This window comes from Photobacterium sagamiensis, from assembly GCF_050337085.1.
Classification (GTDB): domain Bacteria; phylum Pseudomonadota; class Gammaproteobacteria; order Enterobacterales; family Vibrionaceae; genus Photobacterium; species Photobacterium sagamiensis.
In genome coordinates this window covers 1-52,354 of record NZ_JAKJSP010000050.1, presented here as the reverse complement: position 1 = coordinate 52,354, position 52,354 = coordinate 1, and the positions used below count along the sequence as shown (strand labels likewise).

General features: G+C 42.5%; 39 protein-coding genes and 2 pseudogenes. 16 read left to right on the top strand and 25 right to left on the bottom strand.

The window, feature by feature from the left end; translation table 11 throughout:
* A pseudogene (locus L4D76_RS21650) lies at positions 1 to 317 on the bottom strand (IS6 family transposase); the annotation flags it as partial.
* A 197-nt stretch (positions 318 to 514) separates the two neighbouring features.
* On the opposite strand from L4D76_RS21650, the gene L4D76_RS21645 reads away from it, so the two are divergent.
* Positions 515 to 1,243 (top strand): phosphatase PAP2 family protein, encoded by a 729-nt coding sequence (locus L4D76_RS21645; RefSeq protein ID WP_428442952.1) that lies wholly within the window; start codon positions 515 to 517, stop codon positions 1,241 to 1,243.
* A gap of 99 nt (positions 1,244 to 1,342) precedes the next feature.
* Here the strand turns inward: L4D76_RS21645 and L4D76_RS21640 are convergent, their stop codons facing one another.
* Complete coding sequence (locus L4D76_RS21640) at positions 1,343 to 1,696, bottom strand: XRE family transcriptional regulator (RefSeq protein WP_428442951.1); 354 nt, start codon at positions 1,694 to 1,696, stop codon at positions 1,343 to 1,345.
* A gap of 553 nt (positions 1,697 to 2,249) precedes the next feature.
* On the opposite strand from L4D76_RS21640, the gene L4D76_RS21635 reads away from it, so the two are divergent.
* Both L4D76_RS21635 and L4D76_RS21630 read left to right on the top strand, forming a co-directional pair.
* Positions 2,250 to 2,453 (top strand): hypothetical protein, encoded by a 204-nt coding sequence (locus L4D76_RS21635; RefSeq protein ID WP_428442950.1) that lies wholly within the window; start codon positions 2,250 to 2,252, stop codon positions 2,451 to 2,453.
* A gap of 127 nt (positions 2,454 to 2,580) precedes the next feature.
* Positions 2,581 to 3,024 (top strand): DUF411 domain-containing protein, encoded by a 444-nt coding sequence (locus tag L4D76_RS21630; RefSeq protein ID WP_428442949.1) that lies wholly within the window; start codon positions 2,581 to 2,583, stop codon positions 3,022 to 3,024.
* A gap of 103 nt (positions 3,025 to 3,127) precedes the next feature.
* Here the strand turns inward: L4D76_RS21630 and L4D76_RS21625 are convergent, their stop codons facing one another.
* Complete coding sequence (locus L4D76_RS21625) at positions 3,128 to 4,108, bottom strand: hypothetical protein (protein ID WP_428442948.1); 981 nt, start codon at positions 4,106 to 4,108, stop codon at positions 3,128 to 3,130.
* A 209-nt stretch (positions 4,109 to 4,317) separates the two neighbouring features.
* Here L4D76_RS21625 and L4D76_RS21620 point away from each other — a divergent pair, with 209 nt between their 5' ends.
* Positions 4,318 to 5,016, top strand: coding sequence for a DUF2786 domain-containing protein (locus L4D76_RS21620; RefSeq protein WP_428442947.1), 699 nt, complete (start codon positions 4,318 to 4,320; stop codon positions 5,014 to 5,016).
* Between the two features lie 291 nt (positions 5,017 to 5,307).
* Positions 5,308 to 6,612, top strand: coding sequence for an inosine/guanosine kinase (locus tag L4D76_RS21615; protein ID WP_428442946.1), 1,305 nt, complete (start codon positions 5,308 to 5,310; stop codon positions 6,610 to 6,612).
* 63 nt (positions 6,613 to 6,675) lie between these two features.
* Here L4D76_RS21615 and hrpA read toward each other — a convergent pair whose 3' ends face one another.
* From hrpA to L4D76_RS21580, 7 genes are all read right to left on the bottom strand, one after another.
* Positions 6,676 to 10,551 carry an ATP-dependent RNA helicase HrpA gene (gene hrpA, locus L4D76_RS21610; RefSeq protein WP_428442953.1) on the bottom strand — a complete coding sequence of 1,292 codons (3,876 nt, stop codon included), beginning with the start codon at positions 10,549 to 10,551 and terminating at the stop codon, positions 6,676 to 6,678.
* A gap of 289 nt (positions 10,552 to 10,840) precedes the next feature.
* Positions 10,841 to 12,244 carry an MATE family efflux transporter gene (locus L4D76_RS21605; RefSeq protein WP_428442945.1) on the bottom strand — a complete coding sequence of 468 codons (1,404 nt, stop codon included), beginning with the start codon at positions 12,242 to 12,244 and terminating at the stop codon, positions 10,841 to 10,843.
* A gap of 382 nt (positions 12,245 to 12,626) precedes the next feature.
* Complete coding sequence (locus tag L4D76_RS21600; RefSeq protein ID WP_428442944.1) at positions 12,627 to 13,019, bottom strand: DUF6262 family protein; 393 nt, start codon at positions 13,017 to 13,019, stop codon at positions 12,627 to 12,629.
* Positions 13,019 to 15,007: a site-specific integrase gene (locus L4D76_RS21595; RefSeq protein WP_428442943.1), complete on the bottom strand. Its 1,989-nt coding sequence runs from the start codon at positions 15,005 to 15,007 to the stop codon at positions 13,019 to 13,021. The genes L4D76_RS21600 and L4D76_RS21595 overlap by 1 nt, the downstream gene beginning before the upstream one ends.
* 12 nt (positions 15,008 to 15,019) lie before the next feature.
* Positions 15,020 to 15,730: a hypothetical protein gene (locus L4D76_RS21590; protein ID WP_428442942.1), complete on the bottom strand. Its 711-nt coding sequence runs from the start codon at positions 15,728 to 15,730 to the stop codon at positions 15,020 to 15,022.
* A 6-nt stretch (positions 15,731 to 15,736) separates the two neighbouring features.
* Positions 15,737 to 19,129 (bottom strand): hypothetical protein, encoded by a 3,393-nt coding sequence (locus L4D76_RS21585; protein WP_428442941.1) that lies wholly within the window; start codon positions 19,127 to 19,129, stop codon positions 15,737 to 15,739.
* Position 19,130: 1 nt separating this feature from the next.
* Positions 19,131 to 20,510, bottom strand: a complete 1,380-nt coding sequence (locus L4D76_RS21580; protein ID WP_428442940.1) for a tyrosine-type recombinase/integrase — start codon at positions 20,508 to 20,510, stop codon at positions 19,131 to 19,133.
* A 141-nt stretch (positions 20,511 to 20,651) separates the two neighbouring features.
* On the opposite strand from L4D76_RS21580, the gene L4D76_RS21575 reads away from it, so the two are divergent.
* The 5 genes from L4D76_RS21575 to L4D76_RS21555 all read left to right on the top strand — a co-directional run bounded on the left by L4D76_RS21575 (position 20,652) and on the right by L4D76_RS21555 (position 28,260).
* The gene (locus L4D76_RS21575; protein ID WP_428442939.1) at positions 20,652 to 21,275 is read left to right on the top strand and encodes a restriction endonuclease subunit S; all 624 of its coding nucleotides are present in this window, start codon (positions 20,652 to 20,654) and stop codon (positions 21,273 to 21,275) included.
* Positions 21,276 to 21,287: 12 nt separating this feature from the next.
* Positions 21,288 to 22,805, top strand: a complete 1,518-nt coding sequence (locus tag L4D76_RS21570) for a type I restriction-modification system subunit M (protein WP_428442938.1) — start codon at positions 21,288 to 21,290, stop codon at positions 22,803 to 22,805.
* Positions 22,795 to 24,099, top strand: coding sequence for a restriction endonuclease subunit S (locus L4D76_RS21565; RefSeq protein ID WP_428442937.1), 1,305 nt, complete (start codon positions 22,795 to 22,797; stop codon positions 24,097 to 24,099). The genes L4D76_RS21570 and L4D76_RS21565 overlap by 11 nt, the downstream gene beginning before the upstream one ends.
* 94 nt (positions 24,100 to 24,193) lie before the next feature.
* Positions 24,194 to 27,484 (top strand): type I restriction endonuclease subunit R, encoded by a 3,291-nt coding sequence (locus L4D76_RS21560; RefSeq protein WP_428442936.1) that lies wholly within the window; start codon positions 24,194 to 24,196, stop codon positions 27,482 to 27,484.
* Entirely contained in the window at positions 27,484 to 28,260 is a 777-nt protein-coding gene (locus L4D76_RS21555; RefSeq protein WP_428442935.1) for a M48 family metallopeptidase, read from the top strand. Before L4D76_RS21560 ends, L4D76_RS21555 begins: the two co-directional genes overlap by 1 nt.
* A 313-nt stretch (positions 28,261 to 28,573) precedes the next feature.
* Here the strand turns inward: L4D76_RS21555 and L4D76_RS21550 are convergent, their stop codons facing one another.
* Entirely contained in the window at positions 28,574 to 30,274 is a 1,701-nt protein-coding gene (locus tag L4D76_RS21550) for a tetratricopeptide repeat protein (protein WP_428442934.1), read from the bottom strand.
* Between the two features lie 384 nt (positions 30,275 to 30,658).
* Positions 30,659 to 31,732, bottom strand: coding sequence for a hypothetical protein (locus tag L4D76_RS21545; RefSeq protein ID WP_428442933.1), 1,074 nt, complete (start codon positions 31,730 to 31,732; stop codon positions 30,659 to 30,661).
* A 673-nt stretch (positions 31,733 to 32,405) separates the two neighbouring features.
* Here L4D76_RS21545 and L4D76_RS21540 point away from each other — a divergent pair.
* A complete protein-coding gene (locus tag L4D76_RS21540; protein WP_428442932.1) occupies positions 32,406 to 33,143 on the top strand; it encodes an AraC family transcriptional regulator in 738 nt (245 codons plus the stop codon).
* Positions 33,144 to 33,272: 129 nt separating this feature from the next.
* Positions 33,273 to 33,746 (top strand): tellurite resistance TerB family protein, encoded by a 474-nt coding sequence (locus L4D76_RS21535; RefSeq protein WP_428442931.1) that lies wholly within the window; start codon positions 33,273 to 33,275, stop codon positions 33,744 to 33,746.
* Between the two features lie 15 nt (positions 33,747 to 33,761).
* On the opposite strand, the gene L4D76_RS21530 is transcribed toward L4D76_RS21535, so the two are convergent.
* The 9 genes from L4D76_RS21530 to L4D76_RS21490 form a co-directional block, all read right to left on the bottom strand.
* Positions 33,762 to 34,118: an MmcQ/YjbR family DNA-binding protein gene (locus tag L4D76_RS21530; RefSeq protein WP_428442930.1), complete on the bottom strand. Its 357-nt coding sequence runs from the start codon at positions 34,116 to 34,118 to the stop codon at positions 33,762 to 33,764.
* A 366-nt stretch (positions 34,119 to 34,484) separates the two neighbouring features.
* Positions 34,485 to 36,038, bottom strand: a complete 1,554-nt coding sequence (locus L4D76_RS21525) for a DUF1254 domain-containing protein (RefSeq protein ID WP_428442929.1) — start codon at positions 36,036 to 36,038, stop codon at positions 34,485 to 34,487.
* Positions 36,039 to 36,459: 421 nt separating this feature from the next.
* Positions 36,460 to 38,166, bottom strand: a complete 1,707-nt coding sequence (locus L4D76_RS21520) for a diguanylate cyclase domain-containing protein (protein ID WP_428442928.1) — start codon at positions 38,164 to 38,166, stop codon at positions 36,460 to 36,462.
* Between the two features lie 495 nt (positions 38,167 to 38,661).
* Positions 38,662 to 39,849 carry an alkaline phosphatase gene (locus tag L4D76_RS21515; RefSeq protein ID WP_428442927.1) on the bottom strand — a complete coding sequence of 396 codons (1,188 nt, stop codon included), beginning with the start codon at positions 39,847 to 39,849 and terminating at the stop codon, positions 38,662 to 38,664.
* A gap of 666 nt (positions 39,850 to 40,515) precedes the next feature.
* Complete coding sequence (astA, locus tag L4D76_RS21510) at positions 40,516 to 41,532, bottom strand: arginine N-succinyltransferase (protein ID WP_428442926.1); 1,017 nt, start codon at positions 41,530 to 41,532, stop codon at positions 40,516 to 40,518.
* Positions 41,533 to 41,848: 316 nt separating this feature from the next.
* Positions 41,849 to 42,883: a PQQ-dependent sugar dehydrogenase gene (locus L4D76_RS21505; RefSeq protein WP_428442925.1), complete on the bottom strand. Its 1,035-nt coding sequence runs from the start codon at positions 42,881 to 42,883 to the stop codon at positions 41,849 to 41,851.
* Positions 42,884 to 43,203: 320 nt separating this feature from the next.
* Positions 43,204 to 43,683 carry a hypothetical protein gene (locus L4D76_RS21500; RefSeq protein ID WP_428442924.1) on the bottom strand — a complete coding sequence of 160 codons (480 nt, stop codon included), beginning with the start codon at positions 43,681 to 43,683 and terminating at the stop codon, positions 43,204 to 43,206.
* A 1,116-nt stretch (positions 43,684 to 44,799) separates the two neighbouring features.
* Entirely contained in the window at positions 44,800 to 45,747 is a 948-nt protein-coding gene (locus tag L4D76_RS21495; protein ID WP_428442923.1) for a collagen-like triple helix repeat-containing protein, read from the bottom strand.
* 199 nt (positions 45,748 to 45,946) lie between these two features.
* Positions 45,947 to 46,477 (bottom strand): macro domain-containing protein, encoded by a 531-nt coding sequence (locus L4D76_RS21490; protein ID WP_428442922.1) that lies wholly within the window; start codon positions 46,475 to 46,477, stop codon positions 45,947 to 45,949.
* A 378-nt stretch (positions 46,478 to 46,855) separates the two neighbouring features.
* Between L4D76_RS21490 and L4D76_RS21485 the strand changes: the two genes are divergently transcribed.
* Positions 46,856 to 47,281, top strand: a complete 426-nt coding sequence (locus L4D76_RS21485; RefSeq protein WP_428442921.1) for a GFA family protein — start codon at positions 46,856 to 46,858, stop codon at positions 47,279 to 47,281.
* Between the two features lie 184 nt (positions 47,282 to 47,465).
* On the opposite strand, the pseudogene L4D76_RS21480 reads toward L4D76_RS21485, so the two are convergent.
* From L4D76_RS21480 to L4D76_RS21470, 3 genes and pseudogenes are all read right to left on the bottom strand, one after another.
* Positions 47,466 to 47,564, bottom strand: a pseudogene (locus L4D76_RS21480) (YaiI/YqxD family protein); the annotation flags it as partial.
* 399 nt (positions 47,565 to 47,963) lie between these two features.
* Positions 47,964 to 48,332 carry a hypothetical protein gene (locus L4D76_RS21475; protein WP_428442920.1) on the bottom strand — a complete coding sequence of 123 codons (369 nt, stop codon included), beginning with the start codon at positions 48,330 to 48,332 and terminating at the stop codon, positions 47,964 to 47,966.
* Positions 48,332 to 49,306, bottom strand: coding sequence for a hypothetical protein (locus L4D76_RS21470; RefSeq protein ID WP_428442919.1), 975 nt, complete (start codon positions 49,304 to 49,306; stop codon positions 48,332 to 48,334). Before L4D76_RS21470 ends, L4D76_RS21475 begins: the two co-directional genes overlap by 1 nt.
* Positions 49,307 to 49,698: 392 nt before the next feature.
* Between L4D76_RS21470 and L4D76_RS21465 the strand changes: the two genes are divergently transcribed.
* The 3 genes from L4D76_RS21465 to L4D76_RS21455 all read left to right on the top strand — a co-directional run bounded on the left by L4D76_RS21465 (position 49,699) and on the right by L4D76_RS21455 (position 52,120).
* Positions 49,699 to 50,667, top strand: a complete 969-nt coding sequence (locus L4D76_RS21465; protein WP_428442918.1) for an RDD family protein — start codon at positions 49,699 to 49,701, stop codon at positions 50,665 to 50,667.
* Between the two features lie 513 nt (positions 50,668 to 51,180).
* Positions 51,181 to 51,780 (top strand): hypothetical protein, encoded by a 600-nt coding sequence (locus L4D76_RS21460; protein WP_428442917.1) that lies wholly within the window; start codon positions 51,181 to 51,183, stop codon positions 51,778 to 51,780.
* Positions 51,781 to 51,850: 70 nt separating this feature from the next.
* Entirely contained in the window at positions 51,851 to 52,120 is a 270-nt protein-coding gene (locus L4D76_RS21455; protein ID WP_428442916.1) for a hypothetical protein, read from the top strand.
* On the opposite strand, the gene L4D76_RS21450 is transcribed toward L4D76_RS21455, so the two are convergent.
* On the bottom strand, positions 52,090 to 52,354 hold a 265-nt coding region (locus L4D76_RS21450), incomplete at its 5' end, for a transposase (protein WP_428442915.1). The genes L4D76_RS21455 and L4D76_RS21450 overlap by 31 nt on opposite strands.

Here is a 52,354-nt window from a genome sequence, read left to right as displayed (position 1 = left end):
ACACAGTAAAAAATCAATGACACAGCCATATTTATCAACGGCCCGGTAGTAATACTTCCATTGACCTTTGACGTTAATGTATATCTCATCCATACACCACGAAGACGCGACTGGCTTATTCATTTGTCGAGCACGATGTTCCAGTAGGGGGCGTATTTGATGACCCATCGATTCAATGTAGAGTGATCAACATTGATACCCCGTTCAGCAAATATTTCTTCGATTTCACGGTAGCTAAGTTTATAAGCAAGGTAATAGCGAACAACTTGAAGGATGATGTCGGAAGGAAAGTGGCGACCAGAAAAGTTGATAGTCATAATGCAAAAAGTAATGAGTGCTGACGGAGATCATAACTTACTACGCCAGGTTGCGACAGAACCCTTTATTGTCTATACACAGCATGAAGCATCACTTCAACCAGCCTGATACTTAATTACAAAAAATGACATTTTTTTTACGTTAAGCGGGTTACCCTCTGATAAAATTCAAACTCGTTTAATAACAAAACTATAAAATGTTAATTTCTTCATTTATTTCTAAAAAAATACCCGGGGTCATCGCCCTGTCCCTTTTTGCGGTATTGATGGCTGGTGTACTTGTCTTTTTTCCACAACCTGCTTTTACAACAGAGGTTAATGATCTAACAGGCTTGCTCTTTACCCTGCTCACCGATTCTGCAGGAAACCCATACTTTCTGATCACGACTGGGCTACTGTGTCTGATCCCTCTTTTCCTGAAATACCCCAAGGGGAAACTGATCCGTTTATGGATTCAATTCGGCATTTTGTTAGCACTAAGCTTTGTCGCTAAAACCGGATTAAAGCACATTACCGAAATTCCTCGTCCGTACAGTTATGAACTGCAAAGCCTTGGACTGGTCGATTCCGTACAGAACTTTTATCAGCTGGATGATACGAATAAAGAAGCGGTTGTCGAGCAAGCCGCTGACAATGTCAGCCATTGGCGCATTCGTCACTGGCAAGGCGAAACAAACTATTCGATGCCGTCAGGACACACTATTTTCGCTGCCGTTTGCGTTGTCTTCTGGGGAGGCTTTTTCTTACGCCGTAAACAGCTATTACCCGCTTTTATCATCATATTATGGGCAACTGGTGTGGGCACCAGTCGGATCTGGTTAGGCATGCACTGGCCATCAGATCTGTTGGTATCTATCACTTGTGCCGGGATCTTATATTGTTTAATCCCGGAGTGGGAAATAAATGGTAAGGAAGATAAGGGATAAACCTTTTAAAAACCACTAAGTACAGCATTTAAAAAGCCCTCAGTGTGAGGGCTTTTTTATAACTGTAATTTTAGGATGAGACAATTATCCCGATTGATATTACACGTTAACACTATGTTCGTACTCAACCACTAATTGGTTACCGTCATAGCGCACATTTTTGATATCGCCATCCAGAATATAGGTATTTGTCACGGTTACTGAATTAGGCATCGCCGTACCCATTTGATTTCGCAACGATGGCAAAGTCAGTACCGGGTCAACAGCCATAAAGTTACAGAACTGACTTACAAACCGATGCTCAAGAGACAACTTACCTCGTAATATATCAGAGAAAATAAGCTGACTGATCCCTAACCGTTTCGACATTTCGATTTGGGTCACTCTCATCTTGGCCTTATAGCTCATCCATGTGTCATGTAAGACCTTTCTATCTTGTTCTGTATACTGCATACTCAAAAATTCCTGCGCTATTTTTTTATTTATTACGATATTAAAGCTTAAAGGGTCGTGTGTAATGTCAGAGGAACGTAAGGCTTTGACGGCTTGCGATTTGAATCAGGTTCAACCTTGTTAAAACACGGGGAAATGCTTCCTGCCATATAAAGACCAACAGGGACAAGTAGATTGTCTTCAAGATGTTACAACCGATGTACGATTATTGGTCAATAATGACATCGTATACCCAAAGCACCTCGTGTCTTGAGGTGCTTTGGGTAGAGTAAAAAGGGATTGTCTGGGCGTAAAACCCAGTTATAATTGAGCCACTTATGACAATACCAACACTCGGACGACTAAAATAATGAGCATGCTTTACAAGCTGATCTCAAAAATAGTTTTATTCGCCATGCTGTTTACTGTCTTTTCAACCACAGTAAATGCAGGTTTGTTGCACGTCAAAAACGCCACTCTCAAGTCAAATTGTCAGTCAGAGATGGCTTGCTGTTCAGCTATCCCCTGTAACACCATAATGATAGATATGTGCAACCCGCATTCCATCTCGGCTATGGATAAACAATTTTCACCAGAGAAACAGCCTTCCGGGCAATACTGTATGGACGGCGATTGCCACTCCCAGACATCCCCGCTGGCTATTCTGACTGCTTTCAATTTCACTTATGTACAGGTTAATAGTGCAAGCTACGCGGATCCTGCTGGTGAACTTTTCCAGCGAAGCGAGCCCATACTGCGTCCGCCTACCGCCATCTAAGTTTTACCGCATTCCAGGCGGCATCAAGCATGCCGATGCTCGCTTTACACTGCTGTTATATGCATTGCTGTTATATACATTGCGGTTAAAGCCCGTAATACAAACTTAGACCAAACAGGATCACATAATGAAACTCTCTAAACTGATTGCACTGACTCTTTTAACTCTCAGCACTTCTGCACTGGCAAATACCATTGAGGGGACAAACTACCAGTCTCCATACTGCGGTTGCTGCAAAGAGTGGGTAAAACATATGGAAGACAATGGCTTTAAACTTGATGTGGTGTACAAAGAAGATCTGACGCCAATTAAGATCAAGCTCGGTCTGCGTCCGGAATATGCATCATGCCATACCGCACAAATCGATGGTTACACCTTCGAAGGCCATGTACCGGCAGATGAAATTAAACGCTTCTTAGACGAGAAACCTGATCGTATGATCGGCCTTGCTGTCGCAGGCATGCCAATGGGCTCTCCTGGTATGGAGTATGACGATATAAAAGATCCGTTTGACGTTGTCGCATTCGATAAAAATGGCAAGACCATAGTATGGTCTCGCCATAATCAGTAATACCAATCGGGATAAGTATCAGGCCATATACTTTTCACGATTGGTATAGACCCGCTAAATGTAAGCCCGGCACTATTGCCGGGCTTTTTGATCTTAAAAACAATCAGCGCGCTTCAACACGTGCAAACAAAGCCCGGTTCGGATCGCTCCGTTCAGCCCAATCGGGATCGACTTCGCGTTTTTCATAATAGATTTGTAAGCCGTTAAAATAGGTAAAGGCTGTTAACTCGGAATCTTGCATGAAGTACTCAAAGAAAGCATCTTCCTGCTGTGCCAATTCGTTTAGCGTTGTAATACCCCGCTGTAATACCCATTGAATCGCATGCGGTGAGATCATAGTGCGATACAGCATCAACTCTTCAATCTCAGACAATGTTATTTCAATAAACTGACCTGGTTGGGTTTGTACTGATAAGTCCTGCTCTGCTGCTTCTTGCTCTGCCAATAGTGCTTTCAGGCTCGCGATACTGGTTTCTCGTTCGGCGGCAGAATAGCCATAAGTCGTTTTACAAAAACGAATCGCGTAGGCCAATTTGTCACGGCCAACGAGCTCAATCACTTCTTCCAGGTAAGGCTGCGGCATATTGTATGCCTTGGCCAGCTGCTCAACCGCCTGTACCAAACCGGTATAGATGATGCCATTAAACTCAAGCTGAAAGGCATTGTTAATACCCATAACCGGAATACCATCGATACTCACGGGCCAGCCAGGGTAATTTACCCGACCTTTTGCGATTTCAAACATCATCCAGGCACTGTCTCGAAAACCTTCAAATGCTCTGCCTTCCAGCTCTGAATCTTCCAGCTCTTCTTTCGTCCAGTTCACGCCTATTTGCAAGTGTTTCTCATAACGGTTGTGAAGCTTTTCTTTCACTTTATCGCGTAATAAATCCAAGCCACTGACCTTGATGGATTTACATAACGTAAAACACTCCTGACAGCCAGGGAGCAAAATCGGTGATATTTGATGCTCATAATTCGGGGAGGCCATGAATGGATAAGATTCATAGTACGGCTCACCACAAAACCAGCAGGTGTGACGAAATTCAAAAGGAACATCAATGGATTGATAAGCTGTTGTCATATTTGCTTTATACTTATTAATGCAGCCCAGCATTACTTGCTGGGAAGAGTTAACTCATTATGCAAACCATGCCGTCTTTTAACAAGCCCGAGATAGTCAGGTTTTAACTGCACAGATAAAAATTTAGCATTATCTACACACATTTTTTGCCAAATACCCGTGTAAAACGTTAAAATACGTCCCCCCCTTTTCTTAAAGAGTGTGATTGAATGTCTGAACAGAAGCGAAAGGCGCTGAAAAAAATTGCAAAATGCCTAGAGCTGGGTAACTCTGCGAACATCAACGAAGCCGCACAAGCCATTCGAATGGCACACAGTCTGATGCTGAAATACGGCTTAGATAAAGATGACATTGAATTCATCAAGATGGGGAAAACCAAGTCTGCCACTCTGTTACCTGCAGACGTAAGTGCACAAATTCTTAAGATCATTCGTGGTATCAACCGTCGCTTTGGTGTCGAATGTGTGCTGACCAATCACAAGGGGCTGAAAAAAGCCGAATTCATTGGCGTTGCTGAGCGAGCCATTTTTGCCGCTTTCGCTTTTGACATTGTATACCGTGAAATGAACCAGCAAACGGGTCAGTTCCGCAATAGCTTTGCCGGAACGGGAACCAGCACGACCGAAGTTGCACGTCGCGTTTCTTCTTTCCTGGCCGGCTGGCTGGAAGGTGCATTGGAAAAGTTACCCGTGCTTAATACTGATGATGATCATGATCAGCGCATGTCGAACTATATCGATAAGCAGTTTGAAAACCTTGATCGTGAAACATTTAAGCAGCAACTTCAGGAAGCGATGAAAGGCATCACCGACGACTATGAAAAAGGCATGAAAAAAGGCCGCAGCATTTCCGTCAACCGCCCTGTTGGCGGTTCAGCCACTAAACAAGAAGTGAAACTATTAGAGTAAGCATTTTTTCGTCACTCTGCATGTTATTTAATATCAAGCTGACTAATAATCTAATTTCATATTATAAGCCGCAAATTATTGCGGTTTATTTTTATACCGCTGGCTATATTTATCCATAAAATATAGTCAGTTATTACGCTCTTCTTCTTCTTTTTAATTAACTCCACTTTAGGAAGATTAAAAAAGAAGCAAATAAAAGCAATTCGTCACCAGATTGCAATGAAATGGGATATATCTCGCATTTCTGTGTTAACATTAAACAAAATCCCATGAATCCCGTAGCCTTTACACATGAAATTTCCTGGTCAGCGTAAATCAAAGCATTACTTTCCTGTTAATGCCCGCGATCCATTAGTTGCTCAAATCCAGCATGATAATCCGCTCGCACGTACCCATCTCGTCGGTGTTGGTCAAACCATTGTTGATATTGAAGCGCGCGTTGATGATGAGTTCTTAAATAGACATTCTCTGAGTAAAGGCCACTCGTTAGTACTTGATGAAGATAAGGCCGAACTACTTTATCAAGAGCTAAAAGAGCATGATCTCATCAGCCACGAATACCCTGGCGATACTATCGGTAACACGCTGCACAACTACTCGGTGCTCGCCGATGACAAGTCAATTCTGCTCGGTGTGATGAGCCAAGATCTTAAAATCGGTTCTTATGCGTATCGCTACCTGTGCAATACTTCATGCCGAATGGATCTGGATCACTTACAGCCTGTCGATGGTCCAATTGGTCGCTGTTATACCTTGATCACAGAAGATGGCGAGCGTACATTTGCCATTAACGAAGGTCAGATGAACCAGCTTCTTCCTGAAAGCGTGCCTGAATGCGCCTTTGAAAATGCATCTGCACTTGTACTATCTTCTTACTTGGTACGTGGCAAAGCCAGCGATCCGATGAAAGATGCCGCGCTAAAAGCCATTGAGCATGCAAAGAAACATGATGTGCCCGTTGTTCTTACCCTGGGCACAAAATACGTTATCGAAGACAAAAAAGAGTGGTGGATAGAGTTCCTTAAAGAGCATGTCACTTGTGTCGCGATGAACGAAGAAGAAGCTGAAGCACTTACCGGAGAGAAAGATCCTCTGATTGCCGCAGACAAAACGCTAGATTGGGTTGATATGGTGCTATGTACTGCGGGCCCTGTTGGTTTATATATGGCTGGTTACACTGATGATGCACTCAAACGTGAATCAACCCTGCCGTTACTGCCTGGCCGTATCCCAGAATTCAATAAATACGAATTCAGTCGTCCTATGATGAAGGCAAACTGTAAAAATCCAGTGCGTGTGTATTCGCACATTGCCCCTTACCTTGGCGGCCCGGTGGAAATTAAAAACACCAATGGTGCGGGCGATGCAGCACTGTCAGCGTTATTACATGACATGTCAGCGAACCGATACCATAAGGCCAATGTACCTAACTCGGGTAAACACAACGGTAAATTCCTTAGTTATTCCTCATTTTCACAGATTTGCCAATATTCAAATCGTGTCAGCTATGAGGTACTTACTCAACATGCTCCTCGTCTGTCACGCGGTCTGCCAGAGCGCGAAGACTGCTTAGAAGAAGCCTACTGGGAACGTTGATCCCAACAAGTTGTGAATAAAAAAACGGAGCCTGCTGGCTCCGTTTTTGTTTCTATAACCTAATCAGCACTCGTTGATCGCATTGCGAACTCGCTTATCCGATACCGGATAAGGCGTGCCGAGTTGCTGGGCAAAGTAGCTTACACGCAGCTCTTCAATCATCCAGCGGATCTCTCTGACCTTTTCAGGCACCGGCTGCCCTTTCGGGATCTTATTCAGCAGCTCTTTATAGTCATTGACCACAGATTCAATTTTCAGAATATGAACACGATCTTTATTTGGATCGATCGGCAGTTTTTCCATCCGGCGCTCAATGGCTTTCATATAACGCAGGATATCCGGCAAACGCTGCCAACCGCACTCTGTCGCAAATCCTTTGAAAATCAAACCTTCGATCTGCGCCTTGATATCAGATAGCGCAAACGCCATGCTCAGATCGACTCTGCCCTTCAGACGTTTGTTAATGTTAAACGCAGTCGTCAGAATTGCTTCGACCTGCTTCGCAACATCAACAACCGTATCGCCAAGTTCAGCACGTACATATTCTTTGGTTGCCTCAAACTGCTCCGGCTGCCAGATCAATCCGCCTTTTTGCCCGATCAGCTTATCAACGCCACAGGCAATACAGTCATCAATCAAATCCATGACACGCCCATACGGGTTGAAGTACAAGCCGAGCTTCGATTTGTTCGGCAAGTTAGCATGCAGGTATTTGATTGGCGAAGGTACGTTCAGCAATACCAGTCGGCGCTGGCCCTGACTCATGGCCGTTCGCTGCTCTTCCTCGGTTTCAAATAGCTTAATGCCTACCGAGTCTTTATTATCAACCAATGCAGGGAAAGCCTTCACTTCAAAGCCGCCGCGTTTTTGCTGATAGCACTCAGGTAAAGTACCGAAGCTCCAGGTTTTCAGGCCGTCCTGCTCAATATCGTCATCTGCAACTTGCGATAATGTTTCCTGCACCTTTTCTTTCAGGCCTTCTTTCAGACTGTATAAGTCTTTGCTTTCATTCAGCTTACGGTTGCGATGATCAACAACGCGATAAGTGATTTTCAAGTGGTCAGGCACTTGATTCAGATTCCAGTCTTCACGTAATACGGTTACACCGGAAATACGTTTAAGTTCTTTCTCTAGCGAATCAAGCAACGGCATCGCCATTGCCTCAGCACGGGCCAAGAATGCATCAGCATAGTTAGGTGCCGGTACAAAGTTACGGCGCACAGGTTTTGGCAGTGACTTGATCAGTGCAATCACTAATTCTTGTCGCTGTCCCGGAATTTGCCAGTCGAAGTTATCCGGTTCAACCTGATTTAAGATCGGTAGCGGAATATGAACAGTGACACCGTCACTATCTTCGCCCGGCTCAAACTGGTAACTCAACTTCAGTTTCAGGTTGCCCTGATGCCAGAAGTTAGGATAATCCAGATCGGTAATATGGCTCGCATCACCTTTGAATAGCATCTCGCGTTCAAAGTTAAGCAAGTCTTTATTTTCTATGGATGCTTTTTTCCACCAGCTATCAAAGAAACGGCCGGAAACAACCGTATGCTCAATACGCTGATCGTAAAATTCAAATAACTGATCATCATCGATAAGAATATCGCGGCGACGAGACTTATGTTCAAGCTCTTCGACTTCCCGTAATAGCTTACGGTTCTGATGGTAGAACTTATGCTTGGTTTCCCAATCACCTTCTACCAAAGCCGAACGAATGAAAATTTCACGAGATACCTGAGCATCAATATTGCCGTAATTAACTTTACGTTTGCCAACAATCGGAATGCCGTACAGCATGATTTTTTCAAAACCAAAGACTGCTGCCTGCTTTTTCTCCCAATGCGGTTCACTGTAGCTTCGCTTCAGCAAATGCTGAGCCAGAGGCTCAACCCACTCAGGTTGAATTTTGGCGGCAATACGTCCCCACAATTTCGAGGTTTCAACTAACTCAGCAACCATGACCCATTTGGGCTGTTTCTTGAAAATACCCGAACCCGGGAAAATGTTGAAACGGGCATTACGCGCACCCTGATATTCATTCTTTTCCTGATCTTTAAGACCGATATGAGAGAGCATACCTGCCAGTAACGCAGTATGAATACCTTCATAGTTGGCTTCTTGATTATTCAAACGCAAGTCTAGCTCTTTCACTACCTGACTGACCTGGTAGTAAATATCTTGCCACTCACGAATACGCAGGTAGTTGAGATAATCTTTCTTGCACTGCTTGCGGAACTGATTACCAGACAGCGCTTTTTGCTGCTCTTGAACGTAATTCCATAAGTTAACAAACGTGATGAAATCCGACTCTTTATCGGCAAAGCGATTATGCTTTTCATCAGACGCTTGTTTCTTCTCCGTCGGACGTTCACGGGGATCTTGAATCGACAAGGCGCAAGCAATGATCATCACTTCACGTAATGAACCCAATTTTGGCGCTTCTAAGACCATACGTGCAAGACGTGGATCGAGAGGTAAACGGGCTAACTGACGCCCCATTGGTGACAGACGTTTTCGTGGATCCGTCGCTTTGGTGTCAATCGCTCCTAGTTCTTCAAGCAGGCGAATACCATCTTGAATATTGCGATTATCCGGCGCTTCTAAAAATGGAAATGCCTGAATATCACCAAGACCAATGTTGGTCATTTGCAAGATAACGGAAGCAAGGTTAGTACGCAGAATTTCAGGATCAGTAAATTCCGGACGCGACAGGAAGTCTTCTTCAGAATAAAGACGAATACAGATCCCTTCCTGCACACGGCCACATCGACCTTTACGCTGGTTAGCACTGGCCTGCGAAATCGCTTCTATCGGAAGTCGCTGTACTTTAGTTCGGTAGCTGTAACGGCTGATACGTGCAGTACCCGGATCGATAACATATTTGATCCCCGGTACTGTCAGCGAGGTTTCTGCCACGTTGGTCGACAACACAATACGGCGGCCACCATGTGACTGGAATACCCGATTTTGCTCACCGGCAGACAAACGCGCATAAAGCGGTAAGATTTCGGTATCACGCAAGTTACGCTTTTCGAGTGCGTCAGCAGTATCGCGGATCTCACGCTCACCATTCATGAAGATCAGGATATCACCCAAGCCTTCATCGCACAGTTCATCTACCGCATCAAAAATGGCCTGCAGCTGATCACGTTCAGACTCTTCTTCTGTCACCGGACGATAACGGGTTTCTACCGGATAAGTACGGCCGGACACTTCAACGATCGGAGCGTTATGGAAGTGCTTGGAAAAACGCTCCGGATCGATAGTTGCCGAGGTAATCACTACCTTTAAATCAGGGCGCTTCGGTAACAGTTCACGCAAGTAGCCCATGATAAAATCGATATTCAGACTACGTTCGTGGGCTTCATCGATAATAATGGTGTCGTACTGGCTCAGATAGCGGTCGCTCTGAATCTCAGCCAGCAAGATACCATCGGTCATTAGTTTGACCTGGCTGCGATCAGACACCTGATCGTTGAATCGGACTTTATAACCGACGTATGAACCCAGCTCGCATTCCATCTCTTCTGCAATACGGGTTGCTACCGTACGGGCAGCCAGACGACGAGGTTGGGTATGGCCAATCATGCCCTGGGTACCGCGCCCCAGCTCCATACAGATCTTAGGCAGCTGAGTGGTTTTACCTGAACCTGTTTCACCCGCAACAATAACCACCTGGTTATTCTTAATGGCTTCAGCAATATCATCTTTCTTCTGGCTGACAGGTAACTGTTCAGGGTAACGGATGGTCGGGCGCTGAGTTCTGCGTAACTCAACGGTTTGCATCGACTTGGCAATATCTAATGCAACTTCATCGAAAACAGCGTGTTTCGCTTTTTCGTTCTTAATTCTTGCCGCACCCTGCACACGTTTGTGCAAACGAAAACGATCGCGGATCATGCAATCTTTAATCGCGGCTTTCAGCGTTTTTTCATTATTCAAAACGTCTGATTGAGGTGTATTTGACAAACTCAACGGAATTCCTGACTTTTCAATTTGAAAGTAATAAAAATAGTAATAAAAACAGGCGGGATTCTACCATATTTCTCACGCCTGATCCGGTTGTCACAAAAATCGTAAAATAAGCAACAAACGAACAGTAAGAAAAATGAAGCAACGAACTAAGCACACACCAAAAAGCAGAGTCGGATATACCTACCCAGACTCTGCTTTTGAACACACTTTTACTCGCGACTCGTCATTAGAACCTAGAAACTGGATATACGCTTCTTCAGGCAGCCAAACACTCTTTGTCACCATCAGGTGATTCGTCATTAATCAGGTTGGTTAACCAGTGGCGGGCTCTAATACGATGCGTAGTCAGTACGACTTTGACTAACTCTTCAGTCAATATCGCCAACATCACCCAGTGTAATGGCCAGCCAAGGTAAATACCGGTAAAGATCGCAAGTGGGATACCGACCCCCCATTGAGCAAACAAGTCAATGAATATGCTAGCGCGAATATCACCGCCGCTTCTCAACACCCCGCCAATTCCCACCATATTAAACACTTTCAAGCACAAGCCTAATGCCAGTACCAGGGTAACATTGATGGCCATTTCCAGATCAGGGGCCGCTGTTTTAGCCAGCAAGCTGCCAATACCATCATGGAACAGGATGACAGTCACACCTAGCAACAACGCGAGCGAAGCACTCAGCCCAACAAACCACCATGACTGATACCAGGCACGTTGATAGTTCTCTGCACCCAGCTCATGACCAAGAATGGTTGAAGCCGCTACCGCAAATCCAATAAAGCCTGAGATCAGAACACCTTCAATTGGCGACAGCAGACTGATAATGGCCAATTCTGTCACTCCAAGCTGCCCAATAATGTAATTATAAACCAGCAGACCCATTGCCCAGCCACCATCATGAATGATCATCGGCAGTGCTACTGATAGGTACTTCTTACGCGCCTTCGGGACAACAGCTGCATCTACATCTTCGGCTTTTGGCAGAATCTCATTATACTTCCAGTAAGTCACCAACAGTAATAACACCGTCTGAATACCACGGGAGATCGTTGTACCCAACGCAGCACCCGCTACACCCATCTCAGGGAAGCCATAAAGGCCGAAGATCAGTAAGGCATTTAACAGCGCATTGATCAGCACCGCAATCAACCCCACAACAGTCGGCATTTTAGCGACACCGACAGCACGAAGTGCCGATTCAAGTGGTACAACAATGGCGGTAAAAATGATGCTCCAGCCGCACACAAACAGATAGGTTGTCGCGTGTTCGACAAAGGCTGGCTCATCCGTAATCAAGCTAACAATACTTTGAGGAGCCAGACGGTACAGCACTGCAAAAGGAATAGTAAAAACAACCGCACAGACCCACGACTGCAGCAAAGTACGACGCACACCATCCATTCTTCCGGCACCGAAAAATTGTGCGGCAAGCACACCAACAGCACCACTCACACCGATAATCATCAGTAAGTTAAAAAAGAATATCCGGTTACCGACACCTACCGCAGCTATCTGGGATTCACCCAGCTTCGACACCATCATGATATCGACCAAACCTAAGACGGCAAAAAGCATCGACTGCATCGAAACGGGTATCGCCAATCGCCAGGTTTTATTCCAGAATTCTTTATCTGCAGCAGTTCGCCAATTTTGCATTTTTGCCTCCTTATTATTGTTTTTAGTGTGATATAGATCATACGCCCAAAGAGTGAAAACGACTTATGCTAGCGTCTCAATAACTTTTGCAAAACTATCAAATAGTACCTTCCCCAATAATCGTCGATGGAGCGAAATAACCTGATGAGCTGGCCTGAGTACTTCCAAATTTCTGATCTCTGCCGCACAACGACCATCGATCAGGGTCAGCTTGTCGCTTTAGAGAAGCATAAAATTATTCAATGTGGCGTATAGTTAATGGAATCTAGGTGATTTTAAAAAGTGTTACTTTGCCTATGTATCAATGGATTAAGATTGTAACACTTTTAACTGAATTTTCTTTGATTATGGACTACTGATGGAGGGGCTGATTGGTGGTTTGTTACTCCAAAAATTTAAATCTTTCAGCAAAGTCATTTCTTTCTGCTAACACCTGATCATACATCGCATAGACCTGTTGAATGTGCTCCCACAGCTCAACATTTTGCTTTTGATAAGACAGGGCCATTAACTCTGCTTCTGATTGTTTTTGCTTACACTTAGTCAACTTTGCCTTGAGGCTTTCTCTTTCTGTTGTTGAGCTGATTTGTTGTGCTTTGGACTTTTGTTGCTCTTTTGCTTGATTGATTTTAAATTTAAAATCAGGGTAACGGTTGTAAATCAAAGCATTGGAGACTCCAGCTTTGGCAGCGACTCGGCTGACATTAATCTTTTCGCCAGACTTAATCATCGCCTCTATCACTTGTTCTATCTGAGATTTGGTTGTTTCTTCCATTATGCCTCCTTCGCTGCTACTTCCAATTGTTCAATTACTGAGTCAGCTGCATGTAAGTTATCAATGAGTGCTAATTTGAACGACGAAAATCTTGGTTTCATCTCATCAGGAAACTGATCAAACGCTGCCAATTGCTTCTCACAACGTTGCTTGATGACCTTCCAATGGGGTAAATGCTTTGGTGTTGCTATATAGGAATCGCAGTTAATACAATGACTAGGGTCAGCCGCGTTTCGTACCTTACAACTGGTTCCCTTCGTACAGTAGCCATGGGATAACCCTCGAAAATTAGAAGAATGTTTAGCGGTAAAGGTTAATAATTCCTGCATGTTGGCAAAATGCGGAGACGAACCATACTCGAAATCCTCACCCAAAAGTGTTTGTAATCTTTCTATAAACTTTTGCCCGCCACGACCTGCTAATTTGCCATCTTCTGCGGCATTGACCATATCCGACATAGCCTGAGTTGTTAGGTACTCTTCAAAGCTGTCCGTTAATTTCAATAACTCTTCCATGGAATCATAGCCACGATGGCTATAAACCAATGTCATACTGTTTTCTAAGTGCTTGAATTGGTATTTAATATCGTCCAAATCACCCAGACGATTAGCCACAATAAACCAAGCAAAAGTATGTCTGAATTGATGAGAGGTAAAATTAAAAGGTGTGCCTACCCGGTATGGTTTCCTAAATCCTTTATGATTGTGTGCGACAGATTGAACATTACATTCAAGGCGCTCTAACTGATCAATATCTTCCTGTGTCACCGGGATAATAAATAACCTATTTATGTTATTAAAGTTAGCCACCTTTGGTATATTACTAAACCTTACAGATAATCTATTATGCGTTACATTGAAAAGAGATAAATTATCCAGACCATACTCAAAATTAATACGATACTTATCCGGTAAGTGCTTTACAAAAAATTGATGCAGTATCTTAGCTCGCCCACGGTAAATACTGTTCATTTTACTTATGAGTTTCACACCATCATAGGCTGCCTTACTTACAACCCACTCTAGGCTTTGTTGACCATCAGTTGTTTTGAATAATTTCGATCGGATATAATATTCACAGTTCCGTTCAAACGTAGCATTATCTAATAACGCCATCACTTCACTATGTCGCATACCAGAGTATGCAATCACAAGTATGAATACATAACTTTTTAATTCTTTAAAATGACTATGAAGCTGTTCAAGTTCAGCTATTTCGTTATCTGACAACATCTTATTTAAATCATTTATTTTGATTTCCGATTGACTTAACAAAGTTATTCGATGAGTTATGGATATCTGTAATTGATACCATTTATTAAAATACTCCTCTGCTAGTTCAACTTGTTTTTCACATTCGGATAAAATCAGTTTCATGATTCGAGTTGGAATAACAGAATGCTTTTGCCTTAATGTTTCCTTTTGAGATAAATATGGCGCAAGCAATTCATCAAATAAGTCTAAAGATGGCTGTAACGTAATAAGGCCATACATTCGCATCCAATACAGAGCGCTCGACAACCCTTGAGCAGCATGGATTTTTATTTCAGCATTACAATATGCTAAATATTTTAATATGAGGTGACGGAGTCGTAAATGCGGTATTGAATTTAACATTGAAAGGGATTCAATGTTATTGTCAGATAACCAGATTCCAAAACGCTTACATTGTGTAATAATTCTATATGTAGTACTCCATTTGGCAGGTTCCATTCCTTGGCCAGCACCGTGAGTAATCATCCCTAATGTCAACGCACGTAATTCATGAGCAAGTTTAGGAAGCGCATTATGGAACGTGATTGTAGATTGTTGACCATCTGCCAACCATGAAAAATCAGAATAAAGGCTAATCTTTTCCCCGTTACTCCGTTTAACTTTCCAAAGCTGAAGTGTATTAAGTGCATCATGCTTTTCAGGGGAATACGGAATAATACGGATAGAACCATCAATAATTAGTATATTTTCTATTACTTCTGAAAATACATTCATTTCATTACTCTCCTAAGCCTCGAACGATGTAATTGCAAACGCCCAAAATGGATGCATTCCCTTATCATTTTGTAGATTTGCACCAACATCTACGGCTTTAACATCACGGTTTTTCAGTTGAGTCAAAATCTGCTCTACACGCGCTTTGAGCGTTTCAATTGCCTCTGTTTGTTCTTCGTTTTGGTCTAGGTTAGACACACTAGCTGACATATCAGCCAGCACATAATCTCGATAACTAAGTAGTTGCCATACGTGTTCTGGGTCAGCAACAGTTCTAAAGTGCTTACACCAGATACATGCCAAATAATCGCTGCACCACTGGGTGGCAACATCATTTTTTTGATGCAGCAAACGGTGCTCTTTGTGGTATTGATTTGATTCAGAGTCACACCCTAGTGATGCACATAGCCCTGTAGGTGTTTTTTGTAGTATGGGATCATCTTTCGTCAATATAACAATGTCACTCTCAATCTCTCGTCCCGTAAAATACTTCTGCATCGTGCTTACTGCTTCATGCAGTGTTTGATTTGTCTTGGATTCATCAACTTCCTGATAGTGTTTCATAAAAGTGGCATAACTGTGACGCATCCGATCTTTATATTTCCGCAAGTTTTTAGCCACTTCTCGGTACACATGATTTGCACCAGATTTACGAATTCGTTGCGAGTTATATCTTATTGAGCAACCTTGATTTTCAAGTAGAGAATTGATGAAAGGAATCACCCTCGCTCATTCCACTCGTTTGAGAATGCTATATTCTCTATAGATAAATAGGTATTTGGCCCCCACCTCATTATTGTTATCCCGAACCTGTTCCGTTAGTTGTTTTACTTTTTGCAGATCAATCATCACGCTATTTACTGTCCGACCATCAAGATGGTATGTATCAACGTCATAACCTTTGCGGGCTTTTTGCACCATGATAGTCATCGTTTTCTTTGCTGTTGGAAGTTCAATCTCTTTGATATCAGACAATTCCAAATCGCACATGGGAGCAGTATTCCAGCAGGTCTTAAGCTGTATTTTTGCAAAATACAGCATCACTAATGCTTTGATATCTTGAGTCTCATTAATTGCTTTCTCTAAATGAAACACTAACTCCATTAACTCATTGTCGTTATAAGTTTTTTCTACTTGCTGACGTTTGGCATGTTTTTGATAGCGTTTGAAAGAGATACGAAACGCATCAGTTGGTGTTTGATTATTAAACGCCATAATCCAACGAATGATTTCGAAATAGCTAGTTCCCGTTCGTATAGATATTTCTTGGTTCTGTACTTGTGTTTGGATTTCTTGAAATAACCGTTTTTGGATCTTGTTATTATTCTCTCCAAGTATTTTTATTCCAGACGTGTTTAACTCATTGGTAAAATTCGGTAATAAATAATTATTAATCAAACGCTTCAACTTAATAAATCGCGTATGTAAAGTTTCAATACCGTACGGTTTTTCAGGTAATAGCGACATTTCCGAATCCAACATAATAGCCAACTCTTGATATAAGTAAGGGGCAACTCCTGCCAGATCATTAGCATCAATATTCCGCCACTTGTCCGTTTCCTCAAAATAGAAAGGAAGTAGATTTGGCTCATACTGGTGACGCAATACAGGTAAATCAAAGAGTGTTTCTATAGAAATGACCAGCTCCTTAAAAAGTCGACTGCGCATCGAGCTCAGGAAAGCCTCTTTAAGTAGTATAAAGTTATTTTGATTAAAACCTTGGAAGCCATTTTGTAATAAATTGGCATGGTCGCAGTGGGCGATAATATAACGAAGAGCCGTAAGGATGCTTCTATACCTTGAGATCATTGATTTAGAGTTATGACCCTGTTCCCCTTGATATCGCTTACTAGCTATAATTCGCTTCAGATCATCAATTATTGCAAAAGAAAAAGCAGCTAAATCGGTAACATCAGTTTCACCGATGGGAAGCTCCAGATAAACCCCACCGCTATAATCACTTTTTGAGATATTTAATCCAGTAAACAGCTTTAGTGCATATATCAATTCTTGCAATTCATACTTTTTAATATCACTCAGAGCTACTAATTTTAGAAGTGCATAATTATCAATTACATATGCAGTGAGCCCCAGCTTTGCGAGGGTATTAGATTTGACCTGTATTAGGGTAAAACTAACCGCTCGAATGAAAACTCGAAAGCGGCCACTTACACAGGTAAGAGACGTTCCATTTACTCCCTGATAATTTGGGGTCTTACTCAATCCTTGGAGTTCACTTTGCAAATTAGGAGCAATTAAGGCTATTTTCGTGATATCTACTTTACCAACGGGAAGATCAATATAGGCCGAACAATCATTGCTATATTCGGTTCCTTCTAACAGTCTTAGCGAAAATATCAGCTCATTCAACTGCTCTTTTTTGATATCGCTCTGAGCTACTGCTTTGAGAAGTGCAAAATCATCAAGTACAAAAGCATTCATGCTATGCTGAACAAGAGATTCAGACTCGACCTGCGTCAGCGTATACTCAATTGCATGCACTAATATTTTAAAATGCTTATTTACAGAAGTAAGTGATTTACTGCTTACTCCCCAATAATGTGGTGTCTCACTCAATACTTGAAGTTCGCTTTGTAAATTAGGAGCAATCGCAACTATTTTCGTGATTTCTGCTTTACCAACGGGAAAATCTATATAAACACTACCATCATAGTCACTTTTTGAAATATCTAAGCCTGTGAATAGTTTTAACCCAAAAATTAGCTCATTCAGCGAATCTTTTTTAATATCGCTCTGAGCGACTGCTTTGAGGAGTGCGAAATCATCAACTATATAAGCATTGAGGCTATACTGAACGAGAGATTCAGACTCGACCTGCGTCAGCGTATACCAAACTGCATGAACAAAGACTCTAAAGTGCTTACTTACAGAAGCCAGAGATTTACTGTTTACTCCACGATAATGAGGTGTCTCACTCAGTATTTGAAGTTCACTTTGCAGATTGGGGGCGATTGCAATTATTTTCGTGATATCTGTTAGACCAACGGGTAGTTCAAGATAAACACCACCACTATAGTCACTTATTGAAATATCTAACCCTGAGAACAGTTTTAACGCAAATATTAACTCTTTCAACGGATCTTTTTTGATATCACTCTGAGAGACCGTTTTTAGAAGTGCGAAATCATCAAGTACATAAGCATTGAGGCCATACTGAACGAGAGATTTAGACTCGACCTGAGTCAACGTATACCAAACTGCATGAACAAAGACTCTAAAGTGATTACTTACCGAGGCCAGTGATTTACTATTTATCCCCCGATACTTCGGGGTCTCACTCAGCGCTTGTAATTCACTTTGCAGATTAGGGGCGATTGCAACTATTTTCGTGATATCTGTTAGACCAACGGGTAGTTCAAGATGAACAACACCACGATAGTCACTTTTTGAAATGTCTAACCCTGTGAACAATTTTAACGCAAATATTAACTCATACAGCGGCTCTTTTCTGATACCGCTCTGGGCGAAGGCTTTGAGAAGTGCAAAGTCATTAAGTACATAAGCATTGAGCCCATACTGAACTAGAGATTCAGACTCGACCTGTGTCAGCGTATACCAAACTGCATGAACAAATACTCTAAAGTGCTTACTTACAGAAGCCAGAGATTTACTGTTTACTCCACGATAATGTGGTGTCTCATTCAGTATTTGTAGTTCACTTTGTAAATTAGGAGCAATCGCAACTATTTTCGTGATATCTGTTAGACCAACGAGAAGCTCAATATAAATCCCACCACTATAGTCACTTTTTGAAATATCTAAGCCTGTAAATACTTTTAACGCATATATTAAGGCTTGTAAGGACTCTTTTTTGAGATCGCTCTGAGCGATAGTTTTGAGAAGTTTAAAACCATCTATTACATAAGCATTGAGGCCATGTTGAACTAGAGATTCAGACTCGACCTGTGTCAGCGTATACCAAATTACACGAACAAAGTTCCTGAAACGAGAACTTATCGAAGTCAGAGATTTACGATTTACCCCTTGGTAACATGGAGTCTTACTTAGCGCTTGAAGTTCACTTTGCAAATTAGGGGCAATTGCAATTATTTCTGTAACCTCTATTTTACCATCAGGAAGATCTATAAAGCATTTATCCATGCTATTCATCCCCTTGCAAGGTCACTAAGTCATCATGGAGACTGGGTAAGTGTTCACCAAAAAGCTTATCTACCCAACTCGCCATCTGCTTATCAAACGTTTCCGATTGAGCAAAATTGATGTATTTCTGTGTGGTAGAAAAGTTGCTGTGCCCTAATAGCTGCATCAATTTGTACTGAATAAAACCCAAAGGCAGATTCTTCTTGAGCATAAACTTCGCAAGATTGGTTGCAAACGTCGAGCGCAAGTCGTGAAAATCACGTTCTAACACAAGATCTTGTGCTTTCAACTCCTTCCGTACTTTGGCTATTACATTTCCAACAGATTTCGCCAAGATTGCTCGACCGGAACGGTTTAGAAATAGCGGTGCATCGATAACATCACCGTGTTCTAGTTGCCATTTAGCAAGACGATACTGACGCTCTGGTGAGTTAAGATGGTTCCATAACGAGCGCATAAGCTGCTCTGAAACCATGATGGTTCGTCTTTTATCGAACTTACCCACTATCGCAATATGAAAGAGCTTTTTTGAACTGAGCGTTGGGTCTTGTACTTTATTGGCAGGGAAACTGGCAACCTCGTCAGCTCTTAAGCCGCATAAATGCGCCAGTTCAATCCATAATCGAGAAGCTGGTTTGGTTAGTTCCTTGCTCGAATAGAGCAGCTCCAGTTCCTCACGGGTATAAGGAGCCAATTCACCATGATCAAACTTCTTTTGCTTATATTTCTTGGGGATGAGCAGATCGGTTGTCGTAACAGGGATACCACGCTCTTCGGCATACGAAACAGCAAATAAATAATCAATATCACCATCTTTGCGCTTTTTTTTGATGATCTTGGTTTTGTACTCGAACGGGATTTTCTCAATACGGCGCTGTTTTAATGCCCACTCGTAGAATTGACGGATGTGATTCATATATAAGTTAGCGGTATCTCGGTCTATCTCTTTACTTTCAACGCGATGGATCAGATGTTTACGAAATCGGTAGACAGGGAGCCAGTACTTCGCTTTTTCTGTTGCTGCAACTGCAATGACTTCCTGCCAAGCCACATTATGATCTTCTAACCATTGAAGAAACAGGCTTAGTGAATAGGCTAAGGAATTGATGGTCAATAGACTCACGCCACCAAGGCTATTGGCTTTACCGCCTCTTTTGGGTGGCATAAAAATACCTTTGTAACGGTGATCCAAGAACAGATTCATTTCCAGCACATCTGCGATACGAGTAACAGAATGAAGCCGAGGGAATTTGTCTACATGGTGATCTTGATGAAAATCGACACGACGAAGAGGCTCCGCATCTAAAGATGAAAAGTAAGGTAACTCGCCAATATTCACTGATTGTTTAAAGACATTAACCATCAAGACCAACCGCACCATTCAATTACTGCATTAAATCCTAGGTTTTTTTGGATTTATTGTCAAAACTTAATTTGCATCATACGATTACTGCTAATTTTATTGATGTATACCGCTAACATGTCAAAATAGCGGTCCGTTTAAACATTGGAGTGGTTCATAATGCTTAAGAGCGTCAATGATCACTTAACAACAAATGTCGTTCTATCAGAGCTTGTTACCATTCAAGCGGGTTATCCATTTCGTGGGGCAATTAGTGATATTCCAAGCGGCAATGTCAGAGCTGTTCAAGCGAAAGATATTTCTGATTTAGGTGAGCTGCTGACCGATGATTTGATCGTGACCGAGCTAACAGGTAAGCGAGAGGCAGACTGGCTGCAACAAGGGGATGTTCTATTTAGCAGTAAAGGTGCGCGCCATATCGCCTGCTACGTGCCACAGAGCATGACACAAACGACCTGTGCCCCTAGCTTATTTTTATTGCGCGTAAAGCCTGAATACAAGGACAAACTCAATACAGAGTTTTTGACTTGGCAGATAAACCAAGCACCTGTTCAAAGCTATCTCAAACGTAGTGCAGAAGGCAGCCATCAGATAAGTATTCGAAAGCCTGTACTTGCCGCAGCGCCCATTGCGTTGCCAGATATGAGAACACAACACATCATCGCTGAGCTCAATGCTGCGAGCATTAAAGAAAATGCACTGCTTTATAAGCTTATAAACAACCGTCAGCAGCAACTGAATGCTCTCGCTAACGATTTAATCAAGAATTCAACAGAAAACTAATTGAGAGAAACGATGCCACATACAAAAATTAACCAAGACGAGATCAACAAAGCGGTATGGGCTGCTTGTGACACCTTCCGAGGTACAGTAGACCCATCTATCTACAAAGATTTTATCTTGACGATGTTGTTCTTGAAGTATATTTCAGATGTTCACCAAGACAAGGTCGATGAGCTAACAGGTCAGTTTGGTGATAACGCTGCCATGATTGAAGCGATGATGGCAAGCCAGTCATTCAAAATTCCAACGGGTTCAACCTTCTGGGACTTATACGAACACCGTCATGAAGCCGGTAATGGTTCACGTATCGACCAAGCTCTACATGCCATTGAAGAAGCTAACGGCACTAAGTTAAAGAACGTCTTCCAGGACATCAGCTTTAACACTGATAAGCTCGGTGATGAAAAGCAGAAGAACAGCATCCTTCGTCATATCTTAGAAGACTTCGGTAAAGAGACTTTAAATCTGCGTCCTAGTCGTGTTGGTTCGCTTGATGTGATTGGTAACGCATACGAATACCTGATCAAACATTTTGCTGCGGGTAGTGGTAAGTCGGCGGGTGAATTCTATACCCCTGCTGAAGTATCAGACTTGCTTTCTATCATCCTTGAACCGCAAGAAGGCGATACCATTTGTGATCCTGCCTGTGGTTCTGGCTCACTATTGATGAAGTGTGGTAAACAAGTTCAGAACAATTTTGCTGGTTCTAAGCAATACGCACTGTTTGGTCAGGAAGCGATTGGTTCTACTTGGTCATTGGCTAAAATGAACATGTTCCTGCATGGGGAAGATAACCACCGAATCGAATGGGGCGATACAATTCGTAATCCTAAGCTGCAAGATAACACTGGCGGCTTAATGCACTTTGATGTGGTAACAGCTAACCCTCCTTTCTCCTTAGATAAATGGGGTCATGAAGATGCAGCCGACGATCACTATGGTCGTTTCCGTCGTGGTGTACCGCCTAAAACCAAGGGGGACTATGCGTTTATCTCGCATATGATTGAAACATTAAAACCCCAAACTGGTCGTATGGGTGTTGTGGTGCCTCACGGTGTGCTATTCCGTGCATCATCCGAAGGTAAAATTCGTAAGCAACTGATTGATGAAAACCTTCTAGATACTGTGATTGGCTTACCTGAAAAGCTGTTCTTTGGTACAGGTATTCCTGCTGCAATCTTGTTGTTTAAAAAGCAGAAGACTGACGACAAAGTATTATTCATTGATGCCTCTCGTGAGTTTAAATCAGGCAAAAATCAGAACGTATTAAAAGCTGAAAATATTCAGAAGATTGTTGATACCTATAAGGCGCGTGAAACCACCGATAAGTATTCTTACTTAGCCACGTTAGCAGAGATTGCTGAGAACGACTACAACCTGAATATTCCTCGCTATGTTGATACCTTTGAAGAAGAAGCTGAGATTGATTTAGTGGCAGTGCGTAGTGAGCGTTTAGAACTGCAAAAAGAGCTGACAGAACTTGAAGCTGAGATGGCGGTATACCTAGAGGAATTGGGTTATGAAAAATAACTCTGTTTTAGCTCAAAAGTTAATTGGAAGAATTCCAAATGACTGGTCTTACATACATTTCAAGGATATTTATCAGAATCCTATTCGCGACTTTGGTAGTTTTTCTAGTACAAAGTTAATCACTTTTCTAGATGATGGCACTTCCTTTATAAAGTCAGAAATGATTAAAGAAGGTTTAATTGATTGGTCGAGTACACAATATATTTCTAAAGACGTCCATAAATTACTTAAGAAATCATATGTAGATAAAGACACCATTCTTTTTTCAAAAATCGGTTCTGCATTAGGTAAGGCTGTGGTTTATCGTGGTGAAAGAGGCATATGTAATAGTAATGCAGCTGTAGCTAAGATTGAGTTAAACGATAAAGTCGCTGATAATTTTTATTATTGTTACTTGTTAAATAACCCTTTGGCAAAAAAACAGTTTTTACGTTTAATTATTAGTCTGTTACCGCGAATTAACTTAGGGGATATTAGTAGTTTAATTTTACCTCTCCCGCCTCTTCCAGAGCAACGCAAAATCGCCAAAACCCTCTCGACTTGGGATAAAGCGATTGCGACCACAGAAAAGCTGATTGATGCCAGTAAGCAGCAGAAAAAAGCCCTGATGCAGCAGTTGTTGACGGGTAATAAGCGCTTGGTGAATCCAGATACGGGTAAGGCATTTGAGGGGGAGTGGGAAGAGATAAAGTTAGGCGATGTTTGTTCAAAAATAACAGATGGTGCTCACCATAGCCCCAAAAGTGTGGATATTGGCTATCCAATGTATTCTGTCAAAGACATGTCTCCAAGGGGTTTTACAGAGAATAGCGCTAGACATATAAGCCAATCGGATTTTGACTCTTTGGTAAAGCAAAATTGTAAACCAGATATAAACGATATATTGATCGCCAAAGATGGCTCAATTTTGAAATATTGTTTTGTCGTAAAAAATGAAATTGAAGGCGTTATTCTATCGTCTATTGCTCTTTTAAGACCAAAATTAAATAAAGTTGTCCCTGACTTTATAGCCCAGTACTTCTCTCAAGAATATATAAAAGTTTTTGTAGGAAAGGTACTTACATCAGGATCAGGTGTACCAAGAATTATTCTCAAGGACTTCAAAGGAATACATCTCAAAATACCACCAGTTAATGAACAACAAAAAATTGCCTCAGTCCTAACTGCTGCCGATAATGAAATCGAAGTATTAGCTGCTAAACTCTCGCACCTTAAGCAAGAGAAAAAGGCACTGATGCAGCAATTGTTGACGGGTAAGCGACGAGTGTTGGTTGAAGAAACCGTAGCCGCATAGTCCCATTAAGCGCAGTCAGTAATGGCTGCGTTTTGTTTATCAATTCTACTTCATACTCGCTTTTACTCTTGGCTCTGAAAGGAATAACACCACCATGTCGCAACCTATCGCGAATTTTAAAGAAGAACAAAGTGCCAAAATCCCTGCGCTTACCTTGTTAACAAATTTGGGGTATCAGTTCATTCCGCCCAGTGAATGTTTGGCGCAACGTGGTAGATTATCGACGGTGATTTTACCCAAGGTCTTGCGTGAAATTCTGACCAAGAAAACCTTCGCATTCATGGGTAAAGAGTACCCTTTATCGACTGCAGCTATTGATAAAATCGTTCACGAGCTAGCATCACCCGCAATGAATGAAGGGTTAAAATCTGCCAATGAGAAGCTTTATAATGTGCTGACTTACGGCATTGGTGTCACTGAATTTGTTAATGGTAAAAAAGCCAATCCAACCATTCAAATCATTGATTGGGAAGCGCCGGAGAATAACGTTTATCATTTCACCGAAGAATTAGAAGTCGAAAACACGCACGGCACAGGTAAGCGCATCCCTGATGTAGTGTGTTTTGTGAATGGCTTACCTTGGGTCGTGATTGAAGCAAAACGCCCTGATTCATCGACAGAAGGTAAACCAACGGTATCGGAAGGAATTTCTCAAAATATCCGTAACCAGAAGGTCGATGAAATTCCTCACCTATTCGCTTATAGCCAGTTGTTGCTTTCAGTCAATGGTCACGAAGGTTTATACGGGACTTGTGGTACGCCTGAAAAGTTCTGGGCTAAGTGGAGAGAAGAAGAAGAAGAAGAAGAAACCATTGAGGCTGAGTTCATTCGGTTAAAGAACAAGTCACTTTCGTCCACTCAACTCGATGCCATCTTTAACCACCGCCCCGCTAAAGTGCGTGATGAATATTTAACGTTAATTGCTGGCGGTGACTTGGTAGTGACAGACCAAGATCGTTTATTGGTTTCTCTACTTCGTCATGACCGCTTATTGGAAATGACACGGCTTTACACCTTATTTGATAAAAAGGCTGGCAAGATAGTTGCTCGTTATCAGCAAGTCTTTGGTATTAAGGCATTGGTTGAGCGTATCACTTCATTCGATGATAAAGGTGCGCGTAATGGCGGTGTGATTTGGCATACAACAGGCTCAGGTAAGTCATTTACCATGGTGTTCTTATCCAAAGCACTTATCTGGATAAAAGAACTCGCTAAATGCCGTGTGGTTGTTGTAACAGACCGAGTAGATCTAGAAGACCAGCTTGCCCGTACCTTTGCTTCTGGTGGTGCTCTGTCAGATAAAGATAAAAAAGACGCGATGGCAACCACGGGTAAACGCCTTGCTGAGCAAATTGGTAAAGGTAATGAGCGTATTATCTTCTCTATCATCAATAAGTTTGGTACAGCGGTTGAGATGCCAGAGTGTTACAACGATAGTCCAGATATGATTGTTTTGGTGGATGAAGGACACCGTAGTCAGAATGGTGAAAACAATGTTCGAATGCAGCAAACTTTACCCAATGCTGCATTCATTGCATTTACGGGGACACCACTGCTGCAAGATGATAAGACCGAGAATAAATTCGGTAAGATCATTCATTCCTATACCATGCAGCAAGCGGTCGAAGATAAAACCGTCACACCATTGTTATATGAAGAACGTATCCCTGAACTCAGCACTAACGATAAAGCTATTGATGCTTGGTTTGACCGCATTACCGATAAGTTATCTGAAAAGCAGCGTACTGACTTAAAGAGAAAGTTTTCCCAGAAAGGTCAGATTTACCAAACTGAAGGCCGCCTAGAACTGATTGCTCATGATATTTCAGATCATTTCCAAAACTTTAAGCAGCAAGGGTTAAAAGGACAGTTGGCTTGCGATTCTAAAGCTTCTGCCATCCAATATAAGATGTTGTTAGATCAGATTGGTAAAGTGACTTCAGTGGTTGCCATGTCACCGCCAGATACACGAGAGGGGCATGATAACGTTGATACTGAAAGTACTGACTTGGTACAGAATTGGTGGAAAGAAAACGTGTTGTCTGAAGGTTACTATGATGAGAAAGCCTACACCAAACATATCATTGCTGAATTTGGTAAAGATGAAGGGCCTGATTTGATGATCGTGGTTGATAAGCTATTAACCGGATTTGATGAACCTAAGAACACCGTTCTCTATATCGACAAACCATTAAAACAACATAATCTTATTCAAGCGATTGCCCGTGTTAACCGTCTTCATAGTAAGAAGCAGTTTGGTTACTTGATTGATTATCGTGGCATCTTAAAAGAACTCGATGCAACCATTGAGAAGTATCAAGATTTGGCAGAACGTACGCTAGGTGGTTTTGATATTGATGACCTTCAAGGTTTATACAACCGCATGGATACGGAATACAAGAAGCTACCAGGTTTGTACTCCGAACTATGGGCGATCTTTGATGGTGTGGCGAACAAACAAGACGGACAAGCTTTACGCCAAGTTCTAGCCCCTAAGATTGATACGGTAGATGGCCAGCTTACCGATACTAACTTGAAAAAGCGTGACGAGTTTTATTCGGCACTCACCACTTTCACCAACTGCATGAAAGTCGCTCTGCAATCCGCAACCTACTTTGAAGATAAAAGTTTTGATGATAAGCGCCAGTTGTATAAAGACACGCTAAAAATGATGTGTCAGCTTCGTAAGCAAGTTCGAGAAGATGCGGAAGAAACGGTTGATTACGATGAGTATGCTGATGATATTCGAACTCTACTCGATAAGCATATTGGTGGCGTTAATATTGAAGAATCTAAAGGCGCTTATTTAGTTGGCAATATGGGTAAAGATGCCAAACCAGAGCAGATGACAGATGATGAAGCTCGTAATCAGAAAGATAAGATCACCGGTCGTATCACCAAGATAATTGAGCAAGACCTAGCTGATGACCCCTATGCTCAAGAGTATTTCTCTAAGCTGCTGAAACAAGCGATTGAGAAAACCAAAGAGATGTTTGACGCACCCGTTAAACAGTACATGTTATTCGCTGATTTTGAAGAGCAGGTAAAAGAGCGCAAGGTAGAAGGCGTACCGACTGACCGCTTCGATGCACTAGATCCAAAAATTAAGCGTCATGTTCAAGCCTATTATGGATTGTTCCTTAAACAGTTGGGTGAACCACTACCGCTAACAGAAGACCAATGCGTTAGCTATGCAATCCAAATTGATGAAGTGGTAAGAAAGTCTGTCGCTGAGTTCTCGATTAATCCGCAAGAGATTGAGAATAAAATTAATCTGGGATTATTGCCGTTACTGTACGGTGATGTAGGCATCGAGAAAGCACAGGCTTTGATTGTAGATGTGATTCAAATTACTCGTTTAGGGCTATCAGGTCTTAATCAATAATGACATCGGTTAATTCAAAAGAGCGCATAAAAGAGGAATACGGCTTCATCTATGGTGATGAAGCTGTCTCTTACGAAGTTGTGCGTAAAACCTTCCCTGAAGGCAAGAAAAAGAAAATCACCATCCGTATTCATCCAGACTGTGAGGTTGTCGTTACTGCGCCAGAGGATGCTGATAAAACGGATATTCATGAAGCAGTAATGAAACGTGCTAAATGGATTTGGGATGCACTGGTTGAGTTTCGTGCGCATCAAGAATATGTACAGACAAAGCATTATGTCAGTGGTGAAATGCAGTTTTACCTTGGTCGGCGATATGTACTTAAAGTGGTCGAGGACAGAGATGCACTCCATACGGTAAAGATGGATCGTGGGAAGTTGCTGGTTATATTAACCAAGTTTAACGATGACAAAACTGCGATGGTGAAAGCGCTAGTGAATAACTGGTACAAGGTGAGAGCTGAGCGTATTTTTCATGAACGTTTAAGCTATCTATTGCCACAAGCGACTTGGGTAGACGGTATTCCAAGCTTTCGTATTATGCCAATGCAAAAGCAATGGGGCAGTTGTTCAGCTAAAGGTACGTTAATGCTTAACCCTCACTTGGTTAAGGCACCTAAAGAGTGTATCGATTACGTGATTCTGCACGAGCTTTGTCATATAGCAGAACATAATCACAGTGAACGATTCTGGCGGTTGCTGACTCAAGTGATGCCGAACTGGAAAGAAGTAAAGAGTCGTTTGGATGGGATGGCAGAGCTGTATTTGAATGAGTAAAATTTACCTGTTCAGTTCTGAGGTGATGATATCACCTCTAAGCAGGTGGCCAAATTAACTATGCCACTACACTGCCACACAACCAATCAGAAGTAAGAAATTATTTTTTAGAATCTCTTTTAAGAGTCTTGATGGTAACGCTAGGGTATGGCATCACCCAGACCCCGTCATAAGATCATTACACGCTGAATTTGATAGTAAATGCCTAGGAAGGGATTTAAGGATGTGAGGGAGGGAACCTCACAAACTGGTATTAGCAATATACAAAAACCACTCAGAATCAATCTGAGCGGCTCTATAGGTTGGTTTCTTCTTAGCCCCAGAATGAACTTATCGGGTGTGACTCCTGAACGATGTTACTCAGCACAAGAGACTTAGACACCTTAATTTGCTTGCTCTCATTCGCAATATCAGCAAACAACAATGCCTTTTTGTATACGTCCTCTATTTGGTTTGCCGTAATAAGTGCCTCTGATACATTTCCAGCTTTAGCCTTCTCGACCGCAATGCGTTTCAACCCGCCTTGCTTGGCGTACCCATCCTCAAGCACACCAATCATTTTATCCGCTTCAAGATATTGACCGTTCGCGGCATGTCCGACAGCAAGCTCAGCTATAGCCTCTTCTCTTGAGAGTGAGCCAGTTATTTCCCTTGCCAATTCATACGCATACGCAAAACTACCAGCTTTGGCCTGCTTGCTCAAAGCGACAATCTTAATCCTATCCCGATCGTATTTTGAAACATCCGTATTGAGTGTTTCAAATGCCTGAGGCAGCATTTGAGAATCAACATATCTAAGCGCAATTTCAGATAGCGCTTTCCTCTTGTCGGATGGACTATCAATTTCATTTGTTATTTTTTTTGCGCGGGTTAACAATCCAATTTGGGAATAGGTGATCGCAATATCTCTCAAATAAGTATCTTCATCAAAATAACGTTCTTCACCAGCAGATTTCCTTGCATATTCAACAGCCTGAGATAACAAAGGCACAGGGTTCTTGTCATTCTCCGCATACTGTACAGCTATACCCCTCAATGCGAAGATCTTATCGCTTGTATAGTCTATTGCACTGACCTTTTGAACTGCTCGATCGTACTCTCCGATTTTCGCATATGTGATCGCAATTTCACGCAGGGCACTGTTTTTGTATGAAACCTTGTCGATAGTTTTAGCCCAGTTGGTTGCTTGGTACAGTGTCCAGTCCGCCTGCTCTTTCTGTCCAGCCTCCGAATATTTAACCGCTACATTTATCAATGCTGCTGTTTTAGGTAGGGCCTCATTGATTTTATTTGCAATTTCAAGCGCCTCGCTAAATAGCCCGTTCTCCGCATACTCAACCGAGATATTACGCAACGCCTGCCCTATATGGCTTGATCGCTGCGCCTCCATTTCGTTGGCAATTTCAAGCGCCTCGCTAAATAGCCCGTTCTCCGCATACACCGTCGATATAAAAGACCATTCGTACACGGTTTTGTCTTTACTGGCCGCCTTACGAGCTTGAGAAAGGAGCTGAACAGCCTCTTTTTTCCTTCCGGCTTTGAAGTGTTTTTGGGCAAGGTTAATCAATGTCATAGCTTTATTATCTGTATTTCCCCCCCTCGCTTCGACCATAAGCCGTGCTGCTGCCAAAGGGTCATGCTCCGCTGCCGCTAATGGCTTGAGCGCGTCTCCTAACTCTAACCATTTTGCCAATGTCAGGCCGGATGTCATTTTTTGACCCGAAAATAAGCTCACTGCAATATTAGATGTGGGGTATCTCGAGGTAATAACATCCAGATGATTCATAGCAACCGCATATGATTCAAGCGCCTGTGAGTACGTCTTAGCCTTAATTGCATTCTGTATATGCTGAGTTGCTTTTAAATATAGGTCGTTTGCAGTGACATTCTGATCTTGTTGTGGCTCGTTTACTTGTTTGCTCTCTGTAAGTGTTTGGTTTGCCGTTTCGTTAGGCTCAGATGCACACCCAGAAAGGAGGGAAAGCAAAACCATTGTTAAAAAACTTTTTTTCATTGTGACTCCTAAAATACCCTTTAAAAATAAGCCTGTGAAAGGCATAGARACTTGCTTTCTATGCCTTGAAGTGGCCGACAAGCACAGCGCGCTAGCCGTGATAATGGCCAGCCATGCAATAACTCATGACCTATCAAGTAAATAGCTCCGTGATCATTCGCCGCTTCTGGCTTGAGAATGTAAATGTGACAAGTGAGGTCGTCTTTTGTTGGTGGTACGCTAAACCCTAAAAACCTTTTATCTGCCTGTAAGTTGATTATCCTCAACAGGCTTCAATGTCAGAGCAAAGAATGTATCCATAAGCTCTATTTCTACAAATTAGTAGAACGCCTTAGCCTGAGAGTTGGCTTTTATAAGCCCGCATGTACTAATAAGTTTTCGTTTTTAATAACCGTCAACAACCTGAGTCTGGCTCTCAACTGGAGTGCTAACTGGCTCTTTGCCGTCTAGTAGATACGGCTCATCAAGATAATGAGACGCAATATAGGTGTTGCTATTACTCAAGAACGTGTAAGCCACACCATTGTAATAGATCACGCTTGGGTATTGATCATTAGAACCAAACAAAGTGTATGGTGTACTGTGATAAGTACGAAGGATGTCGCGCCCTAGATGCGTTTCACCCATATTTCTGTAAGCGAAAATATATTTTTGTCCATTATTTTCGTTAATGGTAAATTTCAACCCTCCATTTTCATCATGTACAAGACCACTTAACACTTTGACAAAATAAGAGTTATAACCATTAGTTTTCCAACTAAGTGGCTCACCCATTAAAGCATTAATGGGATCTTGAGCATCAATTTTAACCAATGAATTGATCGAAATTTGAATGGCAAATTCAGCAGGTTTATAGATGTAATCAGTATGCAGTGGACGATCTTGGCTGTTCTTAAAATGCATAATAATACGTCTTGAATCACAGCCATAAACACATGTTGCTTCCCAGCCCAATGTCTTTGCTATTTTTTGTGCTCGCTTGATAGATAGATCGACTAACGCTGCTTGAGCCTGCTGCTCAGTATTTAACTCTTGTCCATTATATGTTTTTGGTAACCATGCGCTTGTTGCGAAGTCCTCGCTACCATCGAAAAACTCCCCCAACAACACATCAGCTGCAAATACAGCGGTTGCCACATGCGCTCCAGCACCCGAATTAAACTGCCCCACAGCTAAGTCTGTAGACATTTGTGCGACCGTGGCAGTTTGTGCAGAGTTCCACTCTTTCACAACCTTTGAATTAGTCACCTTTTTTATGATTTCAGCGCGATTATCATTTTCCATTAGCGCATTAGCCATATAGCTGACTTTTACGACCTCATCCCAATTGTCTTTGTTTACTTTGACGCGTTCAGGATAAGTAGTTATATCGTAAAGGAATGGTTTCTCTGTTCGAGATACACAGCCAGATAAAACAGCAATGGCAGCAATCAAGGGTAATAGTTTGATAATTGTCATAATGTTAGTCAGCAATTGTCACAAAGTAGCGCAAAATACCAGCAACAGTAACCAAGATCCGTGAACGATATCAACAAAAAGTAAAACATTATCCAATTTATCAATTATTTATAGACCCAACATACCAAATGATTTTTTAACATTTGAATATATTTTCAATAAACTCATGCTTCTTCTAAGAGCAATCAAAGCTAGCTGTCACTGATAGCTAACGTAAAAACCAATGCAGCTAGGAACCATCAAATTTGCGCAACGCTCGGTATTGGGAGTAAGCGTACGATGCTGACTCACGGTAAGACTATCAGTCACCACATTACTTCAATTATCAAAAATCAGCGTGAACAGTTTATGAATGCGTTTTTGATCTAACAGATTGGGGCAAAAGTTAGCCAGTTCTCACTATCGGTATCGAAATCGGTATCGGTATCGGTATCGGTATCGGTATCGGTATCGGGTAAAATGAGTAAAGTTCTGTCAGTTCAAGTCAAGTCTAACGGACTTAACTATCAGATCGAGTGTGAGTCAATACAACTAAATGTGTGAACAGATAAGGTTGTACAGATAAGATAACATTTATGCTGCCAATGGAAGGTGGCATCTTTGCTGTAAATTTGTAGATGGCATTATAAATTACGCGCGCGATAGCTTCACGATTTACCGTCGTAATCCCAATATGCACATGCTGCTGTTCACTTGTTGCGGTGACGGCTGGCTGGAAACCCCGGTAAGAAAATGGCAACTCGAACCCGGCAGTGTTATTTATGTGCCGCCAGGTTATGCCAATGGTTTTGGTATGAACCAAGATGATAAAGAGGGCGGGAATGAGAGTGGAAATGAAAGCAACATCTGGGATATCGCCTGGGTTATGCTCAGTGACAATGGTGAATGGGAGAATATGTTGCCTAACGAGGTTACTTACAGTAAAACTCAATGTGGTGATATGTTAAGAAAAACCATCGACTGCTTACAGCAGTCTATGTCACTGCCCTATCCCGTCGGTAATCAATTAGGAGACAGTCTGGTTGAACAGATCAGGTTGCTGGTGTCTCACCGATTACCTACATCGATGCCGACTTCACTGCTGCGGTTAGAGAAAGTGTTTGCTCGTGCCAAAGAGCAATTTCATCGAAACTGGCAGGTTTCGGAACTTGCCGCACTTCATCCTTGTTCAGAACCTCACTTCCATCGCTTATGCCAGCAATACTATGGACACGGCCCCATGGCCCATTTAACACGATTACGAATGGAATATGCAGCTCGCCTGCTCAGCGCTACTGACTGGCCAATCCAGCATATCTGTGAACTAAGCGGCTATCCTAACCCTGCCAATTTCAGTACCCGCTTCAAAAAATGGAGTTCGCTAACACCAAGGGAGTTCAGGCAACGCTTCCGTCACTGTCCTGAACTGTAACTGAAAACCGGCAGAAAATTATTTAGCAACCCTTGAATTATGCGGATAAATACCCAAAGTATTGGTAAATACAGCATTCTGAAGTGGTTTGGATTCTGTATGACGATTTAGTTTATCAAGAGGCAACCTATGTTTACTCAATTACGCACCCTGTTCCGCAAAGTGATGCTCGAGGGTAGCGAAGGCGGCGTTTTTCAAGAWGGTTCGGCCGATACACCCGCAATTAATCTTGCAATGGCCTCACTACTTTGTGAAGTCGCCAATGCCGATCACGATATCGATCCTCGGGAAGAATCTGCCAAAATACATTTGTTAGTTATGTTGCTCGATATCAATGAAAATGAAGCCAAAGAACTACTGGCTAAAGCCGTCACCCACAGCAAACAATCGGTATCATTGTTTGAGTTCACGACGAAGTTACGTACTTTAATGCCGGAAGAACGCTTTCAGCTCATTGAGGCAATGTGGCAGGTTGCTTATGCCGATGGCATAGTCAAACCGATGGAAGAAGCCGTTATTAGACAGGTTTCCGACTTAATCTATCTCGATCACTCCGAGTTTATTCGAGCGAAAATTTCGGCCAAGAACAGCGTTAAGTCATAGCTATCATTTATCATGCTAAAGCTGTTCAAGTTCCTGTTTTTCAGATTTCGTTAATTTACTGGCAACAAGTGCATATGAGCCATTAACCAAATCAATCAGCATGGATTCAGATACCTCTCCAGTGAGTAAGATAGTGATCCAATGCTTCTTATTCATATAGTAACCGGGAGTAATGGACTCAAACTGGCTGGTCAGTACTTCAGCATCAGCAGGCGCACATTTCAATGTAACCCTTGGGGTGTCGTCTAGCTGTGATACAAGCGCAAACATCTTGCCCATCACCTTAAACACTAAGGCTTCGGGTCCAAAAGGATAACTGGACTCAGAACCGCGCAAACCGGAAAGGTGCTTTTCAAGATCAACTTTTTGCATTTAAGCCTAACCTTATGTTGTGTAAGTTAAGACATATTAACAAGAACAGACATCTCAAGAAAACGAATCACCGGCAAATAGAATTATCCCGCTAACTATACGGGATAGCTCTCACTTTCGATTGAGTAGACACACATCTAGTGCCTATACATAATGATTGAAACTGTCTAAGTCAGTCATCCCTGGCTGAGCCATTAAAACTTGCCTTTTGGGAACGTGCCTGCAACCTGATTACTGCCCCAAATTGCCTTGATGTAGAGCACTATATCTTCATCAATTTGTGTTGTTCTCAAGTCGGTGGCAACGTTCTGAATTGACCAGATACTAATCCCGATTGGTATTAAATAATAGGTCCGAATTCATACGTTACGGTTTCACCACCAGTTCGATCTCACCAGGACGCCAGGTCTTGTCATACCAAGCCTCGGTTGGGCTATAGAGACGCAAGAGGGAAAACCAACCCTTACCGGGAACAGTCTGGAGCCAGTTCGCCTCCTTACCCTCAGGTGCTTTAGGGCCGAAATAGAGATCAATCGACCCGTCGTCATTGACGATCATCTTGTCGCGCTTGTTATTCTTGCCAGGAAAGGGCTGGTCGGTCTGGAGCTCGGAACGGGTCTGCGGATCATAGACTACCACTGATATGAATTTCTCGGCGGGCGGATCTTTGGGGAGGTTCAGCTTGTAGGTCTTGCCGCCGTCGAGGTAGTTGCCCTTCGAATCCAGATAGCCCCAGGCGTATTTTGAGCCTTTTCCGACCAATTTTGCTGCCATCATCGGCGTATTGACTGTCGCAAAGTAATAGAAGTGGGTCCGTGCATCCTGATAGCGCCCACCCATGCCCTCGTCCCGGAGGTATTCATAGGATCCGCCGACGAAACCCATCTTCCAGTAACTGTTTTCATACAGAAATGCCGACTCATCGCGTTCATGCCATAAGAGCGCACGTGACGTCGCATTAGCCACCGCCGCAGCTTCAGTCAGCAATTTTTTCATCCGGTCATCAGGGGCAAAAGGCTTGCCTTTCTGGATGCCAATAGCTGCAAAGAGTCCGCGCAATTCAGGATCGAGCATTTCGATCGGCTCTCGATCTATGACGGTGTGAAGTTCTTCGAAAAAGTGATAGTCATTGGCATGAACGGTGTTGAACTTTTTCTTGGAGCCGCTGATAAACTCCATTGAGGGCGGATTCGATGCCTTGGCAAGGGGGTAGATTTTCAGACCGTCCTTCCACATCTTGGTGGCCGCATCCGGCTTGCCGTCAACGAGAAAACCGCGCAGGGCAATCCAGTTCACCCAGCTGGTTGACTTGGCTGTGAAGTAGCCCTCGGGGACGTCGCCCGCGAAATCGGGAGGAAGGATCAGATACTTGCCGCCTTTACCCTTGTCGGGACCAGGTGCGCCCATGTCGATCACAAAGCGGAAGAAGGCGTCGTTGGTCGTTCCCGGACCAGCCCCCGGAGGGATCTCAACTACCGTCGGGCCATCTTTCTTGAGGTCGAGAAAAGCGAGGCAATAGACCGTGTCCGTGTTGCCGGTAAGGAACAGGGGATTGCTATCCATCAACTGATCGAAGATCACGACCTGGTTCGAATTCTTGGCTCCAAGTGCCGCCTGACCGAGCCGAAGCGCCTCCAGCGAGGTTGCAGGCATCGCATTCAGAAATGTCTCAACACCGCGAAGAAAGTCGAGGTTGTCGTAGAGCAGCGCGGCAGTCTCCTTGGTGGGGATCCCGTCGAAGAACTCGAGGGTGCCAATCCTCGTCTCCACCTTATCCGGGGTCATAATCGACTCAGGGATCTTACTGTTATATCCAGGCGTCGGTTCTTGAGCAAAGGCCGTCATCGTCATGAAAGCGGCGGCAAGCACAGCAGATAGCGCAGCGGCAAACCCCTTTTGTATGGCTCTATTCTGTCTCATTTAGTTCTTCCTCTTGGACTTGTGGACAATGATATGTCTGATCACAGTTCCTCAGGCAAGCTAACTACATAAATCTCTCGCCTTCATTAACAATGAAGGATAGTAGATTTAATATGCAACAGTGAAAAAAGAATCATATAACAAAAAATGACGAGAGCTGAACCGCTCGTGTGGTTTTTATATGGGGTTGTATTAATAAGCCACTATTAAAGACACTCTTGCTGGGAAGGTAACTCAACAACAACTGGAAGGTATTCACGAAAAGCTAATGACAGCCTGTTAGCTATTAGAAAATGCCCCATTTACATGCTACGTAAATATTAGCTAAATGCTCATTGATTTCACCGGATAAGGTTAAAACCTGCGCTGAAATTACACTGTCAGAGCACTGTTCAACAGCGACATAAGTTCGGACTGCTTTCTATTTAGCAGCGAAAACGACTTGTCGCAACACTTTCGATTCAACCAGTGTGTCTACTTTATCCGGTATCATCGCTAATTGAGTTTCGGTAATAGAGAGGTCAGCATAATAGCCACACCAAGAGTTTCTGCCAGCCACTTTTGCTTTATATAGGCCGTAGTCCGCCAACTCCAATGCAGTCTGCCAGTTTTCGCCTAACATCGGGGACTCGCAGAGCGGAAACCAGGCGAAGCCAATCGAGACAGTCACAGGAAGTGATTTATTCAGTTCAGAGCCAAACCTGAACGCTTCAATACGTGATCTGACCCGCTCTGCCAACTTTTGACTATAGTCCTCTCCCTGACAAGCGGAAACGACCAAAAACTCTTCCCCGCCCATGCGCACCACATGATCATTTTCACGAAAAATAGAATTAAGAATATTTGCCAACTGGATCAAGACCATGTCTCCGGTTGCATGACCATAATTGTCGTTCAACTTTTTAAAATGATCGACATCAATTACCAGTAATAACTTTTTCTGACTGGGATCATGCAGCACGTTTCCACTGACCCGCGCCATTAAACGATCTAGGTAGCGCCGGTTATGTAGCTTGGTGAGGGGATCTGTTAATGCCTCTTCTTCCAGGCAGGCTGAGTGCTCTTTCAGTGCTTGCTGAGTCTTGATCAACCTCTTAGCCATCTGTCGGTATTTCCGGTAGAGCAAGGTGATTTCATCACCATTATTGATTGTTGGCAGGGGAAGTGGTGTATTCTGATTACCCAGTTGCTCCATGGATTTGGCCAGCTCCGACAAGGGATCCAACACCACTTTTTTCACACGCCGATAAGCAAACCACGAGCAGAATATACCGGCAATAGTAAGTCCTAAAAAGGCGGAGATCATTGCTTTCAATGATTCAATAAACCCGATTCTTTGTTTATCAATGGTTAAGGTAAAATCGGCGTCACCTTTGTAGTCTCGAATAAGGGCTTTTGCTCTGATCTCTGTAAGACTTAGTCTCTTAATATAAAAATTAGTGCTGGTTGTAAGCTGCTTCCTGAATGCTTCAACCTCATCCAAGTCAGCTGGGGCAAAAAGAATAGATTTTCGCATTTGATTGCTAAATTCTTGTGTAAACTGCCCGTTTAGCCAAAAGCCAACAATCACCCACCCACGTGAGGGCCCTTGCTTATGACTGGTTAAAACAGGTCTGGCGGCAATAAAGATAGTTCCTAAGTGCGTTGATAAGTAACCGTCTAATCCTTCCGGCGATTGACTTAATTCTCTCTTAAATCGTTCAGACCAGACTCCGTCGATTGTCGGCGATCCCGAATAGCCAGTATCCACACTGTCAGGTTTGAAGTAACGTCCCCATACAATCTCGCCGTCTAACGTTGTAATGTTTATAAAACTGAAGTTAGCGATACGTAAAGTATCATCACTCAAGTTTGATTGTTCATAATTGGGTGCTTCATCGGCTAAATATCGGTATGTATCATCCCAATAAGCCCAGTCATTTGCATAGTTCCCCAAACGTATAAATTCGCGATCTAGCATATTGATTGCTTGATGTAGATCGCTTTCAATCGTCTCCTCCTCTACCTTCCAGATGCTGGGAAGAAATACGATTCCAATCACAAAAAAAATCATTGCGGTGAGCAGAGCCGAAACACCAAAGAAAGAAAAGGCAATTTTATGTTTAATTGACGAGTGTTGTTTAACCACCTAATTGCACCTTAATTATTCCCCACCAGCATGGCATGCATATTTACCACGCAAGCATGCCGCTGAAGTATAAGATATATATTCTTTCCAATCTAGATTGTTGTCTATGCATAAAGTGCGTTGTAACTCACTTTTGGTGCAAAGTGCATAATGCATAATTCTTCACCCCTTATTCATAATTAGTCATAATTAGTCATCATCTTTCACATCTCAATAGTCTATTCGGTAGTATTCCTAGAGATTAAATGTTGATCTAAATGAATGAAGAGGATTATCAGCGTTTATAATAATGCACATTATTACTCTTTGTGCATAACAAGCGACTAAGCCGCTGATTTATAAATAGCCTACTCAAAATAATCATCGTGCTCACTTCACTAAATTCAGTTCTAAAATACCAAGTGTTTTGGAACAAATTGATACTAAACAGAAAAGATCCATTACAATAATGGGAGTCATCGTTGCTCATTAAAAAATCAAATAATGCTTAAATAACTAGTCGCCACTAAGAGCACCATGCATGACACGATGAACAAATGTATTATCATGAACTCCTGATAATCTCTCAGATGCAGGGCCTTGTGATGTTATTGGCACATCGACTGCGGTATGCCCTGTCGTTGACCAATTAACATAAAACAAATTTCCATCCGCTGTACTAAATGGTCCATCTTCGCTAGCCAAACCACTCGATGACGGTGAAACTGACATACCACCTGTTTCATGATCTGCTGTTACAATAATCAATGTATCGCGATCAATGAGTGAAAATTGCTTGGCAACCTCAACGGCTTCATCAAAGTCTATCGTATCGGAGATAGCATTAGCCGCATCATTATCATGACTCGCCCAATCAATTTGACCGCCTTCAACCATTAAGAAGAAACCATTTGGTTTTTTCGAAAGTATATCTATCGCACTTTGTGTCATTTCAGCTAATGAAGGAGAAAAAGATCGTATCATGCCTTCATCACCAAAAAGCCCAAGTAACTTTAGCGATGAAGACGAATCGATTGCTCTAAATGAAGGTAAATCGCATACATAAGTGTATCCAATTGATATAGCTTCCTGAATGAGGTTTCTTCCATCATCCCTTTCACCCGCTTCCGGATAGCAGCCATTTTCTGATCTTGGGAGAAATTCATCCTCTCCACCACCAAGCAATACATCAATATCTGCATTCAGCATCTGAAGTGCAATATTTGTCATCATATCTCTATTTTCAACATGCGAAGAAAACGCAGCAGGCGTTGCATGTGTGATATGTACTGTAGTAACTAGACCAACAAGTTTATCTTGGTTCTTTGCATCTTCTAATATTGTTGGAACAAAACCAAGGTTAGCATCTAACCCTATAACACCATTATTTGTTTTTACCCCCGTGGCTAATGCAGTTGCTGCAGCAGCAGCATCCGTTATCAAGTTATCCGCAGAATGCGTCTGTAAAAAACCTCTTGTTGGCATGTTGTCCATGGAAAGTTTGCCTGCAGATCCAACTTTTACCAAACGTGCAGCTTTTCGATGTTCCTCCCCCATACCATCCCCAATAAATATAATAATATTTTTTGCTTCTGGTGTTACAGCGGGTGGAATAAAAACAGAATCGAACTCACTATCACCACATTTAAATATAAAAGTCGTCACAGAAATAATCAGAATTATTCTCAAGAGAACTATTTCCATTTTCGACCTCATTTTGCAATGGCAAATATAAAACCTAAACATAGCAGAAACTTAAATTATAGAGGATCTATACCCAAGTAACCTCAAGATGCTCGTTTCAGCGAGAATTTCCAGGCGCTAAGATCAGGCGCTGATTTGCAGATATAGTCGCTCTACATCAAAAATCAGCAACGCAACATTAGTGCCTGGAAAACTCGCCCTTCGGGAGTGATCCAGCCAGCTCACTTCTGTGTCAAATGCACTCGAAAGGACCTGTCATTCCTTCGCACATTTTCCTTGAATTGAACTGGCTGGCATCACTCTGAATCCTGCATCTTGAGGTAACTTGGGTATATACCAATAGGGGCAATTCTCTGATCGATTCAGCGCGTTGCCAGTCGTTTGATAGCAAACCAAATTTATGACGGTATAGTCGTTATATCAACGTAATTTAGAGTAGCTAACGAGCAGCTGGCCCGCACCTATGGGCGAGTTGAAAGGGCTCACAGAAGAACTATTTCCTGAACAGTCAAGATGTAAGCCAGGAAATAGTTAAATCACAATGGAGATGTTAATAAACCAGCAACTCACCAAATAAAATCAAAATCTCAATTGCATCTGATTGTTGCAATCGAAAATCCGCGCTCTGCTGGTTGGTTAACAACGAAATTCAATTCGTCGTTATAATTATTGTGCTACCAACCGGATCGTATCACCGTCAGAAACCTGCAGTGCCTTTGCCATTTGAGAGGAAATACGAGCTCGGTTAAGCTCTGTATCCACAGCCACTTTGCCGGCTACGGCTCTGAAATTACGGAACCGGGTGTTACTGATCAAATATTCAGTTGAGCCGGTATGTTCACCAATCTCGACCCAACAGTGGAATGCATGGCGGACAGATTCAATATTAACCAGGTCACACTCTACTGTCGGGCCTGCATCAAAAATTGCGGCATAACCGTGGTTAGTAAAACCTTCTTTTTCCAGCAGACGAAGTGCCGGCCGGGTTTTTTCATGCACCTGGCCAATCACCTCCTGAGCTTCATTACTCAGCAAGCTGACATAAATCGGCAGCTTAGGCATGAGATCGGCAATAAAGCCTTTCTGGCCAACACCAACAAGGTAATCTGCATGAGTAAATTCAATCGAAAAGAAATGCTCTTTAAGCCACTCCCAGAATGGTGAATGACCCTCTTCATCCGAAACACCTCGCATTTCAGCAAACACCGTTTTAGCGAAACGCTGCGGGTGCTCTCCCATCATCAAAAAACGGCATTTAGATAGCAGGCGGCCATTAGGGCCCTCACGCCACTCCGGACGCAGGAACAGAGTGCAAACTTCACTACAACCTGTGTAGTTATTACCAAAAGTTAACAGTCCAACCACATTGTGCACACCCAGCTTGCGCGAGGAGTGCACGACTTTACTAATATGATAGCTATAAAACGGCACATCTAAGCCTATCGCGGCTTCGATGCCCGTGGTACCGACCACTTCACCTGTTTCTGTGTCTTCAGCAACCATCAAGTAACCTTCTGTGCCAGCTGTAGTCACCTCTCTGTTAAAACTCTCTATCGAGTGGCTAATTTTCTCTTGAATCAATTCTTCATTGACCGGAAGTGAAGTAAAACCATGACCTGACTCTTCCGCACAACGCATAAGCGCCGGAAAATCAGCCTCGGTGATCGGACGAATTACTAGCATCGAACATCCCTCCTGATGCATGTAGTGGCCTCCTGGCCGCTAGTTCTTAATGGTAGATAAATAGCATTTATTTTTCTGAGCACATAGTAATGCACAGTGCCTGTCACACAACTTACGCATCTCCCTAATTAAACTTTAACAAATCAGAACCTTAAGTTCTGATACGCCTCTGGCACAATTGCAAAATAAATCATAAAATGAATAAAAACAATCCTATAAAACAAGTGTCGATTTTATAAATTAATTTATTTATAAAAAACATATTGCCTCCGCATGACAGAGTCATCGGATATAAGGTTTACGTAAGAAATCATCACTATCTTGACTCAGGCACAATGCGATAAAGGTTACCGCTATCAGTGGTGAAATAGATCTCGCCCTGCGGGCTTTGCACCAATGCGCGAATTCGCTGGTCCAACTCTGTCAGCAATCGCTCTTCTCCCACGGCCTTGCCACCCTTATCCAAAATCACCCGGTTTATATGCCGCAGTTTTAATGCACCCGCCAGCAGGTTACCTCGCCACCGAGGAAAGGCCTTACCGTTATAGAGAATAAGACTGCCCGGTGCTATAGAGGGGATGTAGACCTTAACTGGTGATTGAATGCCGGGCTTTTCTCTCGCCTCTCCCACCGCAACGGGTCCCCAATACTCTTTTCCATGGGAGGTGATGGGCCAGCCGTAGTTTTTCCCTTGAATGATCAGGTTGATCTCATCACCGCCACGGGGGCCATGTTCAATTACCCATAACCGATTTGTCTCTCGGTCATAAGCGATACCTTGCGGGTTACGGTGACCGTAGCTCCAGATCTCCGGAAGTATTCCACTGTCTGCGCTAAAGGGGTTATCTGCGGGGGCGCTACCATCCAACTTCAGCCGCAGTATCGAACCAGCATGGGTAGTAAGATCCTGGCCATTAGGCCGCTCCCCCCGATCGCCTATGGTCGCAAACAGGTGGCCGGTATTATCAAAGGCAATCCGACTGCCATAGTGTCGACTGGTTGAAGATGCCGATCGGGTTAACAACAGATCCTGCCAATCCACCAGCACGGCTTTATTAAGCTTCGCTCGGGCTAACACTGTAACACCCTGTCCTTTTAGGTTTTTACTGTAGGTAAAGTATATCCAGCCTCCACGACGATAACGGTAGGGAATAGCAACGTCCAGCAACCCACCCTGCCCTTCTGCATGCACCGTTGGAGTTCCTGTGACGGAAGTGACTACCGCTGTTGATGGATTCACTATTACTGCGGCACCATGGCGCTGGGTGATCAGCAAATGGTCACTATCAACAAATACCATTCCCCAAGGAACCCCAAGCCCGGAGGCCAGCAGTTCAACCCGGTAATTCATGCCTTCGCTGACTCCTGTATGTACTGTTTTGGCATAGAGCGGCAGCGAAAAGAGACACAAACAACAGAAGACCAATCTTGTTATTCTTAACTGTTTTGCAAGCATAAGCGCTGTCTTTAGTGGAACCCTATATACCCAAACTACCTCAAGATGCAGAGTTCAGCGAGAATTCATTGGCTTTTAGCTATCTCAAAATGCTTTTAGGATACGGACAGAGTCTTTCATAGCGTTCGCGCTTGGTTGGCAGGTAGTGGCAAAATATGAACGCTAAAATTCATTACCATCTTATCAGATTAGGCCTGTATATTTTTCAGTCGTTATCAGGATAATTTCAGCTTTATGATATTGAGAGTATGAGGTTCTATAATTTCCATTTCGTCACCTGAAAAACTTTTAACAATCAAATGACCATTTTTCGGCATCATTCTTTTAGCTGAACCAACCATGTTTTCTGCTATTAGTGTACTTCCTTTAACCTTAAATATACCCGTCATAGCCATCTGATCTTTTTCTTTGTGTGTGTTGATTGATAAGACAAAACCACCTTTTCTGTTAATCTTTAATAAGTATTCTTTGTGCTCATATCCCTTTGAACTTTCCCATGTACCGATAGGAATAGGGATTTGCTTCAGTGCAGCGTAATGAGCAAATAAATCCCGGTGTTCAGTACTCTCTACTTGCTGTCGCGATGGGAACATTTGGAATCGCGAAACTGGATTTTCATGCATATAGTATGAAGCACTGGTAATCACGCCGCAGAATAATCCAATACCAATTATTGATTTAATTCGTTGTATCACTTTCTATCCTAATATTAACTAAACATCGCCAGCCTGACATTACAATGCAGTTACTAAACGGTAATATCGGTAGTAAATCTGTTCGCTACATTAAATCGGTTATTTGTTTGCCACATTCATAACGATTACCATTTTCAGGTAGTTATTAAAATTATTTCCGTCTTGATGAAAATTTTGATTCTGCTTGTACCTTATTTATCACAATCCCTATCATAACTTTGTAACCTTGCCACAGGCTGTACAAGTATAAACCGCATTGTAAAATACTCGTTGCCAAAAATTACGTTTCACTTGCACCATCTTTGGAGTTGCACAACACTGCATTATATATTCACACCTTTCAGGTACATAAAACTAAGAAGAGCTATATAGTTATTTACATCGAGTTCTAGCTGAAGCTTACCGCCCTTAACAAAAATAATGACACAAGCGACTTTTGTGTCAGGGCTCATCGCCACACATACTTTGAAAAGTCCACATTATTCTGAAGTTCAGACTCAAAGTGCGCAGAATATAAAGATGATTGTATCGATATATCATCATGGATAACTTGGCCTGCATTTACTTGCTCACTAAGCAGAAAAACCAAACTAGCCAGAAGCAACAAAAAGGTACCAGAGAATCTAGTTTTATTTATTTTCATTTTTCATCTCATCCTTTATATCTACGATTACCACTCGAAACGTTTCTATATTTTGATACCCCTACCTATAAACGTCAATACCCTTTAAGCGATAAATGTGATCTGCGTATGTTTAGTTCCTTTCCTCTTGCAGTCTCCACCACTAAACCTTCATTAGGAACCCAGAGAAACAGGAGTAAATTCAAGGCGTTAAATAGGAAGCCCTCAAGATGACATCCCTATCAATTTGTTATCTTTAATAATCACTATTTCGTACGGAAATGTCATACAAAAATTCAATTTTTAGTATGAGGACAATTGATTTCTTTAGCACACTGGTGAACGAACAACTTGGCGATTTCACATGCTACTATTTAATCAATCGCACCAAAATAACAGAAACGTTTCTCTAGAGGGAGGGAGGGCTGCCTTTATTAATACATAAAGCCTCCGTCCATCTCCATAATCAACTGATTCCTTAACAGAACATGCGCTTACTGCGGATTATTTCTTTTCTTCTTTTGATCCTGGGGACTCACCAGCCATTTTGTTAGCCGAAGATAGAACAGTATCAACAATATGCCCAGCAGCCATTGCCATGACTTGTTGTCGTTATTACTGCTCGCTGGTTGGCTGTTACCTTCACTCGTTTGTTCAATTGCATGATTAGCGCTGAATTGCGATTCTTCCACCTGATCAAACTCAATACTGGTGATAGTTAACGGCTCTGCAGCCCTTGCAAATCCGCTATCGAAGCCATCTGACCTACCTGAACCATCTGACGCACCGGAACCACCTGACGCATCCGAACCATCTGACGCACCGGAACCACCTGACGTACCCGAGCCGCCTGACGTACCGGAGCCACCTGACGTACCTGAATCACCAGATGTACCCGAGCCACCTGACGTATCGGAACCACCAGATGTACCCGAGCCACCTGACGTACCTGAACCACCAGATGTACCCGAGCCACCTGACGCACCCGAACCACCTGACGCACCCGAACCACCTGACGGTCCGGAACCACCTGACGGTCCGGAGCCACCTGACGGTCCGGAATCACCTGACGTATCGGAACCACCTGACGTTCCGGAATCACCTGACGTTCCGGAATCACCTGACGTTCCGGAATCACCTGACGTATCGGAATCACCTGACGGTCCGGAATCACCCGACGGTCCGGAATCACCCGACGGTCCGGAATCACCTGACGTATCGGAATCACCTGACGGTCCGGAATCACCTGACGGTCCGGAATCACCTGACGGTCCGGAATCACCTGACGGTCCGGAATCACCTGCCGTACCCGAGCCACCTGAGCCGGTCGACACCGCAATCTCGCCAATTGTTCCGCTTACAACATTTCCTAGTGCTCCGAATGCGCCAGTTATTGCCAGCGATAGCAGCGATGCCACAATTGCATATTCAACTATAGTCATTCCACGCTGAGATCGATTAGCTATGCGCATAAAAAAATAACCGGGCCGTTTAATGAGAGATAACAGTTATAAGTTATTAAAGTTTAAATAAACAAAGATGGGGAGGACTGTTTCATTTATGCGACTTTTGTTAGCCAAAACATGAAAACTTAGAAGCATATCTTGAGTTTTCTCACAATAAATCTGCGCAACTTAACGATCATCCTTCCTCATCCATGTTGCTTTTTACACCACTCCATATTTCTACCATCTGGTTACCGATTAGATAGAAGTAGATTTGAAGTGCTTTAAATTCATCGCGACTGCATACTCCAAGTGCGACCTCTGCTGCCTCTTGATGAGGATAACCGTACGCACCACAAGATATCGCGGGGAATGCGACTGTTTGACAGTGATTTTCGATAGCCAACCGAAGCGAGTTTAAATAAGCTGATTCAAGCAATTCTCTCGGGTTAGCAACATGTTTATATACTGGCCCAACGGTATGAATGACATACTTTGAAGGCAGATTCCCTGCCGATGTAATTCGTGCTTCTCCAACTGGGCAGCGAATGCCATTTACAGGCTCAACCTTAAAACATTCTTCTCGTAAACCAGGGCCGGCAGCTCGATGAATAGCTCCATCAACACCACCGCCTCCCAGCATTTGAGGATTAGCGGCATTTACGATCGCATCAACATTCGCTTTCGTTAAATCACCTTCAATGATAAAGATATTCTTCATTTGCATTCACCACCTAATCAACTGAATTAATTAACATTAATGACGGTTAAATGTTTTATTAAACAGAAAAACCGTATTCCTTCAACACTCTTCAGGAAAGTTGCTAACTATAAGAGATGATTGCTGGCTATGCGCTCAATAAGAATCAGCTAAAGAGCATAAAAAACAGGAACCATCCACACTTTAGATTGTAATAATAGATTAACATTTAAGGGGGCTATTACTGTTCAGTCATCAGGAAGTCTTAGATATATCTCAGCACAACAGAAAACCACAATCTACAAATGGCGTCAAATCCGAGCCTCGCCCGGTCCAGTGACGTTGATACCGTTGAAATAAATACGTTCTATAGTTATATAAAATTTCAACATTAAGGATAAAAAGATGAAGAATTGTGTTTCAGGGGAATCAAACTGTCTATGCGGAAGCGTAAAAATTAAAGCAAACGCTATCAGTCCTAAAATCACAGTATGTCATTGCGATATGTGTAGAAAATGGGGAGGAGGACCTGCCCTCGCATTACATTGCGGAACAGAGATAGAAATTGATGGAAGTGACAAACTAAAAATATATGATTCATCTGATTGGGCAGAAAGAGGATTCTGTGAGAACTGCGGGACACATTTATTTTATAGAATAAAGGGAACGGGTGAATATAGTATCCCGGCTGGATTCTTTCCCAATTTAAAAGGGCTAGAAATTGAAATGCAGTATTTCAGTGATCAAAGGCCAGACTATTATTGCTTTGCTAACCAAAGTAAAGAAATGACAGCGGCAGAAGTATTCGCCAAATATTCCCCACCGGAATAAGTACATATCAAACTGCGCTGAACAATGACTTCGATCTTCTGACTAAGATAGGCAATGCCTATCTACGCGCAACTCGTAAAGGTAGCATAATTAAGCAGGGGAAAAACAAATCATAATGTGGCCCCCTAGCCTACTTGCTACCATCGCGTTATCGGAAACTCCAAGTGAAAGCCGCCATTATAATCTACTGTTTTTTATGATTTTTCATAATAAACGTATCTAGCTTGTTGGCAAAATCCTGACGATCAGATTGATTCAACGTAGCAGGGCCGCCCGTTTGGATCGTGACGCAGCATGTCACGCAATGGGATCAACCCTGTTGATGTACTGCTACTGACGATGGAAGATCAATTGAGTTCGATTAGTGCGAATGGAATATTGAGGCTGATTGACAAATTGCCAGATGATACGCGTAGAGCGCTGATTGCGTTAATTGTTACACTAAGGAATGGTTGATAAATACTGGAAGCGCTTACGATGCCTGATTAGAAGTGAGTAGAAAACTACTCACCCCTTTAATTATTTCGGTTTTGGCGCATTACCACGCCCCTTTCCTGAAGGTTTCCCCGTTGTACTTGGATAATTCGGATTGGGTGCACCTTTACCTTTAGGCATTGATTATCTCCTTTCTGCAGACCACTTCACTCTTAATATTAGCAGGCGGCAAATACCGCCCTTTCATTTAATTTGTTAATTGGTCATAACGCTGATTAAACTTATCAATCACCTTCTTCATTTGTCGTTCCATGCCCTTAATACGCAAGTCTTTTTCAGCAGTAGTTGTGCTGCTTTGGTAGATCGCATCCCGGCGTTTACGAAGTACTTTTAATTGCTTTTCCGTTCCCTTCAGCAATGGAAGCAAGCCAAGCTCGCTTTGATGACTCTGATAAAGTTTATTTCGATCCGCACCAAACGAGGCTTTCAATTCGTCGCGGAGCTGTAATAGCTCGGTTCTGCGGTCATAGAACTTGGTTTGATCTTCATAAGGCATTACCTTATCGCTGATCCGTGACCAGAAGGCGATATTGCGATCCTCAATATCGTTACCCATTAATGCCGAACCAAGCCCTGGTGCTTTATCGGTACCAAAACATGCCTGCATGTTTGTTGTAGCAATGTCCCGGTATGCGTATTGGATGCGCCTACATCGGATGGCGAATTAGGCTGGCTTTGGCTTGCGGCCTTTTCAACTACCTTATTTGCCTTCTCGGTAACAGATTCGCTTGGCGTCTCTGGTGTGTCTGCCGTACATTGCGTGTCTGGTGTATTGGGTATTTCAACAACCTCACCAAATGCGAGCTTGGTTCGACGCACCACTTCGGCCAGGCGTTCTGATGCCGGTTTGCCTTCAAAGGCAGGATCGGCAAGTAAGGTATCATCAATATGCAATGCCACGTTCCAGCGGTCGCCCTGCTCTTGCTTCCAAGCGCTTAAATCAGTGTTCTCATTGAGAACCTGATTCACTGCTGGCGCTTCTTGTGGTTGCTGAGTAACAGGCGATTGCGCTTGAACCTTAGCAAGCAACGTAGAGATAACCGGCGCGATCTCTGGATAATTCTCTTGCAACTCATCCATCTGCGCATCGGTAATATCAAGATTTTCAGGTAAGTCAGCAGGATCAACACCTAACTTCGCAAGCTGCTTATCACGAACTTCAAGCAAACGCTGTGTCTTTTCGAAATCAGCTTCACGCTGTTTCGATGCGGCAAGTTCATCTTGCAAGCGTTGGTTTTCAGCGCGTTGAGCTTCTAAAACCTCAAACGGGATTTTATTTTCGCCGTCTTTGGCTACAATGTATTTCTGTTGATCTTCGCCCTGCACTGGATCTTCCTGCTCCGCAGTTGCCGGAGCTGCGTTCGTATCGGCTTCTAAGCTGGCTTTATCAGTGTCAGTTTTCTGCTCTGGCGCTTCGTCGATGACCGGTTCAGCTTCTTGTGGTTCGTCAACCACAACAGCATCATCCAATGCATCCAACATCGCTTCCATTTCTTCTAGCGTTTCGTTACCTGTGATCTCAATAGTCATTTACTTACTTCTCCGTAATGTAGACGTATCGCTGTCTGTGCGGTTAAGGGCTCTCAGCGAAAGTACTTAGCGGCACGTACAAAAAAGCCCCGCATATGCGAGGCACAAAAAAAAGCCGCAACCCGAAGGCGCAGCTTTTCAATATGGGATTATTCTGACCGACTTTTTGGTAAGTTACAAGGTTGCCGTCTCCCCCTCAACACATACAGCTAAGTGTTCAAAATCAAACACTAAGATTAACGGCATTTATTGTTGCTTTATTCACATATTTCAAGCTTACACAACAACATGTACATGTATGCTGATATCATTGTCTGCTTTTTGTAAAAATGTTCAATTGCGCACAGTAAGGTAAATGAACGGCTTAAGTTTGTTCAATTCAAGGAAACACGATGACAGAAGTTAATAAGGAAAAAAGATGGATTGCTGGTTTTTGGCGAAGGTTCGGGGCATTCTTTATTGATATTTCCATTCTTGGCATCACTGGCTTTTGCTTAGGAACAGCGTTTCAAGATTTCTTCGTTGAAATAGGTAACTGGGGGAATTTAATCGGATTCTCAATTGCTCTATTTTACTACGGCATACTAAATAGCAACATTGGAAACGGACAAACATTAGGTAAAAAGCTATTTAAAATAAAGGTGGTAGACTCAGAGAACAATACAATAAGCATCTTTAAGTCATGCGGCCGATATTTAGTACTATTCATCCCAGCTTATTTTAACGGTGTGCAGCCTGATGATGATATCACACCTGTAATATTAGAATACTTATACCCTCTTATAATTTTTGGGGGACTATTCTCAACATACTATTTGTATATTTTTAATCGTATTACAAGGCAATCATTACATGATCTGGCGTTAGGTACCTACGTTGTAAACGTCAGTACTGAGAAACAAAGTGTTGGGAAAGTATGGCGACCACACTTAGTTATAGTCTCCCTTTTTTGTATAGCTATGCTTAGCTTACCAGTCTTTTTGCCCACCTCTTCTCAACAAGAATTAATTGCAAAGCTTGCTACAAGCCAAGATGCTATAATGGAAATCCCTCCGGTAATTTCAGTTAAGGTAGCTGACGGTGAGTCATTTGTGAAATCAACTAAGGGCGAAGACACAGAGACCACCTTCGTTGCTGCAGATGTATACCTAAACAAAAATTATATAAATGATGAAAGGTTGGCTCGCCATATAGCAGGATTAATAATTCAGAATTATGAGCTTGCACTAGAAAAAGACATCATTCAAATAAAGTTAATATACGGTTATGACACTGGAATTTTTTCACAATGGGATAAGCGCACTCACACTTTTGAGCCTCTAGAGCTAACAACTGACCTGCTCTCTAAGCACGGAAGCTAACTTTGAGCTTGATGCTTGAAAGCCAAGATCCCAAAATTCGCTGGCTTTCAAGTATTGTTCTCCAATAAATCTCACTACAACTCAATAGCATCAATCTGCGACTGCAGCTGCCCCATCCACTGCTCTCGCAGTTGTGAAACCTCCTGATTAAGCTTTTCCATTTCCTGCAAGATTTTACCCGTTTCCGCCTGGGTATTGGTATCTTGATAGCGTTACTTTTCGGCAAGTTACAAGGTAACAGTTATCGGCAATACTAACCCTCTCTTCGTGGCCATTTGATCGAAATCAATAGATTAGATTAATTGCACTAAATTATACATCTGTTTGTGCTGCCAGTGTCTAACATTCAAAGCATATGTGAGTATTGCTGCATATAAGTGCGGTAGCGTGGTTGATGCTAGATCTACCAGTATGTAATGCAACAATATTGATTGTCCTCTCTCTTTGTATACAAAGCAGATCATGCAAATAATACAAACCATCTTCGTTAAATAAGATCCAACGGAGGCTAACATGAAGAAATCAAACGATTCTTTTAGACCATTAATTTTTATATTCCTAGCTGTTTTTGCTATGGCAGCAGCAACACTTGGGTTTCCTGCAGTTCTAATATATCTCCTTATGATAAAACTCATTTACTCTGTTGTTATTTCAATAGTAATTAACGAATGGAAAAACAAAAATAAACTTGTAGTTGAGTCAAGCAAAGATACTAACTGGGATGGTTATTTTTTGGGGGCTCCAATCCCAGTAAAAGACACAAGAAGCACATTGAAGAATTTGCACTTCAACAACAAAAAAAACATGAGAGCCAGTTATTTGAAATTGCTCATCCCTAAGGCTACATTTATTTCTATCTTATTAATCACCTTACTTGAATCAGTATATAAATCCTATCTCAGTAGTGAACATCTTTTATTTCCCCTTTTTGGGTACATAAGTGTCATATACATGGTGTATAAGCTATTTGAATGCATCAAGTCAATTAAGGTAATTAATTATGACTCATGGTGCATAAAGGAGCAGCAACTCGATAAAAAAATTTATTGCTCCGCATATATTAAAGAATCAGAAAAATATTATTTGCCATTTCTCTCGGAGGTTTTTAAGTAAGATAACAGTCATCTGCAAAAACATAACACATATGAATTGGTAGCATATCCACAACGTAAGGAGAACTGAGATGACAGACAATACAGAAAAGACCATCTACAATTGTCACATTCATTTATTCACACACGAAAATGTACCAAATAAATTCTTGCCATTTTTGCTTGTTCCTGCCGCAAGATGTGAACCTTTTCGTCGGCTTTTGACTTTGGCAATGGAAGTCATCATACCATGGAGTGAAAGAGACATATTTCATCGTTCTGCTAATTTTATTAATGTCGCATACTCTGATAGTCAAGAGGATATACCCAATCAACTTGAAGATGCAGACTTGAGTACCTGAAAGTTATCATTAAGTCGAGACGTCAATGAGCCTGCGATCTCTGGAAGAGTGACAGTAAAAAATTGGTCTATAGCTTCCTTGAAGTCACGTTTACTTTTGAAGTAAACGTTATTCCTCGACTTTTCGTTCATCACTTTCCAAAGTCGTTCTATCGGATTAAGGTTCGGACTGTAAGGCGGAAGATAATGAAGCTTAATATTGAGAACGAAAGCCGCATCCCTGACCAAATCACTA

Excerpts from the sequence above, each read along its gene's own strand:
- L4D76_RS21505 (WP_428442925.1), bottom strand. The coding sequence starts at position 42,883 with ATGAATTACCGGGTTGAACTGCTGGCCTCCGGGCTTGGGGTTCCTTGG.
- L4D76_RS21460 (WP_428442917.1), top strand. The coding sequence starts at position 51,181 with ATGAAGAAATCAAACGATTCTTTTAGACCATTAATTTTTATATTCCTA.
- L4D76_RS21605 (WP_428442945.1), bottom strand. The coding sequence starts at position 12,244 with ATGCAAAATTGGCGAACTGCTGCAGATAAAGAATTCTGGAATAAAACC.
- L4D76_RS21635 (WP_428442950.1), top strand. The coding sequence starts at position 2,250 with ATGGATAAACAATTTTCACCAGAGAAACAGCCTTCCGGGCAATACTGT.
- L4D76_RS21615 (WP_428442946.1), top strand. The coding sequence starts at position 5,308 with ATGAAATTTCCTGGTCAGCGTAAATCAAAGCATTACTTTCCTGTTAAT.
- L4D76_RS21455 (WP_428442916.1), top strand. The coding sequence starts at position 51,851 with ATGACAGACAATACAGAAAAGACCATCTACAATTGTCACATTCATTTA.
- L4D76_RS21530 (WP_428442930.1), bottom strand. The coding sequence starts at position 34,118 with ATGCAAAAAGTTGATCTTGAAAAGCACCTTTCCGGTTTGCGCGGTTCT.
- L4D76_RS21555 (WP_428442935.1), top strand. The coding sequence starts at position 27,484 with ATGACATCGGTTAATTCAAAAGAGCGCATAAAAGAGGAATACGGCTTC.
- L4D76_RS21515 (WP_428442927.1), bottom strand. The coding sequence starts at position 39,849 with ATGGAAATAGTTCTCTTGAGAATAATTCTGATTATTTCTGTGACGACT.
- L4D76_RS21525 (WP_428442929.1), bottom strand. The coding sequence starts at position 36,038 with ATGAGACAGAATAGAGCCATACAAAAGGGGTTTGCCGCTGCGCTATCT.
- L4D76_RS21475 (WP_428442920.1), bottom strand. The coding sequence starts at position 48,332 with ATGGGTAACGATATTGAGGATCGCAATATCGCCTTCTGGTCACGGATC.
- L4D76_RS21540 (WP_428442932.1), top strand. The coding sequence starts at position 32,406 with ATGCACATGCTGCTGTTCACTTGTTGCGGTGACGGCTGGCTGGAAACC.
- L4D76_RS21550 (WP_428442934.1), bottom strand. The coding sequence starts at position 30,274 with ATGAAAAAAAGTTTTTTAACAATGGTTTTGCTTTCCCTCCTTTCTGGG.
- L4D76_RS21630 (WP_428442949.1), top strand. The coding sequence starts at position 2,581 with ATGAAACTCTCTAAACTGATTGCACTGACTCTTTTAACTCTCAGCACT.
- L4D76_RS21545 (WP_428442933.1), bottom strand. The coding sequence starts at position 31,732 with ATGACAATTATCAAACTATTACCCTTGATTGCTGCCATTGCTGTTTTA.
- L4D76_RS21585 (WP_428442941.1), bottom strand. The coding sequence starts at position 19,129 with ATGGATAAATGCTTTATAGATCTTCCTGATGGTAAAATAGAGGTTACA.
- L4D76_RS21465 (WP_428442918.1), top strand. The coding sequence starts at position 49,699 with ATGACAGAAGTTAATAAGGAAAAAAGATGGATTGCTGGTTTTTGGCGA.
- L4D76_RS21625 (WP_428442948.1), bottom strand. The coding sequence starts at position 4,108 with ATGACAACAGCTTATCAATCCATTGATGTTCCTTTTGAATTTCGTCAC.
- L4D76_RS21490 (WP_428442922.1), bottom strand. The coding sequence starts at position 46,477 with ATGCAAATGAAGAATATCTTTATCATTGAAGGTGATTTAACGAAAGCG.
- L4D76_RS21485 (WP_428442921.1), top strand. The coding sequence starts at position 46,856 with ATGAAGAATTGTGTTTCAGGGGAATCAAACTGTCTATGCGGAAGCGTA.
- L4D76_RS21645 (WP_428442952.1), top strand. The coding sequence starts at position 515 with ATGTTAATTTCTTCATTTATTTCTAAAAAAATACCCGGGGTCATCGCC.
- L4D76_RS21495 (WP_428442923.1), bottom strand. The coding sequence starts at position 45,747 with ATGACTATAGTTGAATATGCAATTGTGGCATCGCTGCTATCGCTGGCA.
- L4D76_RS21600 (WP_428442944.1), bottom strand. The coding sequence starts at position 13,019 with ATGGAAGAAACAACCAAATCTCAGATAGAACAAGTGATAGAGGCGATG.
- L4D76_RS21640 (WP_428442951.1), bottom strand. The coding sequence starts at position 1,696 with ATGCAGTATACAGAACAAGATAGAAAGGTCTTACATGACACATGGATG.
- L4D76_RS21595 (WP_428442943.1), bottom strand. The coding sequence starts at position 15,007 with ATGAATGTATTTTCAGAAGTAATAGAAAATATACTAATTATTGATGGT.
- L4D76_RS21620 (WP_428442947.1), top strand. The coding sequence starts at position 4,318 with ATGTCTGAACAGAAGCGAAAGGCGCTGAAAAAAATTGCAAAATGCCTA.
- L4D76_RS21565 (WP_428442937.1), top strand. The coding sequence starts at position 22,795 with ATGAAAAATAACTCTGTTTTAGCTCAAAAGTTAATTGGAAGAATTCCA.
- L4D76_RS21580 (WP_428442940.1), bottom strand. The coding sequence starts at position 20,510 with ATGGTGCGGTTGGTCTTGATGGTTAATGTCTTTAAACAATCAGTGAAT.
- L4D76_RS21470 (WP_428442919.1), bottom strand. The coding sequence starts at position 49,306 with ATGACTATTGAGATCACAGGTAACGAAACGCTAGAAGAAATGGAAGCG.
- astA (WP_428442926.1), bottom strand. The coding sequence starts at position 41,532 with ATGCTAGTAATTCGTCCGATCACCGAGGCTGATTTTCCGGCGCTTATG.
- L4D76_RS21570 (WP_428442938.1), top strand. The coding sequence starts at position 21,288 with ATGCCACATACAAAAATTAACCAAGACGAGATCAACAAAGCGGTATGG.
- L4D76_RS21575 (WP_428442939.1), top strand. The coding sequence starts at position 20,652 with ATGCTTAAGAGCGTCAATGATCACTTAACAACAAATGTCGTTCTATCA.
- L4D76_RS21560 (WP_428442936.1), top strand. The coding sequence starts at position 24,194 with ATGTCGCAACCTATCGCGAATTTTAAAGAAGAACAAAGTGCCAAAATC.